The sequence below is a fragment of the Bacillus sp. FJAT-50079 genome, from assembly GCF_018343515.1.
Taxonomy (GTDB): domain Bacteria; phylum Bacillota; class Bacilli; order Bacillales; family Bacillaceae_C; genus Lederbergia.
In genome coordinates this window covers 230,687-288,357 of record NZ_JAGYPD010000001.1, presented here as the reverse complement: position 1 = coordinate 288,357, position 57,671 = coordinate 230,687, and the positions used below count along the sequence as shown (strand labels likewise).

Here is a 57,671-nt window from a genome sequence, read left to right as displayed (position 1 = left end):
GCACTCGAATTAATATCAGGAAAATATGATAAAGTAATAAGTTGGTTACCAACACATAGAGGGTTTTCTGGCAAGACGGCTGAACACTTGCTACATGAATATAAGTTTAATAAAAGCTTGTTTAATGAATTTCTAGTGAGAAACAACTATTTATTTATTATTAAGCCCCATTTTGTAGAAAGAGCTGATTTGGAAAACTATCTTTCGGACTGCAGTAATATTTTAATTTACGAAGAAATCGATCCCTATCCACTTTTATTGGAAACAGATGTATTAATTACAGATTATTCAAGTGTTTTGTTTGATTATCTCCATTTAAATAAACAGGCTATTTTCACTCCTTTTGACTTTGAATTTTATACAAATGAAATAGCTGAACTATATTTTGAATACGAAGATATCGCTTATGGTCCTATATGTCATGATTGGATTGAAGTTTTGGAGGTAATGAAAATCAATGACCAATTAAATTATAAGGATAAAATAGAGGTATTAAAACAAAAATATGGAAAAGAAGATATTAATAGTTGTTCCAAGATTATTGATTATGTATCAAACTTATAAAAAAGGCCAATTAAAGTAGCATCTAGTTAAGATACGAACAGACCAATAGTTTAGTGATAAGGGGAAGTACAATAATGAAAAAAATCTTGTTTTTAACAAATTTAATACCTTATCCGCTCGATAACGGGGGGAAAATAAAATCACACAATATTATTAAGGCTTTATCTCAAAAATACGATATTGATCTGATGTGTTTTTCTAATAATGAATCGGATAAAAAATATGCTCAAAAAATGTTGGGGATTGTTAAAAACATCCACGTAATCCCTAAAACACTAATCAGAAGTACCTCTTTTAAAAACTTTATTAAAGATTATTCTAAAAGTTTATTTAGTCTTTACCCTTATAGCATTAACAAATATTATGATAATAGATTTAAAGAAGAATTAGTTAGAAAATTGACTAAAGATGACTATGAATTTGTTTATGTAGATCATCTACCAATGATGGTTTATTTTAAATATATTAAAAATCATAAGGTTATATTAGACCAGCATAATGTTGAAAGTTTAATTTTTAAAAGAATGATCATAAATGACAACAATATTTTTAAAAAAATACTTGGATCAATTGAATATATCAAATTATTGAATTTTGAAAAAAAGTCCATATTACAAAGTAATCATGTAATTTGCTTAAGTGAAGATGATAAAAAAGTGTTATCAAGTTTTGGCCTTTCTAATGAAAAGGTATCTGTTCTGCCTATTCATATTGACCTTGAAAAGAATTACAATTACAAAGTATCAAAGGATGGGAAAATTAATCTTTTGTTTTTGGGTTCAATGTCGTGGTACCCAAACCAACATGGAATTAAGTGGTTTATGGAAAATGTATGGCCGAAATTAAAAGATAAAAATTTTAATATATACATTGTAGGAAGTAATCCCCCAGAAGTTATTAAAAAGTATCAAAATGATAAAAATGTGTTTGTAACTGGATATGTAGATGATGTGGATATGTATATTGAAAAATGTGATGTAAGTATAGTTCCGTTATTTGTTGGTAGTGGACAAAGGGTGAAAATTATAGAATCATTTGGTAAGAAAATACCTGTAATCTCAACAGCTATAGGTGCAGAAGGAATTAAATATTCTGATCGCGAGGATATAATGATAGCTGATAATAAAGAGGAATTTATTGCCGAAATTATCAACATATTGAAAAAGCCATTTAAACTACAAATAATATCAGAAAAAGCTTATGAAAATTTTAAAGAAAATTATTCGGCACAAATTTTGCCAAGCAAGTTAGAGGCCATTATTAACGATCTAAAAAAGGATTGATGTTGCGTTGGAATTAGTCAATTTATTTGGTGTGAACTTTAATAATCTTAACATGTCAGAATCAATCAAATTAATTGATGAGCATGTGCAATTTAATAAAAAAAATAACACTTCATCTGTTTTGGTAACACCTAACGTCGACCATATAGTAAATATTCATAAAAACCCAGAATTTAAAGATGCATATCAAAAGTCATCCATTATTCTAGTTGATGGTGCTCCACTTTATTTTTCTTCAAAGTTGTTGAAGAAACCATTGAAGGAAAAAGTCTCAGGGGCGGATCTTGTTCCCGAAGTATTAAAGTTGGCGGAAAAAAGAAACTATAAGGTTTTTATATTTGGCTCTCGAGAGGGTGTTCCAAAATTAGCTATTGATAAAATGAAAAGTGAGAAAAACTATAGCTTTACAATAGATTATTATTCACCACCTTTTGGGTTTGAATCTAACCCTAAAGAATTATCCGAGGGAATAGAAAGAATAAAAAGATTTAGACCGGACATTTTATTGGTTTCATTAGGTTCACCCAAAGGGGAGTTGTTTATTTTTGATAATCTAAACAAATTTAAGGTTCCAATTTCAATGCAGATTGGAGCATCGATTGATTTTATTGCAGGAACAGTAAAAAGAGCACCACTGTGGATGCAGAAGTCAGGTTTAGAGTGGTTCTACAGATTTATACAGGAACCCAGAAGAATGTTTAAAAGGTATTTTATTAATGATTCCTTTTTTCTAATTTTATTAATAAGAGAATACTTAAAAAAAGATAGTAAAAATGATAGATTATGATGTTAGTTTTATTTTTGATGAATTGCCCGGAGGTTTTAGAGATATATGGAAAATATAATGATTTAAAATACTATTGTTTTGATTAAATCAAAAATGAGAAAGATTCGTAGTAAATTGAGTCTGTTCAATTTACTTTATGACCTTATATGTTCATCATAATACCGTCGATCGCTTAAGTAACTTCATAAGGTGTAAGGGCATGCTGATTTGCAGTCCGAATTAAAAAGTATCCCAAATTGGATTGGAGCCAAATGCCCTACCATAAACCTTGTTTGGGACAACAAAACCAACTAGGAGTATTTTAAATGCATAATATTTCAATAAAGAATAATTATTTTGTATTGGCCATACTTGGAATAATTATTTGTTTAATGTTATTTAATCCCACCATTATTATATTTATACTATTTTCCACGATTCTCATTATATTTCTAATCATTACAGGTATTGCAATTGTATCTAAGCCACATAGATTTCTAATTCTATTAATAATTTACGTTGTATTTCAAAATCTTATTGCTATAATTCTGGCGAAAAATTTAGGTGGTTCAACGAGCCAAGCATTTATACTGGGGAAAGATTTGCTTGTATATATTGGTCTCGTTGTTGCTTATGTTATCAACTTTAAAAAGTACAAAATAACACTACCTGATTTATTTGCGTTTTTATATTTGATTATACTGAGTATATATCTACTTGTTCCAAGTGATGCACCTATTTTTGCTAAACTAGTTCAATATAGACAGCTGTCGACACCTGTAATTCTATTTCTACTAGGTAGGTTAATGTTTATATCAAAAGAAAGAACTATAACAATTTTAAAGTTTTTAGTTTATATCTCAGTGATCTCTGTCCTTTTTGGATACTTAGAAAGGTTCATCTTAGGAGATCAATTTTGGATTACTATAGGTATTACTGATTTTTTAGTAAGTAAAGGAATGGAAAGTTGGGCCTATGGCGTTGGCGGCCTACCTGGTAATTTTTATACATTTGACTATTATGCAATATTAGGTACATCATTTAGAAGACTCGTATCCTTCGTTGCAGATCCCACATTGTATGGGCAGTTTCTAGTTTTTCCAATTGGGATTTTGTTATTCACCAAATTGTTTACAGGTAAAAAAAGGAATGTGTTTGCTGTGATTTTACTAATTGGTCTAGTATTAACTTTATCGAAAGGAGGAATTTTTGCGCTAGGTATTGCTATAATTTTTAAGATTTTTAGAAGTAAATATAGACCAATTGGTTATTTAGCATTATTTTTCTTTACTATTATTACTTTCTTTATAATAAATAATGCAAGTTTGTTTTCATCACTACCACACCATATTAACGGACTATTCCATAATATCGAATTAACTATTGCTAATCCTTTTGGTCTAGGTCTTGGAGAAGCTGGTAACTTCGCAAAACTTTACTCTGACGGAAGTTCAGAAGTTATTGGTGCTGGTGAAAGTTATATTGGAATGCTTTTAGGTCAGATTGGAATATTTTCTGTTCCATTTCTATTATTTTTCCTTACACTTATAAATTTTTTCCGTAGAAGCCATGTTAAGACTCCATACATGAGGGAATTATTTGTGTTATTCGCTGCTTTAAATATTGGAGTTTTATGCTCCTCAATGATTAGCGAATCAGCAATTAGTTTTATTTCCTCGGGTATTTTATATCTAATGAGTGGAGTTGTTATAACCAATAAAACTATTCAGAAGGAAAACTAATTGCGTGTCCTTTAATTAAAATCTAAATATTGCTCATTTTAAATTAAGTCCCGTAATACTCATTAAACAATTCGAGGTATATTTCGAAGTAATTCATTATCAAAATATTGATTAGAGAGGTGTAGTAAGTGAAGTTAGTTTTATTGTCAGGTGGTTCGGGAAAAAGGCTATGGCCTTTATCAAACGATGCTCGTTCAAAACAATTTTTGAAAGTACTTGAAGGCAAGAACAATGATTTAGAATCAATGGTCCAGCGTGTATGGCGACAACTTGATAGAGTGCATCTTCAAAATTCTGCTGTAATCGCTACTAGTAAGTCTCAGGTGGACATGATCCATAACCAATTGGGATATCAAGTGCCTTTAGTTATTGAACCAAGCCGCCGTGATACATTTCCTGCGATCGCTTTAGCGGCTTCTTTTTTATATAGTGTGGAAGAGGTCGATTTGGAAGAGGTCGTTGCTGTTCTCCCGGTTGATCCTTATGTCGAAGATAGATTTTTCGACAGAATAAAAGATTTGGAATCTGTGGTTTTAGAAAGTGCTTCTGATTTAGCATTGATAGGGGTTGAGCCAACTTACCCATCTTCAAAATATGGATACATTGTTTCTAAAAAAGGAGAATTAGTATTAGACTATCAGCATGTTAGACGTTTTACAGAAAAACCAGATGAACTTCAAGCTAAAGAATTAATTGGGCAAGGTGCTTTATGGAATTGTGGTGTATTTGCTTTTAGACTAGGTTATCTTATTTCGATATTAGAAGCTAACAACTTTCCTGTTACGTATGATCAATTGAAATTGCGGTATGAAGAACTTCCAAAAATAAGCTTTGATTATGAAGTTGTTGAAAAGGCAAAAAACATAACTGTAATCTCATATGATGGTTACTGGAAAGACCTTGGAACCTGGAATACTCTGACAGAAGAAATGGCTTCTGAACAAATTGGTAATGGAATCTTAAGTAATGATTCCGTGAATACCCACTTGATTAATGAATTAGATATTCCAGTTACGGTTCTAGGTATTTCTAATGCCGTTGTTGCTGTAAGTCCTGATGGAATTTTAGTTGCGGATAAAGAGAAAAGCCCGGCGATTAAAGAGCTCATCGAGTCCTTTGACGATCGTCCTATGTATGAAGAACGTAGGTGGGGATGGTACCGTGTTCTCGATCATGTTAAGTATAAAGGTGATCAAGAAGTGTTGACGAAACGAATCGGTGTAAAAGCCGGTAGAAATTTAAGTTATCAAAAGCATTTTTACAGAAGTGAAGTATGGACAATTATTAAAGGTGAAGGGGAATTTGCCTTTAACGATGAGATATGTAAAGTAAAACCTGGAGATGTATTGAAAATCGATCCGGGGGACAGACATGCTATTAAAGCGATAACTGACCTCGAATTTATTGAAGTACAAAAGGGTACCGAACTAGTTGAAGAGGACATCGTTCGTATATTTATGACTTGGGAAGAAATTGAGCAAAATTGTAAGTTTGCGAAAATATAAATCTTGGCCGGGATTACTTAGGTAACCTGGCTATATTTATTCTAGTTAAGATATATCCGATTTCAATAAAAATCGAAGATATATAAGGTGGTATAAATTTTATTCTTCTTTATAGATTGAAAAAAACTAATAAATTTAAGTGCAAATTTCTTTTTGCAAGGAGGCAAACATTTTTAATGTGGAATAGTGTAGTGAATAAATGGTTTGAATTTTCAAATTTAGATGCAAAGTTAAGACAGCAATTAATCGAAATACAATCTAATAAAAAATTATTAGAAGATAGCTTTTATAAAGATTTAGAGTTTGGAACAGGTGGAATGCGTGGTGTGCTGGGACCTGGAACAAACAGAATGAATATTTATACGGTTCGAAAGGCAACGGAAGGTCTCGCTCGGTACATTGCTTGGCAAGGGGATGAAGCTAAGGCTCGCGGATTAGTGATTGCTTATGATTCCCGGCACATGTCACCTGAATTTGCACTAGAAGTAGCAAAAACAGCAGGAAAACATGGGATTAAGGTCTATCTATTTGATGGTTTACGCCCTACCCCGGTATTATCATTTGCTGTGAGGTACTTACATGCTTTTGCAGGAGTTGTAATTACGGCAAGTCATAATCCACCAGAATATAATGGGTTTAAGGTGTACGGTGAAGATGGTGGGCAAATTCCACTGGCAGCTGCAGATACAATTACTCGATTCGTCCGTGGGGTCGGCGACGAGTTAACAATTGAGTTTACTCACGAAGATGATCTTTTGGATAGGGGTCTTCTATTATATATTGGTAAAGAAGTAGACGATGCTTATACTGAAAAATTGAAATTAATTCAATTAAATCGAGAAGTAGTTAAGCAAGTAGGAAAAGAACTCTCTATCGTATTTACTCCACTTCACGGAACTGCAAATCAATCTGTTCGAGATGGATTGGCAGCGTTTGGCTTCGAAAACTTGACAATTGTAAAAGAGCAGGAATTACCAGATCCGAATTTTACAACAGTAGCATCACCAAATCCCGAAGAACATGCTGCATTTGAACTTGCCATACGTTATGGAGAGGAAATAAATGCAGATATTTTAATAGGAACTGACCCAGATGCGGATCGACTTGGTGTTGCGGTCAAAAATAATATGGGGAAATACGTTGTTTTAACTGGAAATCAGGTCGGAGCTTTAATGCTTCAGTATTTGCTCGATCAGAAAAAGAAAAATGGCACGTTACTCCCTAGTGGAGTCGTCATTAAAACAATTGTCACTTCCGAAATTGGTCGAATGATTGCATCACACTATGGCATAAAAACAATGGATACATTAACTGGCTTTAAATTTATAGGGGAAAAGATTAAAGAGTTCGAGCAAAGTTGTGAACATCACTTTTTATTTGGATATGAGGAAAGTTACGGTTATTTAATTGGTGATTTTGTTCGGGATAAGGATGCTGTTCAGTCAGCTGTTTTTGTTGCTGAAGTAGCAGCTTATTACAAAATGCAAGGTAAATCTCTATATGATGCATTGATGGAAATCTTCGAAAAGTATGGATATTATCAAGAGTCACTTCGCTCATTGACGCTGAAGGGTAAATGTGGTGTGAACCAGATTACAGAGATATTGGAATCATTCCGTAATCAACCACCGAAATTGGTCAATGGTATTATGGTGATTGAAATGGAGGACTATGCAACGGGCCAATGTATAGATATAAATACTGGTTTCACAACATTGCTTCAATTACCAAAATCAAATGTTTTGAAATTTAACTTAGAAGACGGATCATGGTTCTGTGTACGCCCATCAGGAACCGAACCCAAATGTAAATTTTATTTTGCTGTAAAAGGTAATTCATTGGTGGATAGTCAAGGGAAATTGAAGTCTCTTGAGAATGAAGTTATGGAATTGTTGAAAGGGGTAGTAAAGGTATAGGCACATTTAAAGTTGAGAGGAAGTAGCAATGGAAAGATCTAAGTCCCAAAAAAGATGAGTATTAAAATTTACTATCATTGCGTTCTTTCTTCTTACTGTTGGGGGTGGTAAGATGCTTATTCTATTTACGATAAACTTATAAAATAGCACTTACTACCCACTCTCCGAGTGAACTTCTTCCTGAAGTAAAGGAACCAGTAGAATTAGAAAGCAGTACCTTTTTCTGTCTTAATTTTAGGGGGGACAAACTACCAGGGGATAGAGGGCGCTCAGACACGTTGCTTGTAATGACAGTAAAATCGGTAAATAAGTTGAGCATTCCTCGTGATACACGATTGGAAACTGTTAGAAAAGAAATTAATGATAAAATTAATCATGCTTACGTTTTCGGTGGTATCGGAATGGCAATGAATACAGTAAACGAGTCCTTGATATTATAATTGATTTATTACATTAAAGTGAATATGGAAGGATTTAAAGATATCGTAGATCAGTTGGGGGAGAGGTCGATAATTCCCTCGACTTTAAATGTGAAGGTAATCGCTAACAAAAGAGCATTCTTACCTTAAAAGGTGACCTAGCTCTTAAATATTCAAGTATGAGATATGATGATCCTCATGGGAGGGTCGATAGGGAAATTCGTAATAATCTTAAAGTTATAAACAACAGCATTCAAACAAATCTCACCTTTGAAGAAATGATAATATACAAAAATTATGTTAATGCTCTTCACAAAATAGAACAGATTCAAATAATCAGAAGTGGTACAAAATTGGCGGGATAGGGGCACTATCTTGTTCCACAAAATGAGCGAACCGAGATTTAGGTACATTTAAAGGGAATTATAAGGGATTAAAAACAAAGCTTCCAGAAATTTAATTCCTTTTGTATTTTTTGTTTGGAGAACCTATTTTATAGGCTTAAACAAACTGAGAGTTCATCTATGGCTATGAAATGTACACTATCAATAATTTATTATACAAAAACATACAGGATACTTTATCTTCAAAATACCAATCCATACTGTATGAAGTATTGTATTCATACCTGTAATATTGATTTTATCTGACTAAAGTGGCAAATTAAATATTGCAACAATCATGATTTAAATCCACTGTTCACCAATATTTAGCAGGTGATTATATGAATAGTAATATTCTTTCATTGTTCTTTTGGTATGTTTATTATCAGCATGATCTCACAAGAACGAAAAAATACATTAGATTATATTTTAGACGCTAATGGACAAAAACTAATCCACTTTTGCCCCCCACATCTTGCGCGGGGGGGGGAGTTAATCCAACCGCTAATCCCTATTAATAAGGTTTAGTGATGATCGAAATTTTTCATTCTCAACAGCCTCATAAAACGTATTTCACATTATTGCATAATTGTTATTTATTACTACTTTTTATGCGCTATAATAGCCTAGAGGTGAAAAAAATGGGAGTTTTATTTAAACTTGGACGTGTAATAAAAAGTATATACTTTTCGTATAAGTACTCAAAAAATACAGCTAGAAGTGTGCCAATCAGAGCAAACTGGAATTCTATTATAAAAGCTAAGAAAAATTCCAAATTTGATGTCCGAAGATTGTACATGGGGCAGTATGAAACTCGTGTGGGGGAAATAGGTCAAAAGAAATTGGATAGGACTGTTTTGCAACTTGAGGATTTTAGTACAATTAATGTAAAAGGCGAAGCATCGCTAGGACCAGGTGTTAGGGTCATCATTGGACCGAAAGCAGATGTGAAAATAGGAAATGGTAGTTTCATATCTTCGAACAGCACTATAATTTGCCAAAAATCTATTGAAATTGGAGAAAACTGTGCCATTTCATGGGACGTTCAAATCATGGATACGGATTTCCATGCATTTCAACTCGCAAAAGGACAATCGGAAGCAACCAGTCCGATTAAAATAGGTGATAATGTTTGGATAGGGAGTAGGGTTACGATATTAAAAGGAGTGACTATCGGTAGTGGTTCGGTTATTGCAGCTGGAACAGTAGTTACAAAAGATATTCCGTCTAACTCGGTGGTTGGTGGAGTTCCTGCGAAGCTTATTAAAAAGGATGTTAAATGGATTCTTTAAATTTTACATATTGAACAAACTGTTGATCAAAAAATATTTGAGATGGCAAGTGGAAAGGGACAACGCATTTAGAGCTATTTTTTTTCTATCCATTTCTTAAAGCACCAAATCATAAAGGTAAAATTCAATTATTTATTAAATTGATAATGATGCCTGAAATTAATAGGTCTAAAGTATCGGTTGTTAAGCTACTATACATTACTTTCAATAATTAAGGAGTTCAGAAATTCTTTTGCAAATAGAAAATGTAGGTAATGCATTTAATTTATGTGACTCGGGACTCTTACATGAGGGTAAGAAAAAATTGTAGTTATATAGATAATGTAACCAATAATCCCCACCTATTCCCAGATGGGGATTTCTTAGATAACTTACTAAAATTAATGCATATGGTAGTAATGTTGGTGACCAAGGAAGTAATTGTTCTAAGGTACTTACATCTCTAAAATTCATATAGGGAAGCATCTCTAAAAGACAGCGAAGAAATAGTACTGATCTAGTACATTTCCCTCTTTGCTATCTCAACAATGATATATATAATAATCAGCTCGCTTTTGTTGTGGATAGCTAATTTCTTCTACCCACCATATGCTGTCCTTATTAAACACTCACTATGCTCAATCTGCATCCTCTAATAAAAAACACAAACTTATCCCATAAATTTCAATCGCATCCTCAATATTTATAATCCGATAATCGCTGTTCTAAATCGCTAATAGATTCAAATGAATTATCGAAGTTGATCTTCGATAATAGGAGGAATAACGTGTCAATCACTGAAATCGCCGGGACTCTTGAGAAACTAAATTCTTTAAAAAACAGTTTTTCATTTGTAATGCTCGTTAGCTGAATATCTGACATACGAGAAAGGGGAGACTTAAAATGATTCGTGATGCTAATCGTTGAAGCTTTTCTTTTCTTAGCAATTTCAAATATTTGAAGTAAGAGTTTCGAGTTTCCCGAATTTGATATTCCGATCACCACATCATTTTCTGTTAACGTTTGGGCAAGGTTTACTTGCATTTCAGGAGTTGTATTTACAATCGAGCGAATTCCGATTTGATTAAATTTATAGGCTCCATCTAAAGCGGCTGGAATAGAATTACCGGCAGCAACAAAGTGAACAATACTGCTCTTTTCTATAAGGTCGAGGCATTTTTGCACAGCTTGTGGGTCAAGAAAAGAAGCGGTTTGTTTCAGTTCATCAATCTTATACGCATAAATATTTTGGATGGATTCTTCAATATTATCTAAATTTACAGTTGGTGAATGTGTAGTCTTTTCTGGATTATTGATTTCCCTAGCTAATGTTATTTTAAAATGATGGAAGCCTTTCAGTCCGATTTTTTTGCAGAATCTGACAATGGTTGCTTCACTAACATCACATTGCTCTGAGAGCTCGGCCACGCTCATATCGATCACGTTATAATATTCTGTTATTACATAGTTGGCCACTTTTCGTTCTGCCTCATGTAGTGTTGGATAAATGCTATTGACAATATTTAATAAATTATTTTCTCTTACGGTCGACATAAAATCCTCCTTCCGTATCCAATTCGTATTGTTTTTGTAAATTTCCCTAATCCCCATTTAATGATCATGTCATTTTTACCAATTCAATAAATTTATTTGGGGCTTCAACGAGCAAGCCAGCAGTGAAGGTATCTCCCAATCCGGTAGTACTCGTAATTTTTCCGATATAACCTGGACAAATGGTAATATCTTTGCGTTCATTCGTGATATCTCTTAATTTTTCTCCTCTTGGATTTAGTGGTGATTGTTCAGCTAATGACTTAATTTCATTTTTGCTACATATTTTCCCAGTTGAGGCTCTAGCAAAGGCAAATTGGTTTCCATTTCGTAATGAAGTCTCCCATAGATTAGTATCATATTGAGTAGACTTAGCTAGGGAAAATTGCTTTGTATGAAGGATAAAGTGAGAAACACCTAAATGCTCATACGCTTCATCAATTGAGTTTATTAACTGTTCATCCTCATATTCTAGTAATGGTTTTTTTAGTTCAAATAAATCGTGAAATTCATCTTCATTCATTCCTATACTATCAATACACCCTTTCATATTTTTTATGATTTTCCTTTGTTCATTCAACGACCATATTGAGGCGAGTTCTAAATGAACCTTTGGTTTTCTTTTCCCCATTAACTTTAATACATCCACTGTTTCTTGTAAAAAATGCGAAATTTCATCACTACTATCAAACGAATTATATCCTGAAATTAGCAACCAATGAACATTATTTTCTACGTTTAAAAATTCGTTTACAAAAGCGTCTCCAATCATATTTGAAGAAAACTCGTTGTCTTTTCGAAAGATAATTCTATTTGAAGTTATACCGTTATCATATTCCAAAATATAATGTTTTGGGACTTCGCCTGTCCGTTTCGGTATTAGTTTTAAATTCTCGTAATCTGAAACTAAAGAGGCTAACTCTTCGGATATGACAGGTATATTTACAATGGAAGTGTATCCTGCACGACTAGCTGCACACCCAGCTTGTATGCCGGTTCCACCAATTGCTTTTTTCCATTTCAATGCCTTTTCCAAGCGAGATAGGATTGATGGCTCAGTTACAATATACTCGGCGCCACTTCCTTTCTTTATATTCGATGCTACCGCCATGCAAAACTTCTCCCACGTATCAATGACTGTGTCAATTTCGCCAGTAGCATTCGCCTTAATTTCTTCATAAAACTGTTCGGTAACATTGGCCAACAAATCAATATTAGCCGTGAAACCAAATGAGATACTTTTCATACTTTGATTGCTCCCTTCATCATATATTGAGCAATTATGTATTGCTCTTAATATTCCAAGTCTTGTAGCGGCTTAATTATTTATTTTTCTAGCAAAAGAAGAAGAAAACCGCGAGGAGATTTTATAGAACTAAATAAGCCCCAATTAACTAGAGGCTAGGAAAAAGCTTTTATAAAAATCCAAATGCGAACGATAGCAACTGCAAATAACTCGCTTGGAAATATACTTCGCTTTCCGCGGGCGGCTGGTGAGTCTCCCCGTGCTGTGCACTGCGGGGTCTCACCGATGCCTTTCCCCCGCAGGAGTCTACGTATATTTCCTACGCTAATGCAATACATTGTTCGCCTATGGACTTGATTACTTTAGATATGTCCCAGCCTCTTTAAGATGAGACTTAGTATGTTATTTTTACCTAGTTTTTAATAGCTCCAGATGTCATCCCTGCAATGAAGTACCTTTGGAAAAATAAGAATAAGAGTAATACTGGTAACGATCCAAGTATGCTCATTGCCATCATTTGGTTCCATTCGTAAGCATGCTGCCCCATTAACAAACTAATTCCTACTGGGACAGTCCGAAAATCATTTGTCTTCGTTAAAGCTAAGGCAAAGAGATATTCATTCCACGACAGCATAAAGGTATACATTCCAACAGAAACCATTCCAGGAATTGCTACGGGAACTAAAACAGATCTAAGTGCTCTAAATTTCGATCCACCATCAATCATAACTGCTTCATCTAAGTCTTTTGGCAATGTATTAAAATAGCCAGTCATCATTAAAATTGCATAAGGTAATGTAAATAGCAGGTAAGTTAAAATCAATGCACCATATGTGTTATACAAATTAAGTGTTACGATCAAGCTCAAATATGGGATTAATAAAGCGATAGGTGGTACCGCTTGCACACTTATAATGACCGTATTGATTATTTTTTTGCCTGGAAAGTCAAACCTGCTGAAACTATACGCAGCGAGAATGCTTATAATTAAAGTCAAAATTACTACAGTAAAGGCGATAAAGTAACTATTAACGAAAAATCTAATCTTTTCAGGATTTTTGAAAATCTGTAAGTAAGCTTCGAATGTGAAATTTTCAGAAATCCACAATGGTGGCCATGCAAAAATTTCGGAGTTAGGTTTAAAGGAATTTAAAAGCATCCACAAGATTGGAAAACCTGCAAAGATTGCGCCCATAACTAATAGGATGATAACGATAAACTTAATATACCATTTTCTTTGTCCTACCATATTATTCCTGTCCTCTCTGTTGTCGCACATAGAAGATCGCGACGATTGTACATACGACTAACAAAATTACTGAGCTAGTAGAAGCCATAGAATACTGATATTTACTAAAGCCTAGTTTATAAATAAACGTACTGAGCATCTCTGTCGCATTAATTGGTCCTCCACCAGTGGTCATCCAAATAAGGGCAAATTGCTGTATGGTCCATACAAAATCTAACAATACTAAACTAATTAAAATTGGCTTTAACTGGGGAATGGTAATACGGAAAAAACGCTGTACGCTGTTTGCTCCATCAATTGCTGAAGACTCATAAAGGTCTGATTGTATACCTTGAAGTCCAGCTAATATACTGATCATAAAGAAGGGGTATCCCGCCCAAATATTAATCGTTGTAACTGAAAATAATGCAAAATCTCTCGAGGCTAACCATTCAATTTGAGTACTCGTTAAATTTAATTCTACTAATAAATAGTTAATTACACCGTTTGGGTTTAATAACATTTTCCAAAGAACGGCTATAACAGCCGCAGTAAACATCCATGGTAAAGCAAATATTACTCTGAACAAAGCTTTGGTTTTTGTACTAAGATAATGTGTATTTAATAACATGGCAAAGGTCATACCAAGAATCATATGTGCAATGACACTTCCACCAACAAAAATGAATGTATTCTTTGCAGCCACTAAAAATGATTTATCCGTTAATAGATTTTTAAAGTTTTCAATCCCTACAAATACAGGATTGTTATTTACAATTACATTGTCATAAAACGAATAGCGAATAACCATAAAAATAGGTATAACTAATAATATAGCCATTAATATAATGGTCGGTAAAAGGTATAAATATGGCTCGGATTTCTTTTTAAAATATTGTGCTTTTCTGTTATCGCGCAACCTTCTATTATACCGTAATTTTTTTATCGCTTCAGTTATCACCTGCCATTACCACCTTTCTAACACAGGGATGTATGCAAAACATACATCCCGTTGATTGATCGAGTATTTATTAATTAAATGCTTGTTCCCAAATTTGTTGGGTTTCCTCTAACATATCATTTGCTGAACTTGTATCTCCATCTAGGTAAAGTTGTAGTTGTTCATCAAACGTTCTCATTAATTCTTCTGAAATTGGAAGTCCAGTAAATTCATTAACGGCATAGCTGTCTTGATATAGTTTATAAGCTTTTAAGAACAACTCATCCGCTGAAGAATAATCAGGATCAGCTTTTGTGTTTCCAGGGAAGGCATTTGCATGAACAGCAATTTCTGCATTTACTTCAGGACTCATTAGGTATTCAATAAACTTCATCGCTTCTGCTTTATGTTTGCTATTTTCAGCAATTCCGATTCCCCAGTTTGCTACGTCCATACCACTTTCTCCGCTATAACCATCTTTAACTGGAATAGGAACGAAATCGAAGTTTAAATCAGGTGCTCCTTTTTTAATCAGTGATAAGTGAGCTAACGAATCAGTCATAAATGCGATACGTCCATTTGTAAACTCTTCGACCATATCCGATTCCTTCATCGCATATGCGCCTGGAGCTACTACCTCAGCATCAAATAGATCTTTTACAAACTCAACCGTAGCAGTTAAGTCTTCATTGTTCGTCAATGCAGGCTTTCCGTCATTTAACATAGACCCTCCAGAAGCCCATAGCCAACTCATAAAATTATTTTGAATACCACTTGGAGATTCAGTAGACAATGGAATCGCCCATCCTGCTTTCCCCGTTGAGGTACTGATTTTACTAGTTACTTCACTAAATTCAGACCATGTTTTAGGTATTTCTTCAATGCCAGCCTCTTCTAAAATATCTAAGTTTACATACATCGGATAGGCAAAATTCGCAACAGGAATCATATACGTATTCCCATCAACCCTAATTTGATCGGATAATTGACTATCATCATATCCATCGGCTTCCATTAAGGCAGTTAAATTTGCAATCGATCCTTGTTTGGCAAAATCATATACCCAAGAACCATCAAGTCCAACGACATCTGCCATCGTTCCTGACGCTGCACCAGCTGCAATTTGTGTTTTTGTATCAGCATAAGGATTACTTAATAGTTTGATCTTAATTCCTGTTTCAGCAGTGAATCCGTCAACGATTTCCTGAAGAACACCATCTGGTAATTCTACTCCCCACCATTGTTGAAACTCTAAAGTAATTTCATCGCCGCCATCTTTACCATTACTATTAGAATCATTTGGCTTGCTACCTGTTTTATTTTCAGAAGAACAACCTACTAGAATCATCAACATACCAATTACCAATAAAATTGAAAACAGACCCCTTTTTAGTGTTTTCAAATTAAACCCTCCCTGATTTATCATTTTATGAGCCTTTACCGTCGGACGTGGTTGCGCTTACATAAAAACTAGTTAATTTATGAGAATCTAGCGATAGAAAAGAAGAAACCTTTTTTCTTCTTTTCTATCTCGTGCTAAGTCATTCTGGAATACGAGTAATTCTAGGATCTGTAAAGATATCTGAAGCATCATCGCTATTTGATGAAAATTCTGAAATAATGGCACCTTCAGACCCCGCTTGGAACCAATGCTTCGTATTTTCAGGAATGGTATATTGCTCTCCTTCATGAAGCACTACTTCATGAAAAACAGTGTAGTACTCCTTATCCTTTTCGGGAGGGAGAACTGAAGGCTGCTCCTTTTTCGATCCTTCGACATAAAGATAAACAGTTCCTTTTCGGCAACGGAAAGTTTCTAATTTACCGGGATTGCCATCCTCGCGGGGAGGGTGGCGATGCTCCGGACAGGTTTGATTAGGAAACAGCACCAAATCTTTTGCGCAATAACGTTCGTTGTTCACATAAGTGATTAATTGTAATCCAGATGCTTCAAGATGATTTAATCCAAAATCGGCAATTTCAATTTTTTCCTTTTCAGCTTTTGTTAAAATAATCCCGGCATCAGCTAACATATTAGCAACCATTTCCTGATAATCTTTTGTATGAAATTTGGTCATTTAACATCTCTCTTTCTATTGCTTGAAATAGATATTATGTTAAAAGTAATGATGATTCGTCTAGGGTGTGTTAAGGTGAAAGGCATTTTTAGTTTGAAAAATTGTTAGTATCGTTTTTCCGCAACTGCAGTTTTTTCTGTTTTCTGAGGAGTTGAAAGATCTGTGTAAAGACTTGCTTTACCTGCTGAGTTGAATAAATGCATCTTATGATTAATCACTTTTCGGGCTTCCAAAATACATTCAGGATAAATGATGTTTGGATCCCAGTATTCAGTCGTATTTAAGATTTCTCGAGCCTTTTTGAAGTACGCATATTTCATATCACTCGAAATATTGATTTTACCTACGCCAAGTTTAATAGATTGTGCGATTTCACTATCAGGATTTGATGAACCTCCGTGTAATACTAATGGAATATCTACTAACGCATTAATTTCCTCTAAGATATCCAATTGTAATTCCGGCTTGATATCTTTAGGATAGATTCCATGTGCTGTACCAATCGCAACCGCTAATGAATCAACCCCCGTTCTATTAACAAAATCTCTCGCCTCGGCCGGTTCTGTGTATATGATTTTTGAAACACCGCCCTCAATAGAGTTACCTGTATTTCCAATTGTTCCAAGTTCTCCTTCTACTGATACTCCAAGAGCGTGAGCAAGATCTACTACTTTTTTCGTTATTGCAATATTTTCTTCATACGGTAAAAGGGAACCATCAATCATGACAGATGTAAAACCGCAACGAATTGCTCTAAGCACCTCTTCAATGGAACCGCCATGGTCTAAATGAAGAACAAAAGGGACTCTACTTTCATATACACGATGTCTAACATATGAGAAAAACTCATCTGTTAAAAACTCTAGCTCCGATGGATGGATTGCAATAATAGCAGGTGAATTTATATTTTCCGCCTCTTCAACAACAGCTCTAAAAAAAGAACTATCGGCCACATTAAAAGCACCTACCGCAAATTTATGTTCGTTCGCAACTGTTAGCAACTCTTTCATTGTAATTAGCATTATGTTCTCTCCTTGTCATCTTTGGGATTTACAATACACAACCATAATCAAAGCGTTTACATTTAAGGGTCTTTACGATCACCTCTTTGTGTAAGTATGTATAACTACTAAATTTTACGAAATTTTATTTCGTGTAGTTTATAGAAAATTAAATTTCATTCAATGTGATTACATGAAATTTAATTTCTTGATACAAATATAAAGCATACTATTTTGAATTTCAAGTCATTTCGAACAAATTAAATAATTTTTTTTACTTAAAATATAAAATTACAGGCAAAGCCTGAATCATTAAGGGGAAAAATAAGCTAATACAACTTGTCTATTAACGGTTAGAGATGAGTAGGGGAAACTTTAATTGAACGATCACAGCTTCATTCTTTATTAAAATTGGTGCTCGTCACTATTGGTTAATTTTTTTAGCAAAAAGGGATGTTTGAATGGGATTTATTTTTTTGACTGATAAGGAAGATGGAGGGGAGATTAAGAAGAAGTGAATTCGGAAAATGTTAAAAATCTTGTGAAACAGGAAACTTTTTGATGCTTATATTTAGATTAGCAAAAGTACGCTATATGTAGTTCCTAGTTTTCCCTAATGATGGGTTCAAAAATAGGTAGTCTGTGGATAATAGTGATAGACACCATTCCGGAACGCGGGCAATTATCCATATCAAATAAACCCCATTGATGCATTAAAGTAATGCGTCAATGGGGTTTGTTTGCTTTTGAGTCACAATATCATGTAAATGCCTGCGTTATCCTTAAGTCATTATCTATTCTGGTTTTAGTAGGGGTGTCTTACTTTTCCCTCACCAAACTTAAAAATTCATTTAATTTAATCCGTGCTTCGGGACTTAGTGTTTTCACTGTATTAATAAGTTGTATTAGGTCAGCTGGAGTATCGTTAAAATCAGAGGCAAAGAAAGACGATAAATTAGAATCGAGAGCATGAAGAATTCGGTCTAACATGTCTACATCTGGTATTGCTTTATTATTTTCAAAACGGCTTATATAGGATTGGGAAACATTTACTTTATCTGCAAGTTCTTGTGTAGTTAAATTTTTGGCCTTCCGGAGTTCTCTTAATAGATTTCCAACTTTTTGTTCTCTCATCTTATGCTCCTTTCAATCCCTTTTAATTATATTTTAGCTTTCTTAGAATTGATTGGCATGAATAACCAAGTAATAGAACAAATAGATATAAAAGTGTTGACTAATAGAACCATATGTAATAATATGTTGGATAATAATTATTATATGTACTTAAAGGAGGGCAGTGAATGCTAGCTAGATTTTGTTGTCACGATAGGGTGCGCTTTATCAAAGTTTAATGAGAGTGCTATTTAATTGTGGTGAATGATGTACTTGTATATATCCTGTTGGGTGTTAGAACCAATTGCTAGGAAATGTTGAAGACTCAGGTTTCAAATTTTAAAACGATAAAAGGCTAGTAAGATAAGTAATCTATCCGTATTTCACCTAATTTAAGTTCGATTAATGCAAATAACATTATTTGCATGCAAAAAAAAGAAAACGTTTTACTAATCAACGAAATAGGAACAAGGAGCAGAAAATGCCAGTAACCATCAAGGATATAGCTAGAATTGCCAACGTCTCCATCACAACCGTATCAAGGGTGTTAAATAATAAATCGGAAGGGATTGGAGATGATACCCGAAAAAAGGTATTGAGCATTATTCAAGAACTAGATTATCGCCCCAATTCCATTGCGAGAAGTATGATTACTAAAAAAACGAATACGATTGGTTTGATTATTCCTGATATTAGAAACCCATTCTTTCCTGAGTTAGTGAGGGGTGCTGAGGATGTGGCGAAGCAATCGAACTATAATATTTTCCTATGTAATACGGATGGAGATAAAGCAAGTGAAACGGAGTATATACAGTTAATGCAAGAAAAAAGCGTTGATGGAATTATATTTACTCACTCCTATGCAACATTGAGTAAGCAAATAGAAGCATTGGCCAATCAGCACAATACACCCATTGTATTATTAGACCGTGGTTTGGATGACGACCAATTTAGTGGCGTTTATATCGATAATGAGAAAGCGGGATATTTAGCTACGAAATTTTTGCTGGAACTTAACCACGTAAAGATTGGCTGTATAACTGGCCCCTCACATATTCCAAATTCGAACAAACGCCTAAAGGGATATGCCAAAGCGTTGGATGAATGGGGGATAGTTGTTAATCAAAACGTTATTATTCAAGGCGATTATCAATGGGAAGGAGGATACGTGGCAGCAAAGCAATTGCTACAAAAAGAAAAGGTAAGTGCCATTTTTGCCTTTAATGATTTGATGGCATTTGGTGTGTATCAAGCAGCAGGGGAGCTAGGAATGAGGATCCCTGACGATCTATCAGTGATTGGATTTGACAACCTGAAGTATAACGAATTTATGAATCCAAGACTGACAACGATTGATCAATCCACCTATAAAATGGGCGAAGCTGCAATCCAGCTCCTTCTTAAACAAATAGAGGCAGAGGAAGCGTTTGAACATCAAACAATTTATCTTGAGCCCAACTTGATTGTAAGAGAGAGTTGTATGCGTTATGAAACGTAAAAATGGTAGAGCCATAGGATTCAAGGATATTAGAAATGGAGGAAATAAGGTGCATAGGATCATTTTGGATACAGATATTGGAACAGATTCAGACGATGCGGTGGCACTTGCGTTAGCGATTAAGTCACCTGAAATTCAGGTCGAAGGGGTGACGACGGTTTATGGTGATGTAAGCATGCGATCCAACATTGCAAACCGAATGATTCGTCTAAGTGACGGAGGGGATATCAAGGTGTATAGGGGAATTGAAAAGCCTTTATTATGGAACAGAGAAGTGACATGGCCGGTGATTGCTAATGAGCAGCTTAACCAAAAGGAAAACGTTTCCTCTAAGCATGCGGTTGATTTCATTATTGAAACGATTATGAATCATCCTGGTGAGATAACGCTTGTTACAATTGGTGCATTGACGAATATTGCCGCGGCTATCATCCGTGAGCCAGGAATCATCAATCGGGTTAAAAAAATTGTCATGATGGGTGGTGTTACTCGACTTGGAAGGAACGGCATTGATCTGCCCATTATTGAACATAACATTAAATGTGATCCAGAAGCGGCGAGTCTTGTCTTTTCAAGTGGAGCTCCTATTCTAATGGTCGGCCTAGATGTGACGAGACAAGTGATGATTACAAGGGATGAAATAGATTTACTGGCTTCATCTGGTACACCACTTGCCAAAGCTTTGACGAAACAAATGGAGGACTATATGGATTATAGAAATAGGAATTTTACTTTTATGCATGATCCATTAGCAGTTGCAGCATGGATAGATCCGACCATAGTGAAGAGTAAAAGGATGAATGTGCATGTTGCCTACGATCATTGTAATCCAACAGGCCAAACGATTGCAGAATTAAATGACGAAGGGAATGTAGATGTATGTTTAGAGGTGGATAGGGATAGATTTTTCAGAATGTTAAAACTAAGGGTTTTCTCATACTAGACAATAAGGGGGATATACAAAATGGGGAGAGGTATAAAAGCATTTATTATTATGGTGTTATTATTCCTATTGTTAGTAGGGTGTTCTACGCAAAATAAAAAAACGACTAGCAAAGAGAATGAAGAAGTTACTACCATTTCTTATCTGGCCCATTCTAGTTGGGAGGAGCCAATCAAAAAAGTCGTTGCAGCATTTGAAGAGGAGCATCCAAATATTAAAGTGGATCTTCAATTAAATCCATATGCTAAGTTAACGGAAACCATCGAAATTAAATTAGCATCTAAGGCAAATGATTTAGATATTATTTCGGTTGATGCGCCTCTAACTCCTTCATATGCTTTGAAAGGTTATCTTGAGCCATTGGAACCTTTACTGGGTGACGGAATAACCGGGGAATTTATTCAGCAATCAGTAGATGCTGGTTCCTATGATGGTAAGCTACTGGCTGCGCCTATGAATACATCGAGTGTCGTTTTGTATTATAACAAGGATTTATTCGAAGAAAAGGGAATCCCATTTCCTTCTGAAGATATAAACGATAGGATGACATGGGAACAGGTTGTGGATTTAGCGAAACAACTGACTGAAGACACAAGTGGGAACGGACAAACAGATGTCTTTGGTTTTGTATTTGATCAAATAGGGAGAGCGTATCAACTATTAGCTTTAGCTGAAGGAAAAGGAGCACAAGTCATAAGTGATGATGGATTAGTCTCTGAAGGGTTTACTAATTCGGAGAAAGCGATTGAAGCTTATCAATTTTACTATGATCTTTTTAATACTTGGAAAGTCAGTCCCAAGATTAAAAGAGAAGAAACATTGGACTACTTTATTTCGGGGAAAGTGGCTATGTTTTTAGGAGTTACAACGGCTACGGTTAGTTTGGAAAAGGCGAGTATGAATTTTGGCGTAGCACCCCATCCATATTTTTTAGATGAAAAAGTAGCTACACCTACTGGAAGTTGGCATATGGGAATTTCTAAATATTCAACTAAAAAAGAAGCGGCAGCAGAATTTATAAAATATGTGACCGTTGGAAATGGCGCAAAAATTTGGTTCGAAGAATACGGGGCGCTTCCTGCGAAACAGTCTTTTATAGATGAAATTCAAAAAGATGAAAAGTATAAACATTTCCCTGATAGCATCATGGGTATTGCTGCTTATGAAGCGAGTGAAACTGCAGTCAATCGTCCGAAAACACCTGGTTATCTAGAATGGGAGTCGAACTTTAATAAAGCGTTAGAAGATATTAAAAACGGTACAGAACCTGAGAAGGCGCTTAATGATGCAGTAAAGATTGTAGACAGACACTTGCAAAAATATCAATCGGTTGAAAAGTAATGATGAAACTAGGGGATCAATCAAGATCCCCATGAAAAATAATTCTAATGAATGTAGGTGAGACAAATGAAGACGGCGAATCGTTTAACGCCCTACTTATTTTTGTTTCCGGCTATTATCGGGCTACTTCTATTTAAATTGTATCCAATATTCTCCGGGCTGGTTCAGAGTTTATATGCGCCAACATTTTTAACGGACGTAAAAGAGTTCATTGGAGTGCAAAACTATCAATCTCTTTTTAAAGATCCAGTGTTTTGGGATTCTTTAAAAACGACGTTATTGTTTAATGTCTTCATCAATCCATTGCAAGTCGTACTAGCATTTGGTTTGGCTCTACTCCTTAACATTAAATTAAGAGGGATCTCAATCTTTAGAGGGATTAATTTTGTTCCTGTTGCTGTATCTATTCCAACAGCCTGTATTTTATGGAATATCATGCTTAGTCCAGAACAGGGAGTTGTAAATTCAATTTTAATTGGCTTGGGCATGGCACCACAGCCGTTTTTAACGAGTAGTGACCAATCACTCGCATCTATTATTGCAATCTCATCTTGGAGAGGGATTGGCTATTGGGCAATCTTTTTACTGGCAGGATTGCAGGAGGTTCCAAAATCACTTTATGAAGCATCATCAATTGATGGAGCGTCCATCTGGGAGCAGTTTCGCTCCATTACCTACCCCATGATGATGCGTCCATTGACATTTGTTGTTGTTTCCGTAACAATAGCCAATTTACTTTTATTTTCTCCGATGTATATTTTGACAGGTGGTGGCCCAGAAAATAGTACGAATGTTCTCATGCTAGAAAGTTTTAATAATGCTTTTTTGTATTCTGATATGGGGAGAGCTTCGGCGATTGTTATTATTTTATTGATTCTTACATTACTTGTTGTATCCCTTCAGTTCAGGCTGTTTAGGGCTAGACATTAAAATGGGGGGATTCGAGTTGAGACGTAAAAAAAGAATAACCTTGCTTATTTATATCGCACAAATATTACTTGCGTTAATTATCCTATTGCCTTTGGCTTTTGCATTAGTTTCCTCATTACGACCGCTAGATGATATTTTTCGATATATGTCTCCAGTTACCTGGAGAACCTTTGTCCCTAGTGAAGTAACTTTTACGGCTTATACCTCATTATTTACGGAACGAGGATTTGGTAGAATCTTTTTTAATACTTTTTATGTATCAGTAGCCAATGTTATCTTCGGGCTTTTTATTGGCTCGCTAGCCGCATTTGCTTTCGCGGTTTTTACATTCAAAGGGAAGAACTTCTTATTTTTATTAGTACTTCTGACATTTATGATCCCATTTGAAGTGATCGCCATTCCTTTGTATAGCTTGGTTGATGCTTTAGGGTGGATAGATACTTATTCGGGACTAATTGTTCCTGGGATTGCGAATGGATTAGTCATATTTTTATATAGACAGTTTTTTCTTGATCTTCCTAAGCCGTTGATTGAATCAGCGAAGATGGATGGTGCTTCATGGTTTAGAGTCTACTGGAATATTATCATGCCATTATCTAAACCAGTGACAGTTAGTGCAGGACTACTAATATTTATCTATCAATGGGAATCTTTTATGTGGCCTCTAATTGCAACAAGATCGAAGGAATATAAAGTTATTCAAATTGCTTTAAGTGACTTTGTTACTGAATTCACTACTTTTTGGAATGAGATGTTTGCGGCAGCAATACTTTCCGTTATTATCCCTGTAATCATTATTTTACCGTTACAGAAATATTTTGTTCAGGGAATCGCTAGTAGTGGGACGAAAGAATAAACATTATTGTTATTAGTAGGTGAATGTCTTGGGAAAAATATTAATTATAGGAAGTTTGAACATGGATTTAGTATCCCATGTGTCTCACCTTCCACAAGCTGGAGAAACGATCTCCAGCTTTAAGTTTCAAGAAGTACTTGGAGGAAAAGGGGCAAATCAAGCAGTTGCAGCCGCCAAACTTGGCGCAAATGTATCCATGATTGGCAAAGTGGGTGCGGATGATTATGGCAAGGCCCTACGGAACGGTTTAGAGCAATCTGGTGTTAATACAAAAGGCATACGAATAGAAGGTTCAACTGGTATGGCTTTTATTACTGTAAGTAAAAATGGAGAGAATACGATTGTTCTCGTTCCAGGTGCCAATAGCAAAATGAAACGATCGGATATTAATCAATTGAAGTATATGATAGAACAAAGTGACATAATCATCATGCAACTGGAGATTCCATTTGAGACAGTGGAATATACGATACAACTAGCGGAAAAGCAAAAAAAAGACATCATTTTAAATCCAGCTCCAGCTCAGCAACTTCCCTATCCATTATTAAAATCTATTCATACGCTAATACCGAACGAAACTGAATTACATCTCCTAACAGGGATGCCAACATCGACAATAAATGAAGTGCAAGTAGCGGCTCATTATTTAAAATCACTCGGTCTAAATAGGATTATTGTAACAATGGGAGAAAAGGGATCTTATTTGATTAACGGTGAGCAGCAAATTCATATTCCAGCTTATCGTGTAAAATCAATTGATACGACTGCAGCTGGTGATGCATTTATCGGAGCTTTTGCTGTAGGAGTCACAAAAGGTATGGATGATCAAAAAGCTGCGGAATTTGCAACCAAGGTATCGGCGATTGTTGTCACAAAGGAAGGGGCGCAGCCATCCTTACCAACATTAGAGGAAGTGGATCGATTTTATAGTTGATTCACTATTAAGTAGGAGAATTAATTACCTCAACCACCGCCCCGCCTATATAATAGGTAGGGTACTCAACTTAACTAAAACCAATAATTATATCGGTCATTTGTTACTGTCAAATAACATCTAAACAATCACCGTTGACTTGATGTTTTATCGCTGATAAAGCTAATTTGTACTACATGATTCCTTTAAATCGTAAAAAATAAATGATATTAAATAGAAATCATTATGAATGAAAAAGAGAAGCCGATATGAGAGCTTCTCTTTTTCAATTTAGTTAGTTGCTAAGTAAATACTGTTCAATGCTTGGTCTAAGTCATTAATCAGATCTTCTGGTTCTTCTAAGCCCACAGATAATCTTAGTAAACCATCCGTAATGCCAAATTTACTCCGATCCTGTACTGGGATTGAATTATGAGTCATGCTTGCTGGATGTTGAACCAATGTCTCTGGATCGCCTAAGCTAAATGAAATCATTGCTATTTTAAGTGAATTGATGAACCTTTTTCCTTCTTCAATTCCCCCCTTCACTTCAAATGAAATAATCCCACCCATTGCTTTCATTTGCTTCTTGGCTAAATTGAATTGTGGATGCGAATACAGGCCAGGATAGAAAACTCGTTCAATTGCCGGATGATGCTCCAGGAATTCTGCAATTTTTTGAGCACTGCTACAATGACGCTGCATTCGGAGCGCCATCGTCTTTAATCCACGCAAAATTAAAAATGATTCCCAAGCATTTAAATTTTGTCCAAGGTCACCCATAATTTTTTTGCGCATAAATGAAATTAGATCACTTTTTCCAACAACAAATCCGGCAATAACGTCGCCGTGTCCATTAATATATTTTGTAGCACTGTGGACAATAACATCTGCTCCAAGCTCAAGTGGCTTTTGCAAATAAGGTGTCATAAATGTATTATCAACAATCATTGGTAAATCGTACTGCTTACAGACTTTTGATAGTCCTTGAATATCTAAAATTGTAAGTAATGGATTTGAAGGTGTTTCAATATAAAGGGCTTTTGTATTTGATTTAATTGACTGCTTCACTTTGTCCAAAATGGTGCAATCTACGAAATCAAATTCAATCCCAAAACGCGGTGCAAGTGATGTTAAGAAACTATAAGTTCCTCCGTATACATCCTTTGTTACGAGAATATGATCCCCTTGCTTACAGAATGCGAGAATGGCAATTGAGATTGCAGCCATCCCGCTACTTACTCCTAAAGCCGCTTCTCCACCTTCAAGCTCAGCTATTTTTGTTTCCAAGGTTCTCAATGTTGGATTTCCATATCTACCATAATAATCTCCGGGTCTTTCACCAGCCACAACGTCGGCAGCCGATTCCGCATCTGGAAAAGAATAGGCAACCGCAGGTACGATTGGCTGTGAAATGGCTCGTGTATGTGGGTCAGGTGAAAGGTGTGAATGAATAATTTGTGTGTCTACACTCCAATTTGATCGCATAAAAATTACATCCTTTCATAGAAAAAAACTAATTGACAACCTGATCATACTACTGGTATGATCAGGTTGTCAATATCAATAATATATTGTTGGGGTGAACAACATGGGTAAATTTGAAAGCGTTTTAAATGCTGTTAGAGGTGAGAAACTCGATTATGTGCCTGCTGGTTTTTGGCTGCATTTCCCGAGTACTCAACATCATGGAAAAGAAGCAGTTGAGGCACATATTAATTTTTTCCGTAAAACGAATACGGACATTATGAAAATCATGAATGAGAACTTGGTTCCTTATTCAACACCAATTACAAAGGCAGATGATTGGAGAAATATTCGTCCAATCAGCCTAAAAGATCCTTTTGTTGTAGATCAATTGGATATTATTAAAAGAATCGTAGATAGAGTTGGTGATGAAGCTGTTATTTTAACAACAATTCATGGAACGATTGCATCGGCTTTCCACGCTCGTGGTGGTGGGGAGAATTATGATACTCTCCGTACAATATTATCGGCTCATTTAAGAGAAAAACCTGAAGTGGTTGCAAATGCATTCCGTATTTTATCAGAAGGAATGGCTGAATTCACACAATCTTGTCTTGAGGCAGGGGCACAAGGAATCTATTATTCTGCACTTGGTGGTGAAAAGGAATTATTCACTGATGAAGAGTTTGAACAATATATTAAGCCAAATGATTTGCTCATTTTAAATGCGGCAAAAAGTGCGAGCGCATTCAATGTTTTACATATTTGTAAGGACAACGTGAACTTTGAGAGATACAAGGATTACGATCCTGAAGTCGTGAATTGGGCTGTACATGAGAATCGCTTAACTCTTAAGGAAGGTCGTAAGTTATTTCCAAACAGTACGATTTTAGGTGGTTTGGATGATCGAAGTGGTGTACTTGTAAGTGGAACAGAAGAAGAGATAGAGAAAGCTGTATTCTCCATTCTAGATGAAGTAGGAACTAAGAAGTTTATTTTAGGGGCTGATTGTACGTTACCGACAGAAATGTCATATGAAAAAATAAGAATGGCCGTTGAGTCAACGAAAAAATATTATCAAAAATAATTTTTTCAATAAACGAAGGGGTGAGATGTATGAACAGAAATATCAAAAAAGTATTTAGTTTGATTGCTCTATCTCTACTTGTTCTTATGGCTGGATGTTCTGGAGGAAAGGAAACGACACAAAATGAGGGGAATGGTAGCAAATCAAGTGACTCGAACACTTTTCCCAAAGGAAAAATGGTTATTTACGGTTACGGACAGCCTCAATATACGATGGAATATTATAATAATTGGTTAGAAAGAAATAGAGATATTGCACCTGAAGTAGAATTTGAAATGGTTCAAACAGAGGGTGAGGCAGATGCAAGGCAAAAAGTAGTTACATCCTTTGCTTCAGGAACTTATGATGATATGGCTGATGTGATTCAAACTGCTCCAGTCAGTATGATCGATATGGCTGAAGGTGGAGTTTTGATGGATCTCACTGAATTTGTAAAACCGTTTGAAGATAAGCTAGTTGATGGCGCATTGGAACAGTTAACTTATAAAGGGAAAGTTTACGGTTTACCTGATGCAGTTAGACCACAGGTACTTTTTTACAATCAAGAAATTTTTGATAAATACAATATTGATCCTAAAGAGATGGATACTGTCGAAGGCTATATTGAAGTGGGACGTAAATTGAAAGAGGCAAGTAATGGAGAAGTATACCTTTCTTACATTGATCCCGGCAATCTTACTTGGAGATATTATGGACGTAGGGGGTTCATGCCGCAAGCTAATGCGAAAATCTGGGATGATGAGGGGAATATTGTAATTGATAAAGATCCAGGTGCTCGACTTGCATTTGAAACGATTGAAACGTTAGTAAAAGAGGAGCTTGTTTTAAAAAGTCAAATTATGCAAGCGCCACTATATGATGCAACTCGTAATGGGGAGGTTGCAACCTATTATATAGGTGCATTTTGGGATGAATTTATTAGAAAAAATTTATCTGATATGGAAGGAAAATGGCGGGTAATGCCAGCACCAATGTATCAGGATATTGGAAAGCGTGGAGCACCTGTGACAAGCATGTTTGCGATCGTGAATAAACCGGAAGCAAAATATGCTGATTTGTTCAAAGAATTATGGGAAGATTTCCAATTTGATGCAAAGGAAAGACAAGTATGGACAGAATCAATGGTTCAACAAGATGCTCCATATGCCAATCCGATCGCGAAGGAATTACTAGAAGATGAGTTTTGGAAAGAGTCTTCCGATTTTTATGGTGGACAATCATTTAGAGAAATGGAAGGGATTTCGCTTGAAAATGGCGCTGAAAACCTTCGAATTACTACGGATGATGCAGAAGCAGACCAAATTATTTCAGTAGAACTTGAAAAATTCATTGCAGGTACACAAACAATGGATGAGGCGATTAAAAATATGGGAAAAAATCTAAGAGATAAAATTGGGAAAACAACTCCTGCAAATGAATAATTAAGTACAAGAATCAGTTTAGGGCTTTGTATAGACTACAACCTATATAAAGCTCTATCTATTCTTACAAACTGCTAAGAAGGTGAGATATTTGGAAATCAATAATCGATGGATGAAAGCATTTAAAAAATATCGTAATCCTTATTTGTTCATTTCACCATTTTTTATATTGTTTTTCATCTTTCAACTATTTCCGATGATTTGGACGCTAAAAATTAGTTTTACTGAGTGGAATGGTCTAGGTGACCCAAAAAGTGTTGGTTTAGATAATTATAAGCTTTTAATGAAGGATTACATGTTTTGGGATGCAGTGAAAAATACATTTATTTATTGGATGAGTGCTTTAATACTTATTATTCCGTTAGCACTTCTCATTTCTGTTTTGCTTAACTATAAAAAACTTCGAGCAAAAAGCTTTTTTAAAAGTATGACGTTTTTTCCTTACGTTTGCGCAACCGTCGCAATGGGCTTAATTTTTAATATTATGTTTGACTCAAATTCTGGTGTCATTAATGAATTTTTAGGTCTCTTTGGTATACAACACGCACAGTGGTTAACAAATATGTCTTTGTCAAAAATTCCAGTTATTATTCTTAATGTTTGGCGACACACACCATGGTTTACGTTGATCATTTTGTCGGGATTAATGACCATTCCGTACGAGTATTATGAAGCTGCAAGAATAGACGGTGCAAATATATTTCAGCAATTTTTCAAAATAACACTTCCGTCACTTGGTGGCATCCTATTATTCTGTTTTATTACGATTACGGTTGATTCATGGAATATCTTTACAGAACCTTTTATTTTAAAAGGTCCGGGTACATCGAATATTTCTTTGTTCCAGTATATGTATGAAAATAGCTTTGTTCTTTTTAAATTTGGATATGCTGCCGCCATTGGCTATATTTTAATGATGATCCTATTAATATTATCTGTTATTCAATTAGTACTTATGCGTAAACAAGGTGGAGTATAAGGGAAAGGAGTAATTAAAATACGATGCAAAGTGTAACGTCTGTTTCAACTAACAAAGTGAATCGAAAAATAATTGATATTGTAGTATATTCTTTGTTAATTTTGACCACAATCGTGTGCTTGTTTCCTGTTGTATGGATGATAGCAATTTCACTGAAGCCTGTATCAGAAAGTGTTGGTGGCTTCAAAGCAATCGCTCTCCAAAATCCCACATTGGATAACTTTGTGGCAGTTTACGAACTTATTCCAATCCTTAAACACACGTATAATAGTTTATTTACAACATTAATAGGTACAGCATTTACATTGTTTTTCTGCGCTCTAGCTGGATATGCATTTGCGAAATTTAAATTTCCCGCTAGGAATGTACTATTTTATATAGTGATTGCTACAATGCTTGTTCCACTTGAAGTTGGGGTTATTCCACTATTTGTCATTATGAAAAAGTTCGCACTCGTAAATAGTCTTTGGGCATTGATCATTCCGAAAGCAGCTACTGCGATTGGTATATTTTATATGAGACAATACATCGCGGCAGTTCCTGATGAAATTCTAGAAGCTGCAAAAATTGATGGGTGTACTGATTTTCAAACATTTTGGAGAGTTGTTTTGCCTATTATTAAACCAGGGCTTGCTGCTTGGGCGACGTTGACATTAATTGCAAGATGGAATGACTTTTTCTGGCCATTGATATTCTTGCGTACTCAAGAAAAGTTCACGCTTATGGTTTCAATATCATTATTACCAGTGAGTGAAGGATTATCTACCCCGTGGCCGGTAATTATGGCGGGAACTACATTTGCTGTTGTTCCGATCATCATTTTATATTTCATTTTCCAAAAATACCAAGTGGAAGGAATATCTGCGGGGGCGGTGAAAGGTTAGAATATATAATTTATGGTATCCTTATATTGGTAGAAAATCATTTTGGGTTAAAGGGAGTTATCTCAATGAAACAAAATCATTCTTTGAAGGATGATGTCCGTAATAAAATCATTACGGAGATATTAATCGGGACTTTCCCCGTTAATAGTATCGTTACAGAAAAACAATTAATAGAGATGTTTACTGTAAGTAAAACAACCCTTCGAGAGGCATTGGTTGAATTAAGAAATGAGAATGTTTTGGAAAGCATGCCTCGTTACGGTTATCGCATTGTAGAATTGAATAGAAATGACATTGAAGATGCGATGGAAGTTCGAATGCTTTTAGAATTGGCCGGTTTGGAAAAATCTATACATCAACTAGATGAAAATAAGATTAATATGCTGAAAAATTATAATGATGAGTGTGAACGTACACGCATATCAGCAGACTTATGGACACATTGGAATAATAATATTAAATTTCATTTGCTCCTAAACAGTTTGGCTGGAAATACATGGATGCAAACAATGCTGGATAAAACGATGAGCATTATTAGCAGGGCTTATGCACAGTCATACTGGGAACAGTGGGGAAACAGCGCTGCAAGTCTTGATATTGATACACATCGAGAAATTGTCTCAAGCCTTGAAAACAAAGAGTTTGATAAAGCTAAACAAAAACTAGTCGAGGATATACTATCCTTGAAGATATAGTTGTAATTATTTGGTACTAGAAAAGGCGATCCTTTATTCGCCTTTTTATTTTTGAGAATTTAATTATATTATGGTGTTTTATGTGAATTGTTGAACAAGGTTGTCGTGTTAATTTATAAATCTTTTTGACCTTTGATTGGTAAGATGCTTCGTATCAAAATTTAATACAATGTTCCTACTGCACTTTAAGGAGGTGGAAAAACATACCACTACTAAATATCGTACAACCATCACTTGGTGATGATGCAGGAATCGTAGGTGCTTTCATGCTTGCAGAACAGGCATTAAATAATAAGATCTATTTGAATAATGCATATTAAACTTGTAGCACTTCCCCGTATCACTTTAATCAGATACTCTGGTTCTTCTAAGCTAACAGATAATCTTAATAAATCATGAGGCAGAACTTACTACGATCCTGCTCTGAGCTTGAATGATGAGCCATGCTGCTGCCTGTTAAACCAACGCCACTGGATCGTCTAAGCTAAATGAAGCCATTGCTATATTAAGTAAAATAATGAACTTTTATCCTCCCAAATTCCACCCTTCAGTTTGGACAAATCCATAGTTTTATATGTTTATTTCCTCCTCAGAAAAAAGCTTTGCATAAAATAAAATCATGGTTTATAATTAAGAAAATAATTTCATTAATATTATTACTGATGAAATTATTTTCATAGAGAGGAGATGATGGGATTCGATGTTAGATAAAATAAAAGGTGGTATTGTCGTATCATGTCAAGCGCTAGAAGATGAACCGCTTCACGGATCAAAAATCATGGGAAGAGTTGCTTTAGCGGCTCAGCTAGGTGGAGCTAATGGAATACGTGCCAATTCCAAAGAAGATATTATCGAAATTAGAAAAAATGTTAATTTACCTATTGTTGGGATCGTGAAACGGGATTATCCAGACTCGGAAATTTATATAACACCAACTATGAAAGAAATTGATGAATTACTTTCGACAGGTTGTGAAATGATCGCTTTAGATGCAACGGACCGTAAACGTCCTAATCATGAGTCTTTAAAAACATTTATCGAAAATATAAAAGCGAAAAATTCAAATGTATTATTAATGGCCGACATCTCTACTGTTTCAGAGGCGATCGAAGCAGAAAAGTTAGGGTTTGATTGTGTTTCTACCACTTTAATGGGGTATACAGATGCATCTAAAGAGTATAATGTGTCAACCAATGACTTTTACTATTTGACTGAGATTTTGAAAAACGTAAATATTCCTGTAATTGCAGAGGGGCATATCAGTACTCCTAACATGGCAAAGAAAGCCCTTGAAAAAGGAGCTTATTCGGTAGTAGTAGGAAGTGCGATTACCCGGCCTAAGCTTATTACAGAAACGTTTGTAAGCGCTATAAGATATTGACGAAGTATTATTCTTTCCAAACTTGTAAAACCTTTTTGTAATTCTCGTTGTACGTATTATTTTTTAATAAATGATACGTAATCAGATCAATGAAGAATAGGAACGAAAGTTGTTCATTGTAAAATTTATCATCTTTTAGAATTTCATTACCGCTTGTATAAAAAATCGTATCTGTCGTTTCGCTAATAGATGAATTTGATCTTTTTGTGATTGCTGCTATTTTTACACGGTTCTTTTTTGCCACTCTGCATGTTTTTATAATTTCGGGTGTCTCTCCAGAATTTGTAATCGCAATGATTAAATCATCCGAATTTAATAAAACAGCTTGGGCGAACATCGTGTAACTGTCAGTAAGTGCGACCGAATTGATTCCCATTCTATTTAATCGTAATGCGAATTCTGTTGCGGTTAGACCGGAACTGCCGATACCTAGGATCACGATTTTATTGGAATGTTTAATATCGTTAACTAATACTTCTGGTGATACTTTTTGAAAAATACTTTTTGAATAATTTAACGTTAATTGATAGTAACCAATCACTTTTTCAGCAATATCATCGTAATCTGTGGTCTTGATTGCTTCCGTTTTCAAAAGGGTTTGGAATTCAACATAGCTATTATATTCTAATTTTCTACAAAATCTAGTAATGGTAGAAGGAGAGGTACCAATTTTATTAGATAGGTCGCTAATTGATTCAAAAGGCACAGAATCAATGTTGTTAAGAACATAATTTGCTATCTTTTTTTCACTTGTTGAAAGAGCATATTCCCAAATATGTAGTCTATTTTTAAAAGTTGTATGGTTCATGTGTATTCTCCCGCATGCATTTTATTTTTGGGTTCATCTTAGTATATTTCTTTGTGAAAAGCAATGATCGTTGCGCATTTGGTTCGATAGACAAATTAGGTACTTTATTTATGAAAGGAATTGAGAAAAATGGAAAATAAGTTAAGAGTAGGTGTTATTGGTGTTGGTCAAATGGGAACCTATCACGCGGAGATCTATCAAAAACTTCCACAAGTAGAATTAGTTGCTTTGTGTGAATATAATGACGCCAGAAGAGAGGAAGTTCAGGAGCAGTTCGGGTGTACGGTCTATAAAGATTATAAAGACCTATTAGAAGATCAGGATATTGATGCAATAAGTATTGTATTGCCAGATAATATTCATAGAGAAGCTGTAGAAATTGCCGTGAAGAACAATAAGCATATTTTATTGGAAAAACCTCTTGCGAAAGAATTAGAAGATGGAAAGGCGATTTATGAGATTACCAAAGATTATGATAAGGTCTTTACAGTCGGCTTTTTGCTAAGATACGATCCAAGATTTAATATGGTTAAGCAGCGGTTAGATAATGGGGAATTAGGAGATATTATTCACTTATACTGCAGAAGAAATAGCCCGATCACTGGACCAAAAAGATATATCGGCGCCTCTGATTTGAGTATGCACGTTATGATTCATGATATTGACTACATCAACTGGTATATGGGCTGTGAACCAGTGAGTGTTTTTGCAAAAAGTAGAAGTGTTTTACTAAAAGAACAAGGAATGAATGATGTCATCTATGCAATTGTTACGTACGAAAATGGGGCGATTGCATGTCTTGAAGCTTGTTGGGTTCTTCCAGAAAATTCCCCTACAATTATTGATGATAAATTAGAATTAGTCGGTACAAAAGGGGTTGCATACGTTGATTCTTGCGACTACGGCGTTCGGTTTGTTTCCAATTCTGGTATCACCTATCCAGATACTCGCCACTGGTATTATACAAACGGAGAGGTGAGCGGCGCTTTGGCGGAGGAAATTATGGCTTTCGTTAATGATGCAATGAATAATAGAAAATCGATTATCACCCCTAAGGAAGCCTATGATTCCTTAAGAGTAGTTGATGCGATTGAACGTTCCATCAAAGAAGGTAGAGAAGTTAGTCTATAAAATCATAAATAATGAAAAATGCAGTTGCTTGGCCTTAAGGCTGCAACTGCATTGAGCGAGGAGGCTTATTATGTCATTTCGAGTGAGAGCGCAACAATTTGGAAGTAAATTAAGTGGAATGGTTATTCCTAACTTGGGTGCATTTATGGCATGGGGTATTATAACAGCGGTTGCAATTGCAATTGATAGTGATACTTTAAGGGAATTTATCGGTCCGATGCTAAATTATTTACTGCCTTTGCTTATCGCCTTTGCTGGAGGTAGAGCCGTACATGGCTACCGCGGTGGGGTAATCGCTACAGTGGCCACGATGGGAGCCATTCTTGGAGCAGACGTTACGATGTTTATTGGTGCTATGATCTTAGGGCCATTATCAGCATGGATTTTAAAACAATTTGACAAAGTAATCGACGGAAAGATTCCGACAGGCTTTGAATTGTTAGTGAATAATTTTTCAGTAGGTATTTTTGGGGCAATTTTGACTTGGCTAGGCTATATTGGGATAGCTCCATTTGTATCAATATTGACAACCATTTTATCAGCAGGCGTAGATATATTAGTAAAATATAGTTTGCTTCCTTTAACAGCCATTTTTATTGAACCGGCTAAAATACTTTTCTTGAACAATGCGATCGGTCAAGGCATCTTGAGTCCGCTTGGAAGCACGCAGTTAACTGAATACGGAAAGTCTATTTTATATCTTTTAGAATCAAATCCGGGACCAGGTTTAGGTATCTTGTTGGCTTATATGATTGCAGGTAAAGGGAACACTAAAGGTACAGCATATGGGGCGGGGGTTATCCACTTCTTTGGTGGAATTCATGAAATTTATTTCCCATATGTGTTAATGAATCCTTTACTTGTTCTGCCATTAATCCTTGGCGGTATTACAGGCACATTTTTATTTTCACTGTTTAATGTAGGTTTAATCGGTGTTGCTTCACCAGGCAGTATTTTGGCGATTTTAATGATGTCTGCCGGCGGAGATCATCTACAAATTTTAATTTCGGTTTTAGCTTCAGCAACAGTTACATGTCTAGTGGCTATTCCGATTGTAAAACGAGCTAAAAATAATGATTCTGAATTACAAGATGCAGCTGCTAAAATGGAGCAGCTTAAAGGGAAGAAAAGTAGTATCTCATCCGTTTTTAATTCTACGGATGTTGAAGCATTAGACTATGCCACTATCTCTAAAATTGCTTACGCTTGTGATGCTGGATTGGGTTCTAGTGCGATGGGGGCAAATGTCTTACAGAAGAAAATTAAAAAAGCAGGCATCGATGATGTTTCGGTCTTCCATATTTCAATTAGTAATTTGCCGACAGAGGCCGATGTTATTGTTACACATCAATCGTTAGTTGAACGTGTCGCAGAAAAACAACCAAATACGCATTGTATCGCTATAAATGATTATTTGAATGATCCAGAATATGTTGCATTAGTAAATAAATTGGTTGAATCAAGAAAAAAAACGGGTTAATAAAGGAGTCTCATATGCTTAAAGCAGTAATAATGGATTTTGATGGAGTTATAGTGGATACAGAAGTAATCTGGTTTAATATATTTCAAGAATGGTTTCAAAAAAATTGGAATTATGACCTAACCATTGAAGAGTTTTTAATTTGTGTGGGATCACATCCTGAAGATCTATTTAAAAGGTTAGAAAAAGAATATAGTATTGTTATTAATAGGAATACGTTTACAGAAGAAACAAGTCAAAAGTTTTTAGATGAAAGTATGGATTTACCTCTTAAAGAGGGGGTGCTAGAATTTATACAAGCTTTAAAAAGTGAAAATATCTTATTAGCACTTGCTACTTCCGCTACAAGGAAAAAACCAATGTATCACTTAACAAGACTAAATATACTACAGTATTTCGATGTGATTGTTACTGCAGAAGACGTGGATAACATTAAGCCTCACCCAGATTTATTTAACAAAGCGGTTGAAAAATTAGGCATCGATAAAGAAGAAGTCGTTATTATAGAAGATTCGGTCAACGGACTTATTGCTGGAAATAGAGCAGATATTAATACGATTGTTTGCGTAAATGATGTGACTAAACATTCAAAGTTCGAGAACTATTTTATTAAAGTTGATTCATTAAAAGAATTAGATGTGAACAATTTAATAAAAAAATTAAATGAAAGTAGTGATAGACATGCTATTAGATGAAATTAATGTGAGCGATATACAAATAAAAAAAGAGGCACAGGACTGGAAAGAGGCCATTCGTGAAGCGTCATTGCCACTATTAGAATCAAATAAAATAACGACATCTTATATAGATGCGATGATTAATGTTGTTGAGGAAAAAGGTCCGTATTTTGTTATTACAAAGCACATTGCATTAGCTCATGCAAGGCCTGAACACGGTGTCTTAGAAAAGGGACTTTCTTTTACAACGTTAAATCATCCAGTCCCTTTCGGTTCACAACAGTTTGATCCAGTAAAACTTATTATTACTTTGGCAGCAACAGATTCAGAAAGTCACCTTGATATATTATCCGACTTAGCCGATGTTTTATCAGATGAAGAGATAACAATGAAGTTGTTTGAAGCTAAAAGTGAACAAGACTTTTTAGAAATATTAAAATCTGCTTAAAAGGAGTAGGCTCATCATGTATCTTTCAATTGATATTGGGGGAACCAATATCAAATCAGGAATTATCAGGGAAGCAGACATAACAGAAATCTTAGATAAAAAAGAATTCCCGACGAATGCTAAAAAAATATACGGGATTGGAATTGAAAAAAAAATCGTTGAGATTATCGAATCGTATAGAAAAAAATACAGTATTGATGGGGTGGCAATCTCAACAGCAGGTGTTGTAAATCCGAAAACGTATGAAATTGAATATGCCAATGAAAATATACCTTATTATATAGGGATCAATTTATCGGAGACCGTTCAAAAAACCTTTAATATCCCCTGTATTGTTGAAAACGATGTGAATTGTGCGGCAATTGGCGAAATACATTATGGTTCCGGCAAAGGGTATTCTAATCTCTTTTGTTTAACAGTTGGAACTGGAATCGGCGGGTCCATTATTATAGATGGAAATCTTTATCATGGGTCTTCCTTTACCGCTGGTGAAATTGGATATATGAAAATTGACGGGGCAGATTTCCAAGATGTTGCCTCCACATCTTTTTTAGTGAATCGTGTAAAAGAACTAACTGGCTTTGATTTGAACGGTAAAGAAATTTTTGAAAAGGCGCTAGCTGGAAATGCATCAATACAACAGATTATTGATGAGTTTTGTGAGAATTTAGTAAAGGGAATCGTTACGATTTATTATGTATTAAATCCCGAAAAGATTATTATTGGCGGTGGGATTATGGAACAAACAGAATATCTCTCACCCATTATTAATAATAAAATTCAGATGGCTATGGAAAGGTTTAATCATAAGAGAATCGATATAACTTTTGCCAATTTAGGAAATGACGCAGGAATGGTTGGTGCATATCATCTTCTGAAAAGCTATTTAGGCGAAGAAAAGAGAATCAATATTTAGGCATCTAAAATTATAAATATCGCGGTTTTGAATTGTATGCGGTCAGATTGCCGATAGAATGAGCCAGCTGCTCAGCTATATGCGGATAATTGATCCAGTAAGTATGAGAAGATGAGAGTTAGTTAAAATAATAGCCATTGGAACGAGGTTTGTTCCAATGGCTATTTACCGTTCTATAAAAATTGAATTAATATTACCCTACAATAAGTCACTTTCTATCATTCTATTGCAACTCGAAACATTGTTATGATCAAAGTATTAAGTACTGATCCAAATATTGCTTGTTATCTTATAGAGCTCCCTGCTAATGATTGCGGCTGCAATAATAGGATAAAATGACCATTGGATAACGTGTTTTTGCCGGAATAAACAAGCGTACTTGATTCCGTTGATAAGCATCAAATACTCCTCCTTCTAATATGCAAAAGAACTAAGCATGTTAGAGGGGGGAGTATATAATTCTTCTACGATAATGAGTATTTACAATCATCAACAACCGTGTTAAATTAATTCTGTATAGATTCTCCTCATGTCAATTCTATTTTGACATGCATAGAGTTTCCGACGACCAATCATCAACCCTATGCACATCAAGTAGAAGATATTGATTTGGGAGGATAAGCACTTTACCCTATTTGGATCGCTTCGGAGGATTGTAGCTTTTCTATAATTCTTGAAGTCGATCCTTTTAGGTTATAAGATTCAACATAGTCTCGAATCGGACGCTTAATATGGTCTATTACAAACCTTTGTCCATCAATGTTTACTTTGCTTAAGTTATCGTAAAGTTTATCAATTTCTACTTTTACAGCTTCATCATTAAAAGTATAATGACCTGCGATATCAAGAATTTCGGCAGAGATGTCATTGTCTTTCATAATTTCCTCAACGGTTAACTGCGTTTGATCTCCTACCATCCATTTTCTCCAACGTTCACTCTTAATGGCGTGAACGAGAAGAGTATCTCTAACGTTAGAAGGATCAGTCACTAAACCATATTCTTTCAATCTTTGTTCTACTTCTGCTAGTTTTAAATATGCTCTTGTTTCCTCTGTTCCATACTGTGGTGCTACATTCGTTGCGACGATGTTAGAGGGGATATGCTCTAATAATGTCACATCATCCAAGTAGTCACCATTATGTTCTTTTAATCCAACGCCGTACTTTTTAGCCATTTGCGCCAATTCATAGGCATTATGAAAATTAAACGTACCAACTTGCTCTGTTGTTCTTACTAATGTTCCTGTTTGGCCTACAATAAATGTCGGCATTGGAAGCCCTTTGTTACTAAGTTCTTCTTTAAGTCTAATAATAAAAGTTTCATAAACTTCAGTGGAAGTTAGTCCTCCATTTGTTTCTTCTGTCCCAACTTCATAGCCGATTTCTGGTAAATTTCTTGCTTTTCTTTCTTTTTCACAGTACTCGATGAGTTCTACTGTTCGACTAATGACGTCCTCTAATGGAACAACTTTTCCAACTTCAAAAGGATCTTTTGTAGGGTCAATCATTAATAAATCAAATCCAGCTTCAATATCTGCAAGGTAGGATTTTTTCCCGAGCTCCATCGCTTGTTCCGCAGGTAAATGATCGTTTCTTTCTTTATCTCTTTGCCATGGACCACCATGGTCGCGGCAAACATAATATAGACCATCAAAATCGGTTTTCTTTGCAGTATTACGAATTGCTTCCACAAAAGAATGCTGATTCCAGCCGTTTACGTAACCGCCGCCCAATTCATCCATATCTACTTGATTACGACTTGCTATGAACATTAATGGAAAGTCTTCATCTCTAGCTAACTCAAAACTCGCTTGTAATAGATTCGCTGACATCGGCCCAATCCCTAGTAATGTAGCGCCTTTTCCATCTTCCTGCAATTCCAATATCGCTTTAACTGTTGAATTAATTGATGCTTTTACCACAATATCTTCCTCCTAATTATGGATTGTTTTTTCACTAGCCTACCTTTTTTTCTTTGCTATCCTCTGAAGTGGCATTTTCTTCGATATTTGGTTTTAATAAATGTAAAATGCCTGCTGTTACAACTGTTCCGATTAACATTGAAAGGAAAAACCATAGCTTCCCATCAACCGCGCCGATAACAATTAATCCGCCGTGAGGAATGAACGTACTGACATTATGCAACATCCCTAATCCACCACCAACAGCACTTCCAATCATAATGGCCGGTACGACGCGCTTCATATCTTTTATAGCAAAAGGAATCGCACCTTCGGTAATACCAATTAGCCCCATAAAACCAGCACTTACACCTAGGCCACGTTCTTCTTTTGTATATTTCCTTCTTGAAATAAATGTTGATAGAGCCATGCCTAATGGCGGAATCGCAACTGCAATTCGATGCGCACCATTAGGCTCAAAAATGCCTTCAGCCATTAATGCTAATGTAAATGCAGTCATTGACTTATTAATCGGACCACCCATATCAATAGCCGTAAAGGCTCCGATTGCCGCACCTAGAATTAGAGCACTTCCACCTTGCAATGAAGACATTAATTTAATGAGCCCGTCAACCATGCTAGCAAGGGGTTGGGCTAAAATATAAATGTATCCCATACATGTAATAAATGTTGTAATCATCGGAATGATTAATATCGGCATAATCGTTCTAAGCGTATTCGGGACCTTCCACTTTCTAACGTAATTCGCGATGTACCCAGAAATGATCCCTAAAATCATTGCCCCAATGAACCCGGTTTGAATACCACCATCGCCAACAGGATTGTTGGCGATAAAGCCTGCAATCATACCAGGAACTAGTCCTGGTTTTCCTGCAATGGAATAGGCTATATACCCTGCTAAAATCGGGATCATCATGGCAAAACCGGCAGCACCAATCGTATTCAAGTTTTGAAGGAATGGATTGGTGACCAGCATTCCATCGTCTGACGGTTTTCCAGAGGCCAATGCAATAGCCAAAAATATCCCGCCAACAACTACTGAAGGCAGCATGTAGGACACACCGGTACTAAATGCTTTTTTAAGCTCTTCTCCTATCTTTTTTCCATTGAACGCCATCCTTTTCAGCCTCCTACAAGTTTACTAATTGATCAATAACATCTTCGACATTCCTTATGACAGTTGAAGGATCTAAAGTTAACACTTTGCCTTGATCTTGTTTTTCCTCAAAGCGTTCTTCACCTTCGATTCCAACGGCGATCGCTAGAATAACAGCATCTGCCTCTGCGATTTCTTCTTCAGTAAGTTCATTATCGATGCCCATTCCTCCTTGGGTTTCAATTTTGATTTCAAAGCCTCGCTTGGCACATTCCTTTTCTAACGCCTCTTGTGCCATATAAGTATGTGCAATTCCTGTTGTACAAGCTGTAACTCCTACGATTTTCATTTCTACCACTCTCCCTATTTATTTATATTGCTACCGCGTTTAGAATTGTTGATACTTCATCAATGCTTTCGGCAGTAAGTAATTTATTGCGAAATTCATCATCCATCAGATTTCTACTAATGTTTGCTAGGACACGTAAATGGACATCGCCACTATTCACTTCAGGTATCCCTAGCAGAAAAACCATTCGAACGCTTTGCTGCCCATTTTCATCCCAGTCGACATTTTCAGCTGTTCTTCCAAATGCAACAAAGGGTGTACGAACAGTATTTGATTTTCCATGGGGAATAGCGATCAAATCACCAAAAGCGGTCGAAAATTCATTTTCACGTTTTAATACAGCTTCAATATAATTTTTTTTCGACTCAATTTTACCTAATGAATAGGCTAGTTCACCCAATTCGTTGATAATCCCTACTTTATCTTTTGCCTCTAACTCGAGATTTACTAATTCCTTGCTGATCACCAAGATTATCACTCCTTAATAAATTGATAAGTTCTCCGGATGTTTTACAATTTGTGATTTTTTCTAACATAAAATTAGAATCTACCAATTTATAAAGATCCGATAAAATATGTTTCACATTGATATTTTCATTAAATTTCATTGCAATTAAGAAGACCGTTTTTACGGGTTCTTTTCCCCAATCAACCGGATCCTTTAATGTTGCAATTGAAATTTTGGGGACGTTCACTTCCTCATTACTACCATGGGGGATGGCCACAAATTTCCCAAGTGATGTTGGAGAAATAGCTTCCCTTTTAAGTAATGTTTCTTTATAACCGCTCTTCACATAATCTCTATTTTCAAGTTCCTGACAGAGAAATTCGATCACATCATCCTTATTAGACAAAGGTAGATTTGTAAATATTAGATCCTCATCAACTACCTGTAATAAGTGAGGGCATGTTATTTTTTGATTTTTTGTTCGGAATAGAAAGTCAGTGAAGAAGTTATTAATATTTCGAACATCCATTTCATTCACTACTGAAGAAATAACGATCACAGGTTTTTCTTCTATATTCAGTGGCACAGTAGATATAATAAAATCTATTGCACGTAAATCGATTGTTGCGAGTCGATTGATAGAGACAATGTCTTTAATATCCAACTGCGGAATATAACGTTTAATCCGATTCGCCACTAAATGGGATGTACCAATTCCTCCAGGACAAACGACAATGACTTTCTTTAATCCAAGCTGTCGTTCAATTGCTGCCTGGAAATGGAGTGTAATATAACCGATTTCATCCTCATTTACCTTCAAGTTGTATTTTTTCTCTAAACTAGAACAAGCCAACCATGTTAAGGCAAACGTTGCTGCATATTCATTTTTGATGTCTTCCAGTAAATCGTTCGTTACTCTTATTGAAAACCTAAGTCTATTTAATAAAGGTTTAAAGTGAGTAACTAACCCTAAATAAAGTTCCTTATCATTGCTTAAATCAATATTTGCTGATTTTGATGTAATCGAAATGAGTTCTGTAACAAGTTCCACGATCTCTTCATCAAGATTGTTAAGGAAATGCTGTGTATTATCATTACTCAAAAATTCCCTATCAGCCCCAGAGCTCATTAAATATTGATTAATATAGATGATTTCATTTTGGTCGATTTCTATGAAAAATCGATCTTTAATTTGGGCAGCGATACCCTCAGCAATTTTATATGTGACCGTATATAAAACATCGTTTACTGCGATTGACGTATCCATCTTCAAAAGTTGGTTCCCATTTTTTACCCGTTCAATTAAAATTAAAATATGGGTCAAAATGTTTGTATAGTAAGGCTCACTAATGGTGTAACCAAGTTCCTTTTCTGCATGTTCCACAATCTCTTCTACGATCAAAATTTTCTCTTGTTCAAACATTTTTGCCAATCCATTATAAGTTGACGTATTTAGTCTACTTTTCGTATTCGAATCAGTTTCATTCATAGCTCCAATTGAAAGATGGTCATTTACAATCCCGCTAATTGCTCTCCTAATATTTTCCTCATCACCTGAAATACTTGTTCCATCTCTATTTCTAACGAGTTTAATATTATAATGACGAATCCACTCTTCAATTTTGTCCAAATCTTTCACAATGGAAGTTGTGCTAACCATGTATTCTTCAGATAATTTTTGAAGTGAAGTTGTTTGTTTCGCATACAATAATTTGGAAAATATACTCAATCTTCTTGTCTCAACTGAAAGCGGGTCAAAATCAATATGATTTAAATTTAACAGCTGTAGAAGGACTAGTTTTTCTTCATAAGAAGCCTTTATTTTTATTCCAGAACCAGGCTTTTTCTGCAAAGATATTTCTTGTTCATCTAAAAATACTTCAATGTTTTTTAAATCATTGTGTACGGTTCTTATCGACACTCCTATCTGCCCAGAATAAAATTCAGTTGTTTTGTAATCTTGTTCACTGATCAGTAAATAAACTATTTTTTTCTGGCGTTTTGTTAATGAAATCATTTTATAAACTCCCTTTCAGACACTTCCTTATGAAGACACTTCGTTTGTTTTAACTAAGGTAAGTACCCTTGATTAGAAGATATCATTCGTGTAAGTGTTTTCATATAACATGTTGTTGCAAGTATGATCATGAAATGATGTTCCAATGGTTGTAATAATCTAAATTGTCAGGATGTAACAACTTGTTTTTCCCCTATATATATTTTACTATGGGACCTAAGAAAGGAGTTTTTATTTTGTATTTTGTAGATTATCATAACCATACGAATAACTCTTTTGACTCACCGGCACCCATGCATCAAATGTGTGAAGCGGCAATAGCAAGAGGGATACATGAAATATGTTTCACAGAACATTTTTCATTAAATCCAGAAGCGCCAACATATGGACATATGAACTTTGAAAAGTACCTTAATGAATTGGATGATTGTCAGGGGAAATATAAAGGGAAGCTGGTAATTAAAAGAGGGATTGAAATTTGCGAACCACATCTTCTCAAAGATTTGTATTCTCAAACATTAGATCCACTAGACTTAGATTTCATTTTAGGGTCCGTTCATAACATTAATAACAGAAAGTTACGCAAGGTTTTGGAGATGGGGCAAGAAGAAGCATATCAAGCGTATTTCGAAGAGGTTTTTCAAATGGTTTCAGTTGCCAATATCGATGTGCTTGCACATGTAGATTTACTCAAAAGATATGCACACCCTACTTATGGTGTCTATAAGTTGAACGATTATATAGAGATAATAGAAGCAATTCTAAAAAAGGCAATTGAAAGAAACATAGGAATTGAGATAAATACTTCTGGTTTAAGGGGGAGTCTAAAAGAAGCATTCCCGTCTTTTGATGTAGTAGCTCTTTATAAAGAATTAGGTGGAGAAATACTCACTGTTGGATCTGACGCTCATACACCTGATGCAATCGGGTCACATATAAGAGAAGCGATACAAATAGCAGAAGCATGCGGTTTCAAATATATTTACAAATTTGAGAAAAGGAAACCTATGCGGATACGAATAGAATAAGATCTTACAAAGAACAAATAGAGGGGATCAACTTTTTCCGACTATTTGTTCTTTGTTTTTTTGTTGAGATTTTGAAAACAAAGTGCTGTTCTACTATTTAAAGTGAAGATATAAATAAGATTCGATTGAAGAAAGATAAACTCAAATGTATGTAATACCGATGTACAGTTGGAGAATAAGGAAGGAATAGTATAGTGATCTTTCCATCTATCAAACTTTTTGAAAAACCATTATTGACAGAATACAAGTGTGTGCAATAGGTCGTTCTTGCCAGTGATGGTTACCAAAAGCTTTTCCCTACATTAAAAGAGTCCTCAAATTATAAAAGATAAATCAACAAAAGGTGTAAGAAAAGGTTACACGTCTTTTGATGACTAGGTTTATGTGAGGGTTAGGATGGATGGATCCCCCACTAAAAGTTTATTGTTAGTGTTGAGGCTACAAATGTAAACTCCCCAAACGGGGATTCCGCTTACATATTTTTACAATCGGTAGTATTTTGTCTATTATCGGTAGTAACTTGGTGAGAATCGGTAGTAAATGCGTCCTAATCGGTAGTAAGCGGTCCATAATCGGTAGTAAAATGAAAATCATAAGGGATTTTAAATACCGCCCACCCGTTTATCGTTGGGTGGGTGTGAGAGAGGAATCTTGCCAGAAGATAAATGCGTGATCTGTAATAAGAACTTGTTAAGCGTCAATAAGGAAAATGGGTATTGAAGCTTTAAGAATGATTGGTCAATCTAGAGGATGCACCTTTCTTGTAAAATAAGGATAGCGGTTAGAAACAAGAAGGGTGATCTTCATGAGAAATATGACAATGACTAAAAGGGTATATGAAGTCGCATCCTAGGATCACAGTTGAAAAGGCTAGTATGCTCAGTTCTATAAATAAATTCTCAACGCAATTCTATTATATTTGTAATATGGCTTTTTCGCCCTAAAAGATAACATTCGAACATGTTGGTTCAAGAATGCCGACTGTAAGGATGCGTCTAAATTTTGAACTAACGCCTGTAAGATTCATCATTTAGTTTCACAATATGTAATAATAAAATTTTTAATACATTTTATTACGTAAAGAGAAATTGTAAATACAAAAACTCCAAATAACAATTGAGTTTCAGAATTATTAAATTTATATTCCTCAATCGCAATACTAATCATTGAACTAATGATAGATATGATAAACAATGCGCTTGCGATAATTTCAACACCGTCACGGTTCCATTTCAGTTCTTCAAGTAGTACGAGGCCACCATATATTTTTTGGAAAATCCTCCATAAAATTAATGAAAGAATTATATAAAATACTACCATTATGCCTAATCCTTTAACAATGGGCCAAAATAGATGTTCCATTGCGGCTACCCCATCTCCTGCTTTATTAGGCAATGAATTAGAAAAAGCAATCATAAATATAATGCAGTAGATTATTACCTCCAGTATAACGATATATATATTTCCCATATAATAAGTGAATCTACTAGTCCACTTTTTCCAACCTTTTATATGATCTATATCAAAATACGATGCTCGCATTATATAAAATGATAAAATCAAAAGTACAAACATTAAAAAGCATAAAAAACTTAAATATAAGGAATTTAAATCTGTTACACTCTCAGCTTTTTTTAAAATCAATCCACCGATTGCTTTAACATACTTAATTAATTGTTTTCCATTGGAAAAAACATAAATAATACTTAATAAAACTATAAAAAAGGAAGCTAACCGCGTTATTTTGTTAGCGAAAAATTTATTTGGTTGTTTAAATGTTCCCTTTTGGGCGTTATTAGTTGTACTATTTGTTATCTTTTTGGTTTTCTTGCGCATTTTTTTAATTCCTCCAACTATATTGCTTCATGAAATAACAACATTTGCTAGATCCATATCAAACAAGAATTATCAACTTTAAAGTAGCCCAGATCCTTGTGATTCGGGCTATTTTGTTTGAGTTAAAAATGATTAATCAAGGAAAGATACTTTCATGATTAATGCCTTTATATGACTAATGTGATGAGTTTCAATAATTTCGCGCTTGATCCTACTTATTCCAACTTAGGCAAAACATCTTATATAGGATTGAGAGACATTTACTTTATCCGCAAGTTCTTGTGTGGTTAAATTTTTTGCCTTCCGTAGTTCTCTAAGAAGGTTCCTAATTTTTTGTTCTTTCCTCTTATGCTCCTTCCAATTCTCTTTTTTATATTTTATCTTTCTTAGAAGTGATTAGCATGAATATTCAGTTTGTAGAACTAATAGATATAAAATCCTTGACTTTAATTACTAATTGTACTAACATCTTTGTTAATAATTATTATATGTACTAATAAGTTTGCCGATTACTAGCATCTATCGGTTGAATGTTGAGGTGATGAATTTATATAAAGATAACTAAGAATTCTATTTGTACGATGCTTAGGATTTTCTAAAAACGATAGTGAATTGAAAGGGGGGATGTGTTTAGTTTACAGGAGCCAGGGCATTTTAGAGGAATAGTAGCGGTTATATTCAAAGGGATTATTAAAAGATTTTTGCAACACTTCCTGTTGGATAAAAAAATTTTGGTGAAAAAAGATGTACGTACATTATCTAAATGAGATGCATGTAAAAGAGTAAGATGTTTAGCAGTTTAGCCTTAAAATTCGGATGATTTGTTGTAAAAAATAAGTAGCAACGTTTCGTGGCAAGTAATACAAAAAAGTGGTTAAGTTTATGTTTGGTAGTAAGATTGTTGAACTTTATCTAAACCAAATAGAAATAGGGGAAGGAAATTAAATAGAATAAAATAAATAAAGCGGGAGGTACTCACGTGAAAAAAGTTAGTTATTATTATGATCGTCACTACGAAGTAGGTCATATTGATCCAAAAATGTTTGGTTCCTTCATTGAACATTTAGGTAGAGCCGTATATACAGGTATTTATGAACCTGGGCATCAACACGCAGATGAAGATGGATTCAGAGAAGATGTGATTGAAGCGATAAAGGAATTGAATGTACCTATTATTCGATATCCCGGTGGAAATTTCGTTTCGAATTATGAATGGAAGGACGGCATTGGTCCAAAAGAGGATCGACCCAAAAGATTAGAGTTTGCTTGGGCAAGTGTTGAAACTAACCAGTTTGGTATTGATGAATTTTGCAGATGGGCAAAAAAAGCAGGAATTGAACCGATGATCGCAGTTAACTTAGGAACTGGTACTGTTAAAGAAGCAGCAGAGTTAGTCGAATATTGTAATCATCCGGGTGGAACGTACTGGAGTGATCTAAGGATTAAAAACGGTAGTAAAGAACCATACAATATTAAGTTTTGGTGTTTAGGAAATGAAATGGAAGGATCATGGCAAGCAGGTCACCTTTCCGCAGAAGATTATGCAAAGAAAGCTCGAGAAGCAGCAAAAATGATGAGATGGGTTGATCCAGATATTAAATTAGTTGCATGCGGGAGTAGCTACGAGATGCTTCCTTCATACTTAGAATGGGACCGGATCGTCCTTCAAGAACTCTACCCATACGTGGATTATTTATCTACTCATAACTACAACATGAATTCTGGACAGGGACTAACGAACTTCTTAGCCTCCTATAAGCAACTTGATAATCATATAAAGAATACAGTTCGTGTTCTTGATTTTGTAAAGTCAAAAATGAAGGAAGAGAAAGAAATTCAGATTTGCTTGGATGAGTGGAATGTTTGGAATTTCCAAGATATTAAACTTGATAGTCTTGATGATTTAAATGGCTTAACTACCTTTGAAATGACTTCTGCAAGTAAGTGGGAAGAAGCCCCGGCTATACTTGAAGAAAAATATAATTTATTAGATGCATTAACCGTAGGCGGTCTTGCTATAACATTGTTAAAAAATGCTGATCGGGTAAAAATTGGTTGTCTTGCACAATTGATCAATGTCATTGCTCCTATTACTACGCAAAAAGATGGTGGTCTTTTAAAGCAAACTACCTACTATCCGTTTCAAATGGTAAGTAATTTTGCAAGAGGAATTGTCTTAAATGGCATTGTAGGAGGGGCAACTTACGAAAGCGAATTTGGAGAAAGCCCACTTGTTGAAGCGGCAGCAGTTTTTAATAAGGAGACAAATGAAATTATTGTTTTTGCTCTAAATTGTAATCAAGAGGAAGAGACAGAATTGACTATTCAATTAAATGGTTTCGGAGAACGTAAAATTTCAAAACATCTTATATTGAACGGCGATAACCTTGAAGCCAGAAATACGTTTGAAAATCCTAATCTTATCACAATGATTGAGAAGGATGTCTCGGAGTATGTGGATACAAATGTGTTGTTACCTAAACTCTCCTGGAATGTTTTATTTTATAGGTAGAGAGAATTAGGATATTCATACAGTGGCTAATGGTAAGGAATTAATCGAATGTAAACGTGTACAAGAAAAGGGGGAAATAAAATAATGATTGAGGCAAGAAAAGAAACCGCTGAACACCCTCCTATAAGTCATAGTGTTGGAACAATGGAAAGGGTTGGATTTGGTTTTGGCGATTTGGCTATTAACTTTGCTTGGGCTTCAATGGGAATGTTTATTGTATACTTCTATACAGACGTTGTCGGTATCGGGGCAGCACTAGTTGGTACAATATTGTTGGTTTCCAGGTTCCTAGATGGTATCTCAGATGTAGCAATGGGCGCAATCGTTGATAAAACAAAGTCAAAACATGGAAAAGCTCGCCCGTGGATATTATGGCTATGTGTTCCCTTTGGAATTTTCACAGCACTCTTATTCGCAGTACCAGATATCAGTTATACTGGGAAAGTAATATATGTGATTGTTTCATACAATTTACTCGTATTAATATTTACAGGGGTGGTTATCCCATATGGAACCTTAAATACATTAATTACGCCAGACCAGCACCAACGTTCTGTATTAAATATTTATAGGATGTTTTTTGCTAATATCGGAATAATTATTGTGAGCAACCTTACAATGCCACTTGTTAATGCATTTGGAGGTAATCAAACTGGCTGGATCATCACTTATTCTATTTTTGGAGCTATTGCGGTATTCTTGTTTTTAATCACTTTTAAAACTACCAAAGAAAGGGTACAACCCGCAGTAGGTTCTAAGAAAAATGTCCCTATTAAAGAGAGTCTGAAGACCCTTACACAAAATAAATATTGGGTAATGGTATTTCTATACTTTATTATTTACAGTATTGGATATGCAATTAATCAAGGAAGCACGATTTATTATGCTGAGTATATACTCGGTAGTCCAGGTTTAGTTGGGATTTTGACGTTAGTTTTTTTAATTCCATTACTCATTGGATTCTTAGTATTAGCTCCGATTTTCAAAAAGTATGGAAAAAGAAATGCAATGATCGGAGGTTCTATTATAAGTATAATTGGCTCAGTATTAATATTAATAGAACCTTCAAGTCTATCCCTTGTAATTGTCGGCCAAATTATAAGAGGAATTGGGCAGGTACCTTTATTAGGCGCATTATGGGCATTGCTTCCAGATACCATTGAATATGGTGAATGGAAAACAGGTATAAGGAATGAAGGTGTCTTATATAGTGGAGGTAGTATGGGGCAAAAGCTTGGTGTAGGGTTAGGTGTTGCATTAATGGGATGGATTTTAAGTTTAAATGGCTACGTAGGTGGGCAGACAACACAATCTGAGAGTGCTTTATTCGCAATTGAAGCAATCTTTATTTATATCCCAATCGTTGTATTTGTGGCCCAAATCATCTTACTATTTTTCTATAAGCTTGATAAGGAATATCCGCGTATTATAAAAGATTTGCAAAATCGTAATATAACTGAAAACTAATGTAACGGACTCACTCACAATTAAAAAGGCCTGAATCTGAACTCAGGCCTTTCTTAAGATAAAATTTCCCCTTTAGAGCTCTCGATTCTAAAAAATGTTTAATATTTCCGAATTCCCCTAGCCTCTTCTTCAATCTTTAACCTTTCCATTTTCCAAGATGAGCTTTTTCTTTCCCAATAGTTTGTTGTTCATTAATGGTTTATACCGATATATTTGATTGAAGTCGAGCCAAAAGTACAACAAATTGAGTAATTACCACGATAGGGGAAAAATAGGTACTATTCTCTCTTCCCACATTCTCCGATAAGGATAAAAATTCTATTCCCTTCGTTTAAATTCCACAGTAAGCGATTACCTTTAAAAGTAAACGCTGTATATAAAATGGCAAATCCGTGCACTTTACCATAAATGCCACCCCCAACTACCGAGAATTTTAGATGTTTTTGTAGATTTGTAGGATACTCGATAAAATTGTAAGCGTTACAATGTGTATTGTAAGCACTTTATATTGTATTGAAAAAAGGGGAGAAAATTATGATGAAGAAATTAGGTTTAGTCCTAATGGGGTTACTGATGGTGCTAGCATTAGCTGCATGTGGCGGTAACGATGATAAAGAGGGGCAGTCTACAAAAGATGGGGCAATTGAGCTTACACTTTGGACTGACTGGACAGAGGATCGTCCGGAGAATACCCTTTATAAAGAGGTTATTGCAAAATTTAATGAAGAACATGAAGATATTCAGGTTAAAGTAGAGGCTATTCCGCACGACCAGTATGAAACAAAATTAAGAACACAAGCTGCCGGAAATCAATTACCTGATATGATGCGTGTTTGGCCTGGAGCGAGAACAGCACCTCTTGCTGAAGGTGGAGCAATTCTTCCATTAAATCCAATCATTGAGAACTGGGATGGAGTCATTCCGGATTCAATCCTACAAGACTATGCGGTTGATGGAAATTATTACGCAATCCCTGCGAACGTTAGTATTACAGGTGTAATTTACTATCATAAAGACATGCTTCAAGCTGTTGGTTATGATGAGTTCCCAAAAACATATGCAGAATTAATAGAACTTGTAAAAGCGCTTAATGAAAATGGAACTACTCCCATTTCTTTAGGTAACAAATCTATCTGGCCATTACAATCGGTTTATATTTCTACAATTGCTGACCGCTTTACTGGTAGCGATTTCTTGAAAAATACATTAAACGGAGATGGCACTTTTGAAGACCCACAATTTATTGGTGCATTATCTGTTATCGACGAATTAACAAAATTGGAAGCATTTAATGAAGATTTGAATACCCTTGATGAAGCTCAATCACGAAATGAATTCATTAAAGGAAATTCAGCGATCCACTTTGCTGGTTCATGGGCAATTGGTCCAATTTTAGACAGTGTAGAAGATATTGAAAACATTGGTGTAGCTCCATTCCCTGCATTTGAAGGTGGTAACGGAGATCCTGCAAGAATTGCTGGTGTTGCTGGTGGTGGTATTGCAGTTAGCAGCAAGTTAAGCGAAGAAAAGCAAGAAGCTGCTTTCACATTCCTAAAATACTACTATGGTGAAGATTTATACCAAGGTTTGATCAAAGCAAACATTATCGTTCCAGCCGATGTCGAAATGGATGATAGCATTCCGCAAATTTTCCAAGTTGCAAATAGCTTTGTTCAAGGTGGACTAGCACCAGTATATGATGCAACATTAACACCTGAACTAACAGATATTATTAACAATGGCTTACAAGCTATTACCTTAAGTGGAAAAACACCTGAAGAATTAGCAAAAGAGATGCAAAAAGAAAACGAAAGTAAATAATCGTTTATAGATTCTTTCACAGGTTACTTGCATTTAAGTAACCTGTGAATGTTTAGGGGGGGAGAACATGAAATTAACCAAGAAGACTAAAGCCGCGATTATACTAGGTATACTACCTGCTTTCATCCTATATGTTGTTTTTGCCATTTATCCGATTCTCCAATCCTTTTATTATTCAGTCATGGATTGGAATGGATTCAATAAAATGACCTTTGTAGGATTAGATAATTTTAAAAAGTTATTTGCGGATCCCCTATTTTGGAACTCTGTAAAAAATAATATATATGTAGTATTAGCCTCTGTATTAGGTCAAGTCCCAATCGCTTTATTCTTTGCACTTTTATTGAACCGTAAACTGAAGGGTGCTAAATTATTTAGAACCATTGGTTTTTTACCAGTTGTTTTATCAACAGTTGTTATCTCCTTAACATGGAGCTTGATTTACAATTCTCGTAATGGATTAATCAATGAAGTTTTGCGCTCCATTGGGTTAGATTCTCTCGCACAAAATTGGCTAGGAGATCCAAAGTGGACAATGGCAGCTGTGTTAGTAGTTGTCGTTTGGCAGTTCATTGGTCTATACTTAATTATTTTTCTTGCCGCATTACAAAATGTACCTACTGAAGTATTGGAAGCTGCTAAAATGGACGGTGCTTCAGAATGGGCAACAACCTGGAAAATTACTGTTCCAATGATTTGGGATACAATTCTAGTTGCAATCATCCTTTGTATTGCAGGTAGTTTGAAAACATTTGATTTAATCTACGTAATGACACATGGTGGTCCAGCACATTCAACAGATGTTATGGCACTTTACATGTTTAATGAAACATTTACAAAATTGCAGTATGGTTATGGTAGTGCTGTGTCAGTATTTATTTTCTTCTTTAGTCTTATCTTAATTGCGATAGTAAACAAAGTATTAGGAAAGAAAATGATTTAGGAGGTGGACACAGTGGCGAAGACAAACAAAATACCAAAGAAAAGAAGTATTAAAAAATTAAGTATCTATATTGCGTTAATTTTATTTGTAATTATTAATGCTTATCCAATCATTTGGATGGCAATCAACTCCTTTAAATCGGAAAAGGAGTTTGCAACAAACCAATTTGGCTTTCCTAAGAAATTTTTATTAGAAAACTATACGGCTGCTTGGGACATTGCAAACCTAGGCGTTCTGTTTAAAAATAGTATTTTTATTACATTGACCGCAACATTATTAACTGTTTTTATCGGGGCTTTAGCTTCTTATTTCTTATCCCGATTTGAATTCAAATTGAGTAAGTGGATATATGGATTTTTCATTTTTGGACTATTAATTCCAATCCATGCAACATTAGTACCGATGTTTATTTTAATGAAAAATTTAGGATTATTGAATAGTCCTATTACCTTACTGTTTCCATATATTGCTTTTCACTTGCCAATTACGATTTTTATTTTAACAAGCTTTATGAAAGGCTTTCCTAAGGACATTGAAGAATCAGCAATTATGGACGGTTGCGGGATTTTTAAAATATTTTGGTCCATTATTCTACCAATGTCACGCCCGGCAATAGCTACAACTGTGATTCTTAATTTCATTTATAACTGGAATGAATTCTCGTTTGCGCTAGTTCTAATTAATGACCCAGAACTTCAAACATTGCCATTAGGTTTAGCGAATTTCGCAGGTCAATTTACAACGAACTACGGTGCACAAATGGCAGGATTAACGATGTCATTGATTCCAATTGTAATTTTCTACATCCTATTTGAGAAGAATATTGTTAAAGGTATGACAGCTGGGGCGGTAAAAGGATAATATTTAAAAGGTTGAATGCTAATGATGCGAAATTGGGGCTTAAAAAGGAAGTTTATTATCATATTCCTTCTTTTCATAACACTTCCAACAGTATTGTACGGAATACTCATTTATACTCAAACAACGGAAGTAGTTAAAAATCAAGTGGAAGAGGACATCATAGAAATGCTTGATAAAGATGAACAAAACCTATTGTCCATCATTCGGGATGTTGAAAGTATGTCCTCTTATATGATTTACAATAAGGATTTCCGGACGTTTTTTAAAACATCAGAAGAAACTAGCTTGTCCTATAAAAGCAGTATCGAAGGGATAAAGGGCTATTTTACCTTTCAGTTGATGTCGAATGAGTATATATCCTCCATCCTGTTAACAAGTGCCACTGGAAACGAGTTGACATTTGGTGAACCGGTTTTCGGGGATGAGAGTGAATTAAATCAGGCTGCCTTGGAAGGGAAAGGGTCTCCAGTTTGGAGTGATACTTATGAGGTCACGAGTGAATGGAACGGAGAGAAATATGTGATCAGTCTCTCTAGAGTAATTAATGACCTCAATCAAATCACTCAACCGATTGGGATCGTAAGAATCCGTCTTGATCAGGAAAAAATCACCAAAAATTTAGAAGTGAAACAAGGAAATTACCTTGTCATGTCTAAGTCAGGTGAAATTATTCTTCACTCAAAACAAGAGCTTCTAGGGAAAAAATACAATGATCCCGCATTTCTTAATTGGGTCAATCATAGTGAGGATTTAACTTACGATTTTACGAACAATAACGATGATTATAAAGCGGTTAAGAAAAAGCTAAGTGGGACAAATTGGACATCTATTGTAATTGTAAATGAGGAGGATTTGGTTAAGGAACTTTTTACCGTGCAAAATTCGATTCGTAATATGATTCTCCTTCTTTTAATATTTGGAGCCATCGCTTTTTATGGATTTTATCGCTCCAATATAAAAAGAGTCATTGAATTGACGGACAAAACACAACAGCTTGAGAAAGGGAATTTCTCTGCGAATGTAGACGTCTCATCAAATGATGAAATCGGTCAGCTAGGTATGCAATTTAATAAGATGGTAAAAACCATTCAAAGACATATTGATACAGAATACAAGCTGACGATTAGACAAAAGGAATCTGAATTAAAGGCACTTCAAAATCAAATTGATCCACATTTTCTTTATAATACGCTCGACATGATTCGATGGACCGCACGGCTCGAAAATGCGATGGAAACAGGCCAACAAATCGAACAACTTTCAAAAGTTTTCCGAATGAATCTAAATAACGGAAAAACGTGGGTCACGATTGAAGAAGAAATGGTCTATATTAACTCTTATTTAGAATTACAGAAAAGCCGACTAGGAGAACGTCTTGCTATCTCCACTTTTATCGATGAACAAATCAAGCATGCTTTTATTATGAAACAATTCATACAGCCATTAGTTGAAAATAGCATTCAGCATGGCTTTAAAGAATTACCGAGGCAAGGAATCATTACCATTCGCTGTTATCAAGTGAAAGACCAAGTATGGATCGATGTGATTGATAATGGTTGGGGCTTCGAAAAAGACAAGCAAGATACCGGCTATGCAATAAAAAACCTAAAAGAACGTTTAGCGATTGCGTTAGGAGAACCTTTTGGGTTGCTAGTGTTAGAACCTGAAGAAGGAGCATTGGTAAGGCTTATTCTGCCACTATTGTGGGACCCAAACAACATAGAGAAATTAGGTGAACACTCGTGACCTTTAAAATGTTAATAGTGGATGATGAACCTATTATTTCGCGTGGGTTACGTTTAACAATCCCATGGGAGACCATCAATGTAGAAGTGGTAGACACAGCATATGACGGAGAAGATGCCATCGAGAAGGTTAAACAATATGGAAATATTGATATTGTAATTACAGACGTTAGGATGCCAAAGGCTGATGGGTTGCAGCTAGCAAGTTTTCTATACGGCAACTACCCTCATATTCGGACGATTATTCTTAGTGGATATGATGAGTTTGCATATGCCCAGAAAGCCATTAAATTGGGTGTGGAAGATTATTTACTTAAACCAGTCAATATTGACGAGCTCGTAGAAATAGTTAAAAACATAACAAACAAAATTAAGCAAAAACAGCAGGAACAAATGGATCAGAACGAAACGGGATTGCAAAATGCGATTCTCCAGCAAATATCAGATTTGCAGGGATCCCACACTACTAAATCGGACGAATACAATCACATCATGGTTTATACGTTTATTAGTATGCATCAACATTATATGCGAAAAATAAACAGTCTTTCTGATGTGGAATATGAGGAATTTTTAGGCGGTTGGGAGAAAACGATTGAGAGCGAACTACAAAAATATGGACTTACTTCTTATTCGTTTTTTACTGAGGAAAATATCTTACTCACCTGTGTTTATAGTGAGGATAGACAGCATCTGATTCCAGATATGCTGCAAAATTCAATTCAGAGTGATGGAATTACACTTCAATTTGTTTGGAACGATGAG

At 35.2% G+C, this 57,671-nt stretch carries 51 protein-coding genes (2 of these 51 running past the window's edge); 33 read left to right on the top strand and 18 right to left on the bottom strand.

What is annotated here, in order from left to right:
• The 8 genes from KHA95_RS01390 to KHA95_RS22780 all read left to right on the top strand — a co-directional run.
• Positions 1-564, top strand: the 3' end of a protein-coding gene (locus KHA95_RS01390; protein WP_213135679.1) for a CDP-glycerol glycerophosphotransferase family protein. It extends 642 nt beyond the left edge of the window; the window shows 564 of its 1,206 coding nt (coding positions 643-1,206); its start codon lies off the left edge, out of view; it ends in the stop codon at positions 562-564.
• Between the two features lie 74 nt (positions 565-638).
• Positions 639-1,847: a glycosyltransferase gene (locus KHA95_RS01385; RefSeq protein ID WP_213135678.1), complete on the top strand. Its 1,209-nt coding sequence runs from the start codon at positions 639-641 to the stop codon at positions 1,845-1,847.
• A 7-nt stretch (positions 1,848-1,854) separates the two neighbouring features.
• Complete coding sequence (locus KHA95_RS01380) at positions 1,855-2,634, top strand: WecB/TagA/CpsF family glycosyltransferase (RefSeq protein ID WP_249316439.1); 780 nt, start codon at positions 1,855-1,857, stop codon at positions 2,632-2,634.
• A 305-nt stretch (positions 2,635-2,939) separates the two neighbouring features.
• On the top strand, positions 2,940-4,355 hold the full coding sequence (locus KHA95_RS01375; RefSeq protein WP_213135677.1) for a polymerase: 1,416 nt from the start codon (positions 2,940-2,942) through the stop codon (positions 4,353-4,355).
• Between the two features lie 128 nt (positions 4,356-4,483).
• Positions 4,484-5,860, top strand: a complete 1,377-nt coding sequence (locus KHA95_RS01370; protein WP_213135676.1) for a sugar phosphate nucleotidyltransferase — start codon at positions 4,484-4,486, stop codon at positions 5,858-5,860.
• Positions 5,861-6,036: 176 nt separating this feature from the next.
• Positions 6,037-7,776, top strand: a complete 1,740-nt coding sequence (locus tag KHA95_RS01365) for a phospho-sugar mutase (protein WP_213135675.1) — start codon at positions 6,037-6,039, stop codon at positions 7,774-7,776.
• Between the two features lie 278 nt (positions 7,777-8,054).
• Positions 8,055-8,216 (top strand): LCP family glycopolymer transferase, encoded by a 162-nt coding sequence (locus KHA95_RS23315; RefSeq protein WP_213135674.1) that lies wholly within the window; start codon positions 8,055-8,057, stop codon positions 8,214-8,216.
• An 892-nt stretch (positions 8,217-9,108) separates the two neighbouring features.
• Positions 9,109-9,870 (top strand): acyltransferase, encoded by a 762-nt coding sequence (locus KHA95_RS22780; protein ID WP_249316438.1) that lies wholly within the window; start codon positions 9,109-9,111, stop codon positions 9,868-9,870.
• Between the two features lie 675 nt (positions 9,871-10,545).
• Here the strand turns inward: KHA95_RS22780 and KHA95_RS01350 are convergent.
• From KHA95_RS01350 to KHA95_RS01315, 8 genes are all read right to left on the bottom strand, one after another.
• A complete protein-coding gene (locus tag KHA95_RS01350; protein ID WP_213135673.1) occupies positions 10,546-11,403 on the bottom strand; it encodes a MurR/RpiR family transcriptional regulator in 858 nt (285 codons plus the stop codon).
• Between the two features lie 64 nt (positions 11,404-11,467).
• Positions 11,468-12,646 carry an ADP-dependent glucokinase/phosphofructokinase gene (locus KHA95_RS01345; RefSeq protein ID WP_213135672.1) on the bottom strand — a complete coding sequence of 393 codons (1,179 nt, stop codon included), beginning with the start codon at positions 12,644-12,646 and terminating at the stop codon, positions 11,468-11,470.
• Between the two features lie 412 nt (positions 12,647-13,058).
• Positions 13,059-13,895: a carbohydrate ABC transporter permease gene (locus tag KHA95_RS01340; protein ID WP_213135671.1), complete on the bottom strand. Its 837-nt coding sequence runs from the start codon at positions 13,893-13,895 to the stop codon at positions 13,059-13,061.
• Position 13,896: 1 nt separating this feature from the next.
• Positions 13,897-14,793, bottom strand: coding sequence for a carbohydrate ABC transporter permease (locus tag KHA95_RS01335; protein WP_249316436.1), 897 nt, complete (start codon positions 14,791-14,793; stop codon positions 13,897-13,899).
• Between the two features lie 112 nt (positions 14,794-14,905).
• Complete coding sequence (locus KHA95_RS01330; protein WP_249316434.1) at positions 14,906-16,216, bottom strand: ABC transporter substrate-binding protein; 1,311 nt, start codon at positions 16,214-16,216, stop codon at positions 14,906-14,908.
• 139 nt (positions 16,217-16,355) lie between these two features.
• Positions 16,356-16,892, bottom strand: coding sequence for a D-lyxose/D-mannose family sugar isomerase (locus KHA95_RS01325; protein WP_283248109.1), 537 nt, complete (start codon positions 16,890-16,892; stop codon positions 16,356-16,358).
• Between the two features lie 104 nt (positions 16,893-16,996).
• A complete protein-coding gene (locus KHA95_RS01320; RefSeq protein WP_213135669.1) occupies positions 16,997-17,914 on the bottom strand; it encodes a ketose-bisphosphate aldolase in 918 nt (305 codons plus the stop codon).
• A gap of 798 nt (positions 17,915-18,712) precedes the next feature.
• Positions 18,713-19,027, bottom strand: a complete 315-nt coding sequence (locus tag KHA95_RS01315) for a helix-turn-helix domain-containing protein (protein WP_213135668.1) — start codon at positions 19,025-19,027, stop codon at positions 18,713-18,715.
• 460 nt (positions 19,028-19,487) lie between these two features.
• Between KHA95_RS01315 and KHA95_RS01310 the strand changes: the two genes are divergently transcribed.
• The 6 genes from KHA95_RS01310 (at position 19,488) to rbsK (ending at position 25,508) form a co-directional block, all read left to right on the top strand.
• Positions 19,488-20,504 (top strand): LacI family DNA-binding transcriptional regulator, encoded by a 1,017-nt coding sequence (locus KHA95_RS01310; protein ID WP_213135667.1) that lies wholly within the window; start codon positions 19,488-19,490, stop codon positions 20,502-20,504.
• 49 nt (positions 20,505-20,553) lie between these two features.
• On the top strand, positions 20,554-21,447 hold the full coding sequence (locus KHA95_RS01305) for a nucleoside hydrolase (RefSeq protein WP_213135666.1): 894 nt from the start codon (positions 20,554-20,556) through the stop codon (positions 21,445-21,447).
• A 21-nt stretch (positions 21,448-21,468) separates the two neighbouring features.
• Entirely contained in the window at positions 21,469-22,788 is a 1,320-nt protein-coding gene (locus KHA95_RS01300) for an ABC transporter substrate-binding protein (RefSeq protein WP_213135665.1), read from the top strand.
• A gap of 66 nt (positions 22,789-22,854) precedes the next feature.
• Entirely contained in the window at positions 22,855-23,718 is an 864-nt protein-coding gene (locus KHA95_RS01295) for a carbohydrate ABC transporter permease (protein WP_213135664.1), read from the top strand.
• 16 nt (positions 23,719-23,734) lie between these two features.
• On the top strand, positions 23,735-24,574 hold the full coding sequence (locus KHA95_RS01290) for a carbohydrate ABC transporter permease (protein WP_249316433.1): 840 nt from the start codon (positions 23,735-23,737) through the stop codon (positions 24,572-24,574).
• A 19-nt stretch (positions 24,575-24,593) separates the two neighbouring features.
• Positions 24,594-25,508 (top strand): ribokinase, encoded by a 915-nt coding sequence (gene rbsK, locus KHA95_RS01285; RefSeq protein ID WP_349305420.1) that lies wholly within the window; start codon positions 24,594-24,596, stop codon positions 25,506-25,508.
• 270 nt (positions 25,509-25,778) lie between these two features.
• On the opposite strand, the gene KHA95_RS01280 is transcribed toward rbsK, so the two are convergent.
• Complete coding sequence (locus tag KHA95_RS01280) at positions 25,779-26,975, bottom strand: trans-sulfuration enzyme family protein (RefSeq protein WP_213135661.1); 1,197 nt, start codon at positions 26,973-26,975, stop codon at positions 25,779-25,781.
• 103 nt (positions 26,976-27,078) lie between these two features.
• Here KHA95_RS01280 and KHA95_RS01275 point away from each other — a divergent pair, with 103 nt between their 5' ends.
• The 6 genes from KHA95_RS01275 (at position 27,079) to KHA95_RS01250 (ending at position 33,401) form a co-directional block, all read left to right on the top strand.
• Positions 27,079-28,041: a uroporphyrinogen decarboxylase family protein gene (locus tag KHA95_RS01275; protein ID WP_213135660.1), complete on the top strand. Its 963-nt coding sequence runs from the start codon at positions 27,079-27,081 to the stop codon at positions 28,039-28,041.
• Between the two features lie 29 nt (positions 28,042-28,070).
• Entirely contained in the window at positions 28,071-29,462 is a 1,392-nt protein-coding gene (locus tag KHA95_RS01270) for an ABC transporter substrate-binding protein (RefSeq protein ID WP_213135659.1), read from the top strand.
• A 91-nt stretch (positions 29,463-29,553) separates the two neighbouring features.
• Positions 29,554-30,441, top strand: coding sequence for a carbohydrate ABC transporter permease (locus KHA95_RS01265; RefSeq protein WP_213135658.1), 888 nt, complete (start codon positions 29,554-29,556; stop codon positions 30,439-30,441).
• Positions 30,442-30,464: 23 nt separating this feature from the next.
• Positions 30,465-31,325: a carbohydrate ABC transporter permease gene (locus KHA95_RS01260; protein ID WP_213135657.1), complete on the top strand. Its 861-nt coding sequence runs from the start codon at positions 30,465-30,467 to the stop codon at positions 31,323-31,325.
• A gap of 65 nt (positions 31,326-31,390) precedes the next feature.
• Positions 31,391-32,020 (top strand): GntR family transcriptional regulator, encoded by a 630-nt coding sequence (locus tag KHA95_RS01255; RefSeq protein ID WP_213135656.1) that lies wholly within the window; start codon positions 31,391-31,393, stop codon positions 32,018-32,020.
• 700 nt (positions 32,021-32,720) lie between these two features.
• A complete protein-coding gene (locus tag KHA95_RS01250; protein WP_213135655.1) occupies positions 32,721-33,401 on the top strand; it encodes an N-acetylmannosamine-6-phosphate 2-epimerase in 681 nt (226 codons plus the stop codon).
• 7 nt (positions 33,402-33,408) lie between these two features.
• Here KHA95_RS01250 and KHA95_RS01245 read toward each other — a convergent pair whose 3' ends face one another.
• Positions 33,409-34,209, bottom strand: coding sequence for a MurR/RpiR family transcriptional regulator (locus KHA95_RS01245; RefSeq protein WP_213135654.1), 801 nt, complete (start codon positions 34,207-34,209; stop codon positions 33,409-33,411).
• A 129-nt stretch (positions 34,210-34,338) separates the two neighbouring features.
• Here KHA95_RS01245 and KHA95_RS01240 point away from each other — a divergent pair, with 129 nt between their 5' ends.
• From KHA95_RS01240 to KHA95_RS01220, 5 genes are all read left to right on the top strand, one after another.
• Entirely contained in the window at positions 34,339-35,340 is a 1,002-nt protein-coding gene (locus KHA95_RS01240; protein WP_213135653.1) for a Gfo/Idh/MocA family protein, read from the top strand.
• Between the two features lie 70 nt (positions 35,341-35,410).
• Positions 35,411-36,820, top strand: coding sequence for a PTS mannitol transporter subunit IIBC (locus KHA95_RS01235; RefSeq protein ID WP_213135652.1), 1,410 nt, complete (start codon positions 35,411-35,413; stop codon positions 36,818-36,820).
• A gap of 14 nt (positions 36,821-36,834) precedes the next feature.
• Positions 36,835-37,515 carry an HAD family hydrolase gene (locus tag KHA95_RS01230; RefSeq protein ID WP_213135651.1) on the top strand — a complete coding sequence of 227 codons (681 nt, stop codon included), beginning with the start codon at positions 36,835-36,837 and terminating at the stop codon, positions 37,513-37,515.
• A complete protein-coding gene (locus KHA95_RS01225; RefSeq protein ID WP_213135650.1) occupies positions 37,502-37,945 on the top strand; it encodes a PTS sugar transporter subunit IIA in 444 nt (147 codons plus the stop codon). Before KHA95_RS01230 ends, KHA95_RS01225 begins: the two co-directional genes overlap by 14 nt.
• A 16-nt stretch (positions 37,946-37,961) precedes the next feature.
• Complete coding sequence (locus KHA95_RS01220) at positions 37,962-38,861, top strand: ROK family protein (protein WP_213135649.1); 900 nt, start codon at positions 37,962-37,964, stop codon at positions 38,859-38,861.
• Positions 38,862-39,119: 258 nt separating this feature from the next.
• Here the strand turns inward: KHA95_RS01220 and KHA95_RS01215 are convergent, their stop codons facing one another.
• From KHA95_RS01215 to KHA95_RS01190, 6 genes are all read right to left on the bottom strand, one after another.
• Entirely contained in the window at positions 39,120-39,260 is a 141-nt protein-coding gene (locus tag KHA95_RS01215) for a hypothetical protein (RefSeq protein ID WP_213135648.1), read from the bottom strand.
• Positions 39,261-39,487: 227 nt separating this feature from the next.
• Positions 39,488-40,783 (bottom strand): class II D-tagatose-bisphosphate aldolase non-catalytic subunit, encoded by a 1,296-nt coding sequence (locus KHA95_RS01210; RefSeq protein ID WP_481748392.1) that lies wholly within the window; start codon positions 40,781-40,783, stop codon positions 39,488-39,490.
• Positions 40,784-40,817: 34 nt separating this feature from the next.
• Positions 40,818-41,900, bottom strand: a complete 1,083-nt coding sequence (locus KHA95_RS01205; protein WP_213135647.1) for a PTS fructose transporter subunit IIC — start codon at positions 41,898-41,900, stop codon at positions 40,818-40,820.
• Between the two features lie 13 nt (positions 41,901-41,913).
• Positions 41,914-42,228: a PTS fructose transporter subunit IIB gene (locus KHA95_RS01200; protein ID WP_213135646.1), complete on the bottom strand. Its 315-nt coding sequence runs from the start codon at positions 42,226-42,228 to the stop codon at positions 41,914-41,916.
• A 22-nt stretch (positions 42,229-42,250) separates the two neighbouring features.
• Entirely contained in the window at positions 42,251-42,694 is a 444-nt protein-coding gene (locus KHA95_RS01195; protein WP_349305433.1) for a PTS sugar transporter subunit IIA, read from the bottom strand.
• Positions 42,648-44,693 carry a BglG family transcription antiterminator gene (locus KHA95_RS01190; protein WP_213135644.1) on the bottom strand — a complete coding sequence of 682 codons (2,046 nt, stop codon included), beginning with the start codon at positions 44,691-44,693 and terminating at the stop codon, positions 42,648-42,650. Before KHA95_RS01190 ends, KHA95_RS01195 begins: the two co-directional genes overlap by 47 nt.
• Before the next feature lie 236 nt (positions 44,694-44,929).
• Here KHA95_RS01190 and KHA95_RS01185 point away from each other — a divergent pair, with 236 nt between their 5' ends.
• Positions 44,930-45,721 carry a histidinol-phosphatase HisJ family protein gene (locus tag KHA95_RS01185; protein WP_213135643.1) on the top strand — a complete coding sequence of 264 codons (792 nt, stop codon included), beginning with the start codon at positions 44,930-44,932 and terminating at the stop codon, positions 45,719-45,721.
• A 1,026-nt stretch (positions 45,722-46,747) separates the two neighbouring features.
• Here KHA95_RS01185 and KHA95_RS01180 read toward each other — a convergent pair.
• Together KHA95_RS01180 and KHA95_RS23310 are read right to left on the bottom strand one after the other, a co-directional pair.
• Positions 46,748-47,557 (bottom strand): hypothetical protein, encoded by an 810-nt coding sequence (locus KHA95_RS01180; protein WP_213135642.1) that lies wholly within the window; start codon positions 47,555-47,557, stop codon positions 46,748-46,750.
• A 225-nt stretch (positions 47,558-47,782) separates the two neighbouring features.
• Entirely contained in the window at positions 47,783-47,887 is a 105-nt protein-coding gene (locus tag KHA95_RS23310; RefSeq protein WP_481748404.1) for a helix-turn-helix transcriptional regulator, read from the bottom strand.
• A gap of 649 nt (positions 47,888-48,536) precedes the next feature.
• On the opposite strand from KHA95_RS23310, the gene arfA reads away from it, so the two are divergent.
• From arfA to KHA95_RS01140, 7 genes are all read left to right on the top strand, one after another.
• A complete protein-coding gene (arfA, locus tag KHA95_RS01170) occupies positions 48,537-50,069 on the top strand; it encodes an arabinosylfuranosidase ArfA (RefSeq protein ID WP_349305419.1) in 1,533 nt (510 codons plus the stop codon).
• 84 nt (positions 50,070-50,153) lie between these two features.
• On the top strand, positions 50,154-51,536 hold the full coding sequence (locus KHA95_RS01165) for an MFS transporter (RefSeq protein ID WP_213135641.1): 1,383 nt from the start codon (positions 50,154-50,156) through the stop codon (positions 51,534-51,536).
• A 534-nt stretch (positions 51,537-52,070) separates the two neighbouring features.
• The gene (locus KHA95_RS01160) at positions 52,071-53,357 is read left to right on the top strand and encodes an extracellular solute-binding protein (RefSeq protein WP_249316431.1); all 1,287 of its coding nucleotides are present in this window, start codon (positions 52,071-52,073) and stop codon (positions 53,355-53,357) included.
• 67 nt (positions 53,358-53,424) lie between these two features.
• On the top strand, positions 53,425-54,300 hold the full coding sequence (locus KHA95_RS01155; protein WP_213135640.1) for a carbohydrate ABC transporter permease: 876 nt from the start codon (positions 53,425-53,427) through the stop codon (positions 54,298-54,300).
• Between the two features lie 12 nt (positions 54,301-54,312).
• Complete coding sequence (locus tag KHA95_RS01150; RefSeq protein WP_349305418.1) at positions 54,313-55,161, top strand: carbohydrate ABC transporter permease; 849 nt, start codon at positions 54,313-54,315, stop codon at positions 55,159-55,161.
• 21 nt (positions 55,162-55,182) lie between these two features.
• Positions 55,183-56,907, top strand: a complete 1,725-nt coding sequence (locus KHA95_RS01145) for a cache domain-containing sensor histidine kinase (RefSeq protein ID WP_249316430.1) — start codon at positions 55,183-55,185, stop codon at positions 56,905-56,907.
• Positions 56,904-57,671 carry the start of a response regulator transcription factor gene (locus KHA95_RS01140; RefSeq protein WP_213135638.1) on the top strand. It continues 786 nt past the right edge of the window, so only the first 768 of its 1,554 coding nucleotides appear in the window; it begins with the start codon at positions 56,904-56,906; its stop codon lies off the right edge, out of view. The genes KHA95_RS01145 and KHA95_RS01140 overlap by 4 nt, the downstream gene beginning before the upstream one ends.

Bases quoted from the DNA above. Each gene is read 5' to 3' on its own strand.
- KHA95_RS22780 (WP_249316438.1), top strand. From the start codon at position 9,109: ATGATCGAAATTTTTCATTCTCAACAGCCTCATAAAACGTATTTCACA.
- KHA95_RS01230 (WP_213135651.1), top strand. From the start codon at position 36,835: ATGCTTAAAGCAGTAATAATGGATTTTGATGGAGTTATAGTGGATACA.
- KHA95_RS01190 (WP_213135644.1), bottom strand. From the start codon at position 44,693: ATGATTTCATTAACAAAACGCCAGAAAAAAATAGTTTATTTACTGATC.
- KHA95_RS01270 (WP_213135659.1), top strand. From the start codon at position 28,071: ATGAACAGAAATATCAAAAAAGTATTTAGTTTGATTGCTCTATCTCTA.
- KHA95_RS01275 (WP_213135660.1), top strand. From the start codon at position 27,079: ATGGGTAAATTTGAAAGCGTTTTAAATGCTGTTAGAGGTGAGAAACTC.
- KHA95_RS01345 (WP_213135672.1), bottom strand. From the start codon at position 12,646: ATGAAAAGTATCTCATTTGGTTTCACGGCTAATATTGATTTGTTGGCC.
- KHA95_RS01320 (WP_213135669.1), bottom strand. From the start codon at position 17,914: ATGCTAATTACAATGAAAGAGTTGCTAACAGTTGCGAACGAACATAAA.
- KHA95_RS01315 (WP_213135668.1), bottom strand. From the start codon at position 19,027: ATGAGAGAACAAAAAGTTGGAAATCTATTAAGAGAACTCCGGAAGGCC.
- KHA95_RS01250 (WP_213135655.1), top strand. From the start codon at position 32,721: ATGTTAGATAAAATAAAAGGTGGTATTGTCGTATCATGTCAAGCGCTA.
- KHA95_RS01160 (WP_249316431.1), top strand. From the start codon at position 52,071: ATGATGAAGAAATTAGGTTTAGTCCTAATGGGGTTACTGATGGTGCTA.
- KHA95_RS01155 (WP_213135640.1), top strand. From the start codon at position 53,425: ATGAAATTAACCAAGAAGACTAAAGCCGCGATTATACTAGGTATACTA.
- KHA95_RS01165 (WP_213135641.1), top strand. From the start codon at position 50,154: ATGATTGAGGCAAGAAAAGAAACCGCTGAACACCCTCCTATAAGTCAT.
- KHA95_RS01205 (WP_213135647.1), bottom strand. From the start codon at position 41,900: ATGGCGTTCAATGGAAAAAAGATAGGAGAAGAGCTTAAAAAAGCATTT.
- KHA95_RS01295 (WP_213135664.1), top strand. From the start codon at position 22,855: ATGAAGACGGCGAATCGTTTAACGCCCTACTTATTTTTGTTTCCGGCT.
- KHA95_RS01225 (WP_213135650.1), top strand. From the start codon at position 37,502: ATGCTATTAGATGAAATTAATGTGAGCGATATACAAATAAAAAAAGAG.
- KHA95_RS01280 (WP_213135661.1), bottom strand. From the start codon at position 26,975: ATGCGATCAAATTGGAGTGTAGACACACAAATTATTCATTCACACCTT.
- KHA95_RS01255 (WP_213135656.1), top strand. From the start codon at position 31,391: ATGAAACAAAATCATTCTTTGAAGGATGATGTCCGTAATAAAATCATT.
- KHA95_RS01180 (WP_213135642.1), bottom strand. From the start codon at position 47,557: ATGCGCAAGAAAACCAAAAAGATAACAAATAGTACAACTAATAACGCC.
- KHA95_RS01145 (WP_249316430.1), top strand. From the start codon at position 55,183: ATGATGCGAAATTGGGGCTTAAAAAGGAAGTTTATTATCATATTCCTT.
- KHA95_RS01240 (WP_213135653.1), top strand. From the start codon at position 34,339: ATGGAAAATAAGTTAAGAGTAGGTGTTATTGGTGTTGGTCAAATGGGA.
- KHA95_RS01375 (WP_213135677.1), top strand. From the start codon at position 2,940: ATGCATAATATTTCAATAAAGAATAATTATTTTGTATTGGCCATACTT.
- KHA95_RS01235 (WP_213135652.1), top strand. From the start codon at position 35,411: ATGTCATTTCGAGTGAGAGCGCAACAATTTGGAAGTAAATTAAGTGGA.
- KHA95_RS01215 (WP_213135648.1), bottom strand. From the start codon at position 39,260: ATGCTTATCAACGGAATCAAGTACGCTTGTTTATTCCGGCAAAAACAC.
- KHA95_RS01260 (WP_213135657.1), top strand. From the start codon at position 30,465: ATGCAAAGTGTAACGTCTGTTTCAACTAACAAAGTGAATCGAAAAATA.
- KHA95_RS01385 (WP_213135678.1), top strand. From the start codon at position 639: ATGAAAAAAATCTTGTTTTTAACAAATTTAATACCTTATCCGCTCGAT.
- KHA95_RS01300 (WP_213135665.1), top strand. From the start codon at position 21,469: ATGGGGAGAGGTATAAAAGCATTTATTATTATGGTGTTATTATTCCTA.
- KHA95_RS01220 (WP_213135649.1), top strand. From the start codon at position 37,962: ATGTATCTTTCAATTGATATTGGGGGAACCAATATCAAATCAGGAATT.
- KHA95_RS01325 (WP_283248109.1), bottom strand. From the start codon at position 16,892: ATGACCAAATTTCATACAAAAGATTATCAGGAAATGGTTGCTAATATG.
- KHA95_RS01350 (WP_213135673.1), bottom strand. From the start codon at position 11,403: ATGTCGACCGTAAGAGAAAATAATTTATTAAATATTGTCAATAGCATT.
- KHA95_RS01310 (WP_213135667.1), top strand. From the start codon at position 19,488: ATGCCAGTAACCATCAAGGATATAGCTAGAATTGCCAACGTCTCCATC.
- KHA95_RS01200 (WP_213135646.1), bottom strand. From the start codon at position 42,228: ATGAAAATCGTAGGAGTTACAGCTTGTACAACAGGAATTGCACATACT.
- KHA95_RS01365 (WP_213135675.1), top strand. From the start codon at position 6,037: ATGTGGAATAGTGTAGTGAATAAATGGTTTGAATTTTCAAATTTAGAT.
- KHA95_RS01340 (WP_213135671.1), bottom strand. From the start codon at position 13,895: ATGGTAGGACAAAGAAAATGGTATATTAAGTTTATCGTTATCATCCTA.
- KHA95_RS01245 (WP_213135654.1), bottom strand. From the start codon at position 34,209: ATGAACCATACAACTTTTAAAAATAGACTACATATTTGGGAATATGCT.